Origin of the sequence: Alcanivorax sediminis (assembly GCF_009601165.1) — a bacterium.
Classification (GTDB): Bacteria; Pseudomonadota; Gammaproteobacteria; order Pseudomonadales; family Alcanivoracaceae; genus Alcanivorax; species Alcanivorax sediminis.
In genome coordinates this window covers 627,538-685,208 of the sequence record NZ_WIRE01000001.1, presented here as the reverse complement: position 1 = coordinate 685,208, position 57,671 = coordinate 627,538, and the positions used below count along the sequence as shown (strand labels likewise).

The following is a 57,671-nucleotide window of genomic DNA, read 5'->3' as shown; positions in this document are numbered from 1 at the left end:
GACCGAGCCCCAGTGTGGCACTGACCTGGGTCAGGTAAAGACCAAGGCCGAGCCGCAGGCGGATGGCAGCTACAAGATTTCCGGCACCAAGATCTTCATCTCCTCCGGCGATCACGACATGGTGGAAAACATTGTCCACATCGTGCTGGCTCGCCTGCCAGATGCGCCGAAAGGCACCAAGGGTATCTCCCTGTTCATCGTACCGAAGTACCTGCCGGGCAAGATCGGCGAAGACAACGGTGTGAATGTGGGATCCCTGGAAAAGAAAATGGGCATCAAGGCATCCGCCACTTGTGTGATGAACTTTGATGAAGCTACCGGCTTCCTGATCGGCCCGGAAAACAAAGGCCTGGAGTGCATGTTCACCTTTATGAACACCGCACGTCTGGGTACCGCCATGCAGGGTATCGCCCACGCTGAACTGTCTTACCAGGGTGCCCTGCCTTACGCCAAAGAGCGTAAGTCCATGCGTGCGCTGTCTGGCAAGAAAGAGCCGGATGCCATTGCTGATAGCCTGATCCATCACGGTGACGTACGCCGCATGCTGCTCAAGCAGAAGGCCATCGCCGAAGGTGGTCGCGCCATGCTGTACTTCTCTGCCCAGTACGCCGATAACATGATTTCCGGCATCCTGGAAAACGACATGAAGAAGTACGAGCACTGGGATAGCGAGCTGGGCTTCTTCACCCCAATCCTGAAAGGCTTCCTCACTGAGAAAGGTCTGGAAGTAGCCAACGACGGCATGCAGGTGTTCGGTGGCCACGGCTACATCAAGGAACACGGCATGGAGCAGATCGTGCGTGACGCACGTATCTCCACCCTGTACGAAGGCACCACTGGCATCCAGGCACTTGACCTGCTGGGTCGTAAAGTACTGCTGACCACCAAGGGCAAGTGTGTCCGTGACTTCACCAAACAGCTGGTGGAATTCGGCACCAAGAACCTGCGTGATCCCAAGCTGCGTCCGTTTGCCTGGAAGCTGCTGAAGATTGCCGCCGAGTGGAACTACCTGACGACCCGCATCATGCTGGTAGCCGCCAAGGATCGTGACATCGTTTCCACTGCCAGCTACGACTTCCTGATGTACAGCGGCTACGCCATGATGGCGTACTTCTGGGCACTGCAGGCAGGCGTAGCCAAGGACAAGCTGGAGAATGGCGGTAACGAGCCTGCCGAGTTCTACAAGGCGAAACTGGCCACCGCCGAGTTCTACTTCGAGCGCATGCTGCCCAGCGCCAAGGGTCACGCGGAAGCGGCCCTGAAGCCGACCCGCAGCATCATGAAGCTGAAAGCCGAAGATTTCTCCTTCGACTATGAGTAATCTTCAGCGTTGATGCGCAGTGCAGTAAAAAAGGGCGATCTTCGGATCGCCCTTTTTTTCAGTCTCCAATCAGCCATTCACTCTCCCAAAACCGCAACGACACTTTTTCACAGCGAAATTTTCACCTCATGAAAATCACTGTTTCATAATCTGGAATCAAGCGACTCCCTTTGATCTAAAGATCCGATGGTTAGCAGGCAAAGCTGTAAATAAATCTCAATGACAGTCGCCAACCTCATAAAAATTATCATGATTTTTGATTCCTTTTTTTGGGAATGCCGCGCTTCCATTTGTGTCCTGTTCTTAGTCTTTGAAAAACTAATTGTTAATTTTTGTCCGTACCAAATTCCCAATTTCAGGAATGGGTTTTCCCCATTTGGGAATCTCATAAAAGACGAAAAAATTGACTCGGTTTTTTAACCTGTTAAGCGCCAATCTCTGATCCCCTCTGTCGCATTTCCCGGAAATCAAAAACCTCAATTTCCGCCTCATTATTTCTACCTATCATGCATTCCCTTCACGGCAGTTTTACTCTCGACGTAATCAATCTGGAACGAATAGGAATCGGTCTTTTCATTGCAGTTTGATGCATTTTTTCCGAGAGACCTCTGGGAAAGAACAAGGGGGAAACAGGGCCAGGACGGCTCTGCTCAAAAGGACGTGACCCAATGGATTTATGGAGAGAATCATGAAGCCGAAAATCTTCAACCACAGAACCTGGCTCAAGAGTCAGATAACAGGCGCAGGCAGAGTGCTGCTTGCTGCTTTCGTCTGCCTGTTGATGCCAACGCTTGCACAGGCATCCCATGACACCGGTGTTTTCGAACTGGATGAAAATGCCATTGATGAGGGCGGGGTACCGGGCGGTGATGCCAACCTCATCTACTGTGATTTTATCGACCCGGATCGAACGGGGGCCTGTACAGGCATTGCTGCCTCAACCCATATCGTGTCGGCCTTCCACATCGACAAGGTGAATGACGGCAGCGATGATATTTTTGCCGGCGCCAAGGATTCCAACGATATCCTCAACGGAAAGCGGGACTGGGGATGGAAGCTCGGCAGCGCCAATGACAAGAATGATATTGGCCATGTGTTCATCTCTCTGGAGCGCGCCCCGGGCGTGGATGTGAACCAGGACGGCAAGGATGACTACTTCCTGTTCTTCGGTCTCGATTCCTATGCCCCCAACGGAGATGCCGCCATCGGTTTCTGGTTCCTGCAGAACCCGGTCAGTGCCATTGAGGGCGGCGACTTCAGTCATGGTCATGTACCGGGCGACATTCTGGTTCAAGCGGATCTCACCAATGGTGGCCGCGTGGGTCGTTATGATGTCTATACTTGGGGCCCCAACAACAAGCTCAACCAACCCGTTGCGCCTTCACAGGGCGAGCTGACCCTGGCCATTGAAAGCTCTGACTGCGGCGACAGTGGAGCCAATGATCAAGCCTGCGGGGTTACCAACCCGATTGCGACGACGGCACCCTGGCCTTATACCACCAAAGGGGTAGACGGTATCAGCCCGGACTTTCCGGCGATTACCTACTTTGAAGGTGGCCTGAACCTGAGTGCCCTGTATGACGGCGAGATTCCCTGCATTGGTGCCTACATTGCCGAGACCCGCCAATCCCAGTCCGAAACGGCAGAGCTGGAAGACATGGTGATCAACGACTTCGATCTGTGCAGCCTGGATGTGCGCAAGACCGGTCCGGACCTGTCCAAGGTGGGTGATACAGTCAGCTACAAGGTCGAAATTGAAAACGACGGCGCCCTGCCCATCACCAAGAACCTGATCAATGACACTCTGGTGGGTGATCTTACCGATGGCAGCAATGCCGCCATCATGAAGTTCGAAAACTGCGGCTCCGCTCTTGAGGCCGGCGACATCTGTACTATCGAGTACGACTACACCGTGCCGGATGTCAGCAGCCCTTTGAAGAATACCGTTACCGCTACCTACCTGTTCGGCACAGATACCGCTTCTGATTCCAGCAGCCATGATGTCGATCTGTTCAGCCCCTCTGTGGATCTGGACAAGCAGGTGAGTGATGGTAACGGGGGCTTCAATGATGGCCCCGCACAGATTCTTCAAGGCGATTCGGTGACGTATAAAATTCTGGTGAAAAATACCAGCAGCAGTAATACGCCAACGCTGTCCTGCACCGTGACCGACAATACCCTCGCCATTGATCCCAATGACACTGATGGTGATGGTAATGCCAATACCATCGATATCATGGTGACCCCTGGCGCCACCCAGACCATCACCGCCAACTCCGGCGCACTCAATAATCCCGGCAGCATTATCAACACGGCATCAGTGAGCTGTAGTCCCGCCGGATTCGTCAATGTGGTGGCGGATACCGACACCGTGACGGTTCGGGTGAAACGTCGCGAGAGCACCATTACGGTCACCAAAACCGGCGACAACTTCACCAAGGCCGGTGATGCAGTGAACTACGTTATCACCATTGCCAATGGTGGCGGCTCCGATTCCAATCTGACGCTGGACAGCGTAATGGACAGCCTGTTGGGTGATCTGGCCGATGGCACCAATCCCGCCATTACCTCCAGCGATTGCCCGGTGTCGCCCGCGACGCTGAATATCGGCAGCAGCTGTACCATCAAGCTCACCCGCACCACCCAGGCCACTGACACCGATCCACTGGTCAACACGGTCACCGTCAGTGCCAGTGACACCTTTGGCAACACCGCTTCGGATAATGACAACCACAGTGTCACGGTGGTTAAGCCTGGCATTACCGTCACCAAGACCTGTCTGAGTGAACCGGTGGAACCAGGTACCTCTGCCAACTTCCGGATTGATATCACCAATACCGGCGACGTGGATCTGCTGGTGGACATCAGTGATCCCATACTCGGCATCAATGATCTGGACGTGATGTTTGGTACCAGTGAAAGCTGTACCTATGACAACAATGCGTCTGACGGCTGTTTGCGGATCGAAGCCGGTGTGATTGCAGGCACCAGCCCGGTGACCACCCAGGTGGATATCACTGCAACGCTACCCGCAATGACCGGCTTGCCGAACGTGCTGCAAGACTCTGCGGGTGACACTTGCGATGTGCAGCAAGGCGGTGACGCTACTCGCACCCTGGGCTTCTGGAAGTCCCATGGCAGCGATGGCGATCGTAACTACCCGAGTCCGGTCGATTTCGGTTACACCTGCCACGTTGCCCGTGACCATGTGGCGTTCCCCATCGATCTTGGCTGGAAGACCCTGCATGACTGCGCAGACGTGTTCGGCATCTTCTGGTCCAGCATGGGCAAACAGTCCGACGCTGTAGACGGTGCTCGCCGTACCCAGATCTGTCGAACCAAGCTGCACTCCTCCTGGCAACTGATGGCCGCCATTCTCAATGACGGACTCAGCAACGGGGCTACCGTACCCACCGATACCAAAACCGGTTTGTCCCTGATCGACGCTATGGTGAATGCACTTAGTGGCAACAACCGCAAAGAGATCAATCGTCTGCAAGGTCTGCTGGATGAGTACAACAACTCCGGCGACGACGTGAGTATCGAAGATGCGGATGGCGCCATCATCCCGCCGGCTGATCCCAACGGCACTCGGGATCTTGCGGACTACACCGCTGGAGATTGCTGACACAACAGGTAAGGAGGTAAGCCAAAGGGCCGATCTTTGATCGGCCCTTTTTTATGCTAAATCGCGCAATTCCGGGATCCTCTGTGCAAACGTTGGCCAGGTGCTATGATCAGGATATCGGTCTGGGTGTACCCAAAGTGCAACAGGGATTAAGGATAATCCAATGCCTTCATGGACCCGCTATGCCAGCCTGTGGATCGGCGCTGTTCTGGTCAGCCCCATTGCGTTGGCTCAGGAATTCATTGTGTCCCACCCGGGTGACAGCGGACCTGGCTCCCTGGCTCATGCCATTGATCTCGCCAATCAGCAGCCGGGCGAAGATATCATTCGATTTGTCAGCGACCTGTTCAAAGAACCGCACACGCTTATTCTCCGCCACCCCCTTCCCGATATTACTGATCCCCTGATCATCGACGGCTATATACCGGAGCGACTGTGGAGACCCACAGGCATCACTCTGGATGCAGGCAAGCACTTCAACCTGATACGGCTAAAGCCCGATATTGATCTCACGCTTCGCTATCTGACGCTAAGTAACGGCAAGGCAGACAAGGGCGGGGCCATCTTCAGTGAGGGTAATCTGGTACTCGACAGCCTGTTATTGATGAATAACCAGGCCACGCTGGGTGGGGCCATCTTTCAGCAAGGCGGTAGCCTCACCCTGATCAACAGCACCCTGCTCGACAATCATGCCAGCGAGCAAGGCGGTGCTCTGTATTCCGATCAAGGCAAACTCACCCTGACCCACAACACCATCATCGCCAACCAGGCACCGCAGGCCGCCGGATTATTTCGCCATGGAGCACTGCAGCTTTCCAACAACATTGTTGCCAACAATGTGCCCGGAAAGGATGCCGTGTGCCGCAGCCCCACGGAGCCAGACAGTCACGCCAATCTGATCATGCAGTCCGACGGCTGCGGTACACCTCGTTTTCAGGAAGACCCCAGACTGGATATGCTGGGTTACTACAACGGGCCAACCCGGTCACTGCCCCTGCGCGGCAACAGCCCGGTAATCAACCAGGCGGATAACGCGCTTTCCGTTGATGAGAAAGGTGAGGCACTGGAATGGGATCAACGGGGTAACGGCGACCCCCGTTTTGCCGGCGGCATCGCGGACATGGGTGCCTTCGAAAAACAGGCCGTGATCCAGCTGCAGGTGGACACCCTCTCCGACGACGATCTGCGCCGCTGCACCTCCCTGAGTGAGGACTGTTCACTGCGCGGCGCCCTTGCCCTGCTCAACGCCTCGAAACAGCTCAGCACCCTGACACTGGACCCTCAGGTCTTCAATGGTGAAACCACCCTTCAACTGCTCAAACCGCTACCGCGCGTGCAACGTGATGCAACCCTGCACCTCAAGCCGGGCCAATCGTTGCGCGTTAACGGCCATGGCGGCATCCAGACTCGGGAGGGCGTCCGTTTTACCATTCAGCCCCCGCCTTGAGCACAATCTGTATTACTGGTCCGTGTTTTCCTCAAGCGACAATCGCCACGGATATTGCACTGTTCGACTTTCCTCAATCACATGCAGCGTCATGGACGCCGGCACACCGGACAGACTCACCTGCGCGCGCACATTGTTTTGCTCGCTGCCCCATACTTGCAGCTGGTTACCCACAGGCTGACCGTCTGCATCGAACAGCTCCACCGCGACAAGTTGACCAATGCCGGTTGCCACATTCAGCTGCAGGGAATTTTCTGAAAGCGCCTGGGCCGTTAGTGAGACAGGGCCCTGAGTCCATTCTTCGCCCAGGGCAAGCGGGCCGTGCAGGGTGACGATCTTCTCGGGGATCTGCAGTTCCACCTGACCCGACAGCTCCGTTGGCTGCGCTCCCTCATACTCTCGGGTAGAGGCCACAGCCGAGCCAGTAAGATAGGCATGCGACGGCCGGAACTCATCATTGAAGAACATGCCCTCCTGCTTGAGACCAAAACCACCGCTCGCTTCGACCTCATGGCTGACGCCATTGCTATCGATAATTTCCTGCAACAGGATGTTGCCGGCCACCCGGTTACCCTCCAGCGCCGCAAGCTTCACCGTGCGCACATCCCACTGGGAATACAGCCCCTGAAAGCCCCCCGCCTGCACACTGGTCAGAGCCAACTGAACCGGCCCCGCCACCACCGTTCCCTTTGGTGGGTTACCGTAGTTATCGTATTGTGCGGCATCCGCAGGCAGAGGCTGTTGTAACGCTTCATCGACCGCGCGGCGATCAGTGATCTCCGGCAGACGCAGCGCTTGCGCAGAGAAATCCGTGTCCTGCCAGGGCTGAATGTTTTCGATCACGAAGGGGTAGCGCAACGGCTTCAGTTCAGTGGCGATCACCACTTCCACGCTCACCGGAGTGCCATGGTAGTCGTACTGATGCGCCTTGCCGGTTCCGAGCACCGGACCAAACGAAGAGTGACTCTGGCTGGCCAGCGGCTTGCCGTCCTTGTTAAGCGCACGGACCGCCAGAATTCGCGAAACATCCCCGCTGGTCACATAGGACAGGCTCTGCCCCTCACTGTTGCCAAACGCCACGCGTGCCCCGGCCAACTGTACGCTGGCACCGGTCACGGGCATCTGCACAACCCGGGCTTCAGTACGGGTAGCGACCTGTAACGTCATTTCCCCCTCAACCCGAGCCACGGCATCAAGAGACGTACCGGGCGCCAGCAGCACCTTCTTGTCTACCTCATGTTTGCCATAGTGCTGAAACTCGCCATCCGCATAATAGGTGCCATCCATGGTCTTGCTGAGCATGGCCGGATCCTGGTTTCGGTTCTGGCCACAGGACGGGGCAGGCATGATGGCGTTGCCACTCTGATCATAGATCCCGCTCACCACCAGGCTACCGCCCTGCTCTTTCGCGACATTGGTCAGGGAACGTCCCTGACCATTGAGCAACAGGTAAGAGCGGTTGTCGTTTTTTGGATCGACACCGATTTCCTTGATTCTTAACGCCAGCGGCCCCTGCTTCCATGCCGCATGAAAATGGTCATCCGGAATGTCATCAAAGGCCGCCAGGTTGGCAGGGTCGAACTGCAGGAAGAAACGCGCCGGGTTATCTTCCAGTTGCTCCTGGCGTTCTGTGTTTTCTTCACCGGCCATACTGGACGAGATGGAGAACATCTGCCCCATCACCGCTTGCCCCAGAGACATCAATTCTTCCCCGGCATTACCATCCAGCACCAGTGAGGCGCCCAGTTGATCCTTGCTGCGAACAACCGCAACGCGTTTGAGCAGTTTGACCGTCTCCGGCTCATGATGGGCAAGGGTGTCGGTAAGCTCCTGGAGCTGGTTGCGAAGCGCGTCAGCCTGGCTGTCCAGTGCCTGCGCGTCTGTGCCGCTGACGGTGGCTTCAAAGCGAATGCCCGGCGGCATGGCGGTAACACTTGCGCCCAGATAGGCTGCGGTCAACGGCCCCAGTGCCTGACTCGCCCCGCGCATCATCATGCCACTCATGCCACTCATGCCACGGGAAGATTCCGTCACTGCCGTTGGCGCAAATACCGTGGCGCTGGCCAGCTTGTCAGCCCGGTAAGTCTGCCAGGCAGCGAGGTCGATCGCTGCGGTACTGGATTGCCCGAACCGGGTTACCAACCCATCAATACGACTCTGTGTCGAAATCAGCAGACGATCTGTTTCGATCAATATGACCATTGGAGCGGAACGTTCACAGGTCATCTCATCCGTATAGTCAAACACCAGACGATTGGCCTGACTCTGGGATGGGTCAAGATCATAACGCTGTTTAACCAGCGCTTTGACCTTCTCCGGATCGAATTGACCGAGCAAGACTGCGGCAAACTCCAGCGCTTGATCTGCCTGGTATCCGGCCAGCAGAGCGGTATCCAGTTGCTTCTTGGGATCGATGCCCACACGAGCGAGATCACTGAGCAGATCTGTTCCCGAGGACGGCAAGGCCTCCGGGTCCGTGACCGTCATGAAACGCTGTTCTATGTCGGTGAGTTTTTTGACATCCAGGTGGGCCAGCAGCAACAGATCATCGCTGGCCAAAGCCGCTTCTGCTCGCTGGAGCAAGGGGTGCTGGTGGGTTTGCCACAACGGCTGGGTATACCAGCCAGCAAATGCCCCGACGCCGGCCAGGAGCAACACTGAGGCGGCAATCCAAAGCCCGCGTTTTGACGCCGGCTTTTCGCTGGATGAGGTCATCAATGGTGCGGAAGTCTGTGCGACGGACTGCAACGTGACGATTGCACCAGCCTCTTCAAAGACCTGCTGTACCCGCTTTGCCTTGGCTTCGTTATCGGTGGCCAGCACCGTGACAGGCCAATGCTGAAAAAAGCGTGTCCGGATGGTGTCCGGCTCCGTCTTCAGTCTGACGGCCAACGCTTCAATGCAGTCCTGCTGATCCACACCTTCCGCCAGTTCCCCGCGGAAAATCAGCTCAAAATCAGACACGGCATTCCCCTTACCCTAATTTTTGCCCATAAGGGAAACAGGAATGAGGGACAAGCGCAATTGCGGTGAGATCTAGGTGCGGTCGTTCACGTTGCGGTTCTTTTGCAGCCAATGGCAAACCGCGCCCATTATCAACACGACGATGTTGGCCGCGATGACGATTTCGGTGGCCAGTTCAGGACGGAACAGGTCGACAATCCAGGGCATGAGTGACACCCCCATGATCAGGGTGGCCAATAGCGTGGTGATATACAGCAGCAGAAATGCCCAGGTCAGTTCCGCCAGCAACAGGAGTGCCGTCACCACCAGCAGAATGCCAAAGCCCTGCCGGATCAGCACGGCCTGTTCCAGGTTGTCCGGCAGTGTCGAAACGAATTGAACCAGGTCCGGCAGGAAGCCCGTCACGAAAACCGCAGCCAGCATCAGTATCAAAAACCAGCGCAGTGTTTTCTCCAGACCCGCCGCATCTTCTCGGTGCGGCCTTTCGATGGTTTCCATCACCATTGGCGTTGCCCTCCGGCTCATCCGTGAACCCGTTCTCCCATTCTGTGTGAGGCAGGACAAATTTCCAATAGGCACTTATTTGCTTATATGACTCCTTGCCGGGCCATTGCCTCGACCTGCCAAACCCTGTTCACTCAGCATGCTGAATCCCCCGCTAACAACAGGCTAAGCCTGACCCTGCAAAACGGGCAAAAAAAACGGCCCCCTTGCGGGAGCCGTTTTTCACACTAACCGAAGGTTAGATCGAGAGACTTATACGTTCTCGAACTGACCCATGGTGTTGTGCTTACCACCAGCTTTCAGAGCAGCTTCACCAGAGAAGTACTCTTTGTGGTCATCACCGATGTTGGAACCGGCCATGTCCTGGTGCTTCACGGTAGCGATACCGCGACGGATTTCCTGACGCTGTACGCCGGCAGCGTAGGCCAGCATGCCTTGCTCACCGAAGTAGCCTTCTACCAGGGTGTCGGTAGACAGAGCAGCGGTGTGGTAGGTCGGCAGAGTGATCAGGTGATGGAATACACCGGCTTCACGGGCAGCATCACGCTGGAAGTTCTGACACCACTTGTCAGCTTCAGCAGCCAGCTCGGAGTCGTCGTAGTCAGCGCTCATCAGACGGGTACGGTCGTAACCGGATACGTCTTTGCCTTCCTTCTCCCACGCATCAAATACCTGCTGACGGAAGTTCAGGGTCCAGTTGAAGGACGGGCTGTTGTTGTACACCAGCTTGGCAGACGGCTCTTGCTCGCGGATGCGATCAACCATGCCTTTGATGTGCTCGATGTTCGGGGTCGGGGTTTCGATCCACAGCAGGTCAGCGCCGTTCTGCAGGCTGGTAACACAGTCCAGAACAACACGGTCGATGTTGGAATCGCGACGGAACTGGAACAGGCCGGAAGCCAGTTTGGTCGGCTTGATCAGCTTGCCAGCAGTCTTGACCAGAACGTCACCGTGCTGAACGGTGGACGGATCAGTCACTTCTTCGCCTTCCAGGAAGGAGTTGTACTGATCAGCCAGGTCACCTTCTTCGGTGGACACAGCGATCTGCTTGGTCAGGCCAGCACCTTCAGAGTCGGTACGGGCAACGATCACACCATCGTCAACGCCCAGCTCGAGGAACGCGTAACGTACGGCATTGATCTTGGCCAGGAAGTCAGCGTGAGGAACGGTTACTTTACCGTCCTGGTGGCCACACTGCTTCTCGTCGGAAACCTGGTTTTCGATCTGGATACAGCAAGCGCCGGCTTCGATCATTTGCTTGGCCATCAGGTAGGTGGCTTCCGGGTTACCGAAACCAGCATCGATGTCAGCGATGATCGGAACAACGTGAGTTTCGAAGTTGTCGATCTTGGCAATGATTTCAGCCTGCTTGGCAGAATCGCCAGCTTCTTTGGCGTCGTCCAGAGCACGGTACAGGTGGTTCAGTTCCCAAGCATCAGCCTGCTTCAGGAAGGTGTACAGCTCACGGATCAGGTCAGCAACGGTGGTCTTCTCGTGCATGGACTGATCAGGCAGCGGACCAAACTGGGAGCGCAGGGCAGCAACCATCCAGCCGGACAGGTACAGGTAACGACGCTTGGTGGTGCCGAAGTGCTTCTTGATAGAGATCAGCTTCTGCTGACCGATGAAACCGTGCCAGCAACCCAGGGACTGGGTGTACAGGCTGTTGTCGGCATCATAGGCAGCCATGTCTTCACGCATGGTCTTGGCATTGAACTTGGCGATATCCAGATGCGTGTTGAAACGGTTTTGCAAACGCATGCGAACAGCAGATTCCGGATTGATATCTTTCCAGGTGCTGTTGGCACCAATCACGGAGCTAAGTGCTTCGATATCTTTGGTGTATGACATGGTGAACCTCTGATATATGAAATTGGTTTATCGAGGCCGGGGAGGAGCAACCCTGTTCATGTCATGACATGCCGGCCTACCGATGCAGCGCATTCTAGTCCCCGGCAACCCATAAACATAATCAATATGATCTATTTTCGGTATTCACAGTGTGAATACACAAGATCCAGTGATCTGACCACTGCGTCACCCCTAGTACAGGGCGTTTCGCTGAATTTCCTTCAATGACAGCGGCCACTGTGACAGCCAGAACCATTCACTCAAACGACGCCATTTTTACACCCCACACACAGTGACCCTCTTGCCCCTTTGCTACTATGATCCGCTCTGCACAGTGATGAAAAAGCCCTGCAGGGTTGGCATGGAGAGTGCATTTCACTCTTGAACACTGTAAACAGTTTGTAGATGGAATAACGATAAGTGAAAAGGAACCGGACTTTATGAAAGCGCTAAGCCCAGTGGATCAGTTGTTCTTGTGGCTCGAGAAACGCCAGCAGCCCATGCATGTAGGCGGTCTGCAATTGTTCCACTTCCCTGAAGGCGCCGGCCCCAAATATGTCAGTGAACTAGCAGAGCAGATGCGTGAGTACAGCAGCCCGGTAGCACCGTTCAACCAGAAACTGACCCGTCGCCTGGGTCAGTATTACTGGACTGAAGACAAGCAGTTCGATATCGACCATCACCTGCGCCACGAGGCCTTGCCAAAACCCGGTCGTATCCGTGAGCTGCTCTCGCTGGTTTCCGCAGAGCACTCCAACCTGATGGATCGCGAACGCCCGCTGTGGGAAACCCACCTGATTGAAGGTATCCGTGGCCGACAGTTCGCCCTTTATACCAAGATCCATCATTCCGTGGTGGACGGCATCTCGGCCATGCGCCTGGGTATGCGCGCATTGTCCACCGATCCTGAAGAGCGGGACCTGCCGCCGGTATGGGCATACCAAACGAAAAAGCGCGGACGCTCGCTGCCCAGCAATCCGGTGGATGTGGCCTCCAGCCTGGCCCGCCTGGGTGCAGGCCTGAGCAAACAGGCGGCCACCGTTCCTGCTCTGGCTCGCGAGATTTACAAGGTCAGCCAGAAAGCCAAGAAAGATGAGAATTATGTCTCCATCTTCCAGGCCCCCGACACCATCCTCAATGAAAGCATTACCGGTTCCCGCCGGTTTGCTGCCCAGAGCTACAGTCTCTCCCGCCTGAAAGCCATCGCCAATGCGTTCGGTTGCACCGTCAATACCGTGGTGCTGGCCATGTGTGGCCACGCCCTGCGCGAATACCTGATCAGCCAGAATGCCCTTCCTGACGAGCCATTGATTGCCATGGTGCCCATGAGCCTGCGTCAGGATGACAGTGCCGAAGGCAACCAGATCGGCATGATTCTGGCGAACCTGGGGACCCATATCTGTGATCCGGCCAACCGTATCCGTGTGGTGCACAACTCCATTGAAGAGGCCAAACAGCGCTTCTCCCAGATGAGCCCCGAGGAAATCCTCAACTTCACAGCCCTGACCATGGCCCCCACCGGCCTCAACCTGTTGACCGGTCTGGCCCCGAAGTGGCGTGCCTTTAATGTGGTCATCTCCAATGTTCCGGGCCCCAAGCAGCCCCTGTACTGGAACGGCGCAGAACTGAAGGGGATGTACCCGGTGTCCATCGCGCTGGACCGGATTGCCCTCAACATCACCCTGACCAGCTACGTAGACCAGCTGGAATTCGGTCTGATCGCCTGCCGCCGGACCCTGCCGTCCATGCAGCGTTTGCTGGACTACCTGGAGCAGTCCATCCGTGAGCTGGAGATTGCGGCGGGGATCAAGTAGGACGCTGGACGCCAGGCGCCTGAGGCTGGACGCCAAAAGCCATAGGCGCTCTTTGTACCCTTTGAGTATGCCTGCACGCATTGGAGCCTCAACACGCTCTGATCGCTTGCTGGCAAGCTCCCACAGTGAATGGCTCACATGCGTGTTTTGACTTTCGAAACTCGCAACTCGCAACTCGCACAGTGATGATCAAGGATGAACCATGCCGACCGGACTGACTCAAATCACTCGCGGCGAACTGGCCTGCTGGCAGGTGCGCCATCGTGGCCAGACCCTGGTGATTGCCGAGCAAGGCGCTCAGGTGCTGGAGTATCGTCTTGATAACGAACCGCCAGTGCTCTGGCTGAGTGAAAAGGCGCAGTACCATCACGGGCAGGGTATTCGAGGTGGCGTCCCGGTGTGCTGGCCGTGGTTTGGAGGGCTGGCCTTCAACCCGGAAACCGTCCGCCAGCAATACACTCAACCTGATCCACCAGCCCATGGGCTGGTGCGTGCCCTTCCCTGGACTCTGGTTCACACGCGACAAAGCCCGGAACAGATCGAACTGGCTTTTCAGCCGGATCCCGACTCGCTTCCAGAGAGCTGCCCTGCTGTCCAGCTTACTCTGAAGATCATTCTGGATAACGCCCTGACCCTGAGCCTGGAAAACCATAATCAGGGAGAGGAGCCGATGGCACTGACGCAGGCGCTGCACAGTTACTTCGCCGTCAGCGACATTCGTCAGGTCACGCTGCAGGGACTCGACCTCTGCCCCTATGTGGATGCCATGGATAACTGGCACAGCCATCGGCAAAGCGGCCCGCTCACCTTTCGCGAAGAAACGGACCGACTCTATCTGCAACTCGGTCACACCCTGCATATTGATGATCCGGAATGGCAGCGCCGCATCACGCTGTCTGTCTCCGGCAGCGAGTCTGCGGTGGTCTGGAATCCGTGGATTGATAAGAGCCAGCGACTCAGTCAGTTTGCCGACGATGCCTGGCAACGCATGGTGTGCATCGAAACGGCTCGCGTGCTTGATAATGCCCTTTTTTTGGCCGCCGGAGAGTGTCACGACATGTCTGTCAGATTTGTGACGAGTCCCTTATAAGCGCCTGATAACGGTCAATAAAAAGGGGTGGCGGTGGCCGAAAAAGGGGAGTAGAGTCAGAGGTGGCTGCGAATTATGGCCGGAGTTTGTGTTGGTAGTTGCCTTCCCTGCGTGAAGCTGAAGTTGTCTCCGAACACCCCCATCATGGTTTGCAAGCAACACCCTAAGTAATAGATTTTGAGGTATAGATTCACATGGCTACTGGTACTGTGAAGTGGTTCAACGAGTCCAAGGGTTTTGGTTTCATTTCCCAGGACGATGGTGGTGCGGACGTATTCGTTCATTTCAGTGCAATCACTGGCTCAGGCTTCAAAACCCTGGCCGAGGGTCAGAAGGTTTCCTTCGAGATCCAGCAGGGCCCGAAAGGTCCTCAGGCTGCCAACGTAGTTGCTGAATAAGCACTGCTCCGGCACACAAAAAAACCCGCTTCGGCGGGTTTTTTTGTGTCAGCCTCATCAACAAAGCATCCATCCTGCTGCAGGAGCGCCGCTCCTACAGCGGGTGTTATCCTCTCACGGCTGGAACAGGGGTTGCTCGAGGATGGCCTTTCGTTCGCGCCAGTCGGGCATGCGGGCGTCCATGAGCCCGTGAAAGCCAGGGCCGTGATCCATGTGCTTGAGATGGCAGAGCTCGTGCATCACCACATAGTCCAGCGCTTCAGGTGGGTAGTGCAGCAGAGCCATGTTGAGGTTGATATAGCCGCGGGCGGAGAGTGACCCCCAGCGAGTGCGCATCTTCTTGATACGCAACGTGGGCAGCGCGAAACCTTGTTGCTCGAACCAGTCAAACTGTCGCGCGATACTGTCTTCAAAAACGGGTTTGGCCTGTCGCCGCATCCAGCTTTCCACAGCAGCGCGCACTGCCGCTTCGTCCTCCGGGTCACTCACCCGAACAGACAGGTAAGGTCCACTGAGCGTCACCCGGGTGCGTCCTTCACACACATCCATCTGCAGGCATTCACCGCGCCAGGCCAGCTTCGCCCCGTCCTGCCAACGTTGGCGTGGCCGGCTGGCCTGGCGTTGCTGCTGATCCGCGATCCACTGACGACGACTATCCACAAATGCCTGCACCATGCGCACGGGTGCCCGCTGCGGCGCACGCACCTGCACCCGCCCATCTTCCAGGACGCGCAATTCCAGGCTACGACGTTTGCTGCGGATCAGTTGGTAATCAGTCATGAATTCAGCTGCAAGCCTCAAGCTACAAGCTTCATTGCGCGATAAACGTTTTCATCCCTTCCAGGGCCATGTCCGCGACCACACGCTTGGGTGCGGAATCGATGGATGTAGTGTAGCAACAACCTTGCCTCGCGTTGTAACTTGAAGCTTGCTGCTCGTAGATATCCGCAGCCATTTGCTCGGCAAGCTGAGTCTCCCACAAAAGCATCCACCTTCGCTGCGCTCCGTGACGGCACAGTGAACGCAGCGTCGAGTTGTGAGTAACGAGTTTCGAAAGGCAAAAGAGGCGCTAACACACCCTTTGGTTTTCGTAACCCGAAACTCCTGGCTTGCTTCTCTCTATCGGTGATCGCGCCAGTCACCGTGACAAGAGCATGAACAAGGCTTCTGCGACAACGTCATTGGTTATTCGGCAGTTCCTTGTCCAGTTGCTGCTTCACTGCATCTGCGGGCGACGCATAGGGTGCCAGCCACTGGTACAACACCGGAATCACGAACAGGGTGAGCACGGTGGCGAACAGCAGGCCGCCGAGGATAACAACACCAATGGTGAAACGGCTTTCCGCGCCGGCCCCCGTGGCCAGCACCAGAGGTATGGCTCCAAAGATGGTGGATACCCCGGTCATCAGTACCGGACGAAAACGCACGATGGCCCCTTCGTAGATCGCCTCTTTGACGCTGCGTCCCTGATCACGCAGCTGGTTGGCAAACTCCACGATCAGGATACCGTTCTTGGCCATCAATCCCAGCAACATGATCATGCCGATCTGGCTGTAGATGTTAAGGCTGTCACCGGTGACACTCATGGCCACCACCGCACCAGCCAGCGCCAGTGGTACGGTGAGCATGATTATCAGCGGATGAATCCAGCTTTCAAACTGGGCTGCCAGCACCAGAAAAACGATCACGATTGCCAGCGAGAACGTCACCAGAATCGCCGAGGAGGAGCGCTGCAATTCCTCCGCAGTGCCCTTGTAGCCAATACGAGCATCCAGCGGCAGCGTTTCCTCCGCCTTGCTCTCGATATAGTTCATGGCGCTGGCCATGTCGTACCCCTCCGCCAGATTGGCTGACAGGGTGATGGCCGGTAGCCGGTCAATCCTGCGCAATTCAGGCGAGTCGCCGGTGGTGGTCAATTCCACCACACTGGAGAACGGTACCAGCTGGCCACTGTCGCTACGCAGGTAAATCGGCAGCACATCTTCCGGCCCCTGACTGGCACCCTCTTCGGCCTCAAGAATCACGTCGTACTCCCGGCCGCGATCCACATAGGTGGACGCCGTCAGGGTGGCGAACATGGCCTGCAGGGTTTCCCCCACATCCGTGGCAGTGATACCCAGATCTGCCGCTCGCTCACGGTTAAGCGACACATCGAGCTGCGGCTGGGTCTGTTCAAAGTCCGTATCGATACTGGTCAGGTTGGGGTTGTCGCGCATCCCCTCCATGAGGATCTCGCTCCAGGCCTTCACCTGTTCGTAATCCGGCCCGGCCACCACCACTTCCAGCGACTGATTGAACGGGCTCTGCCCCAACCCAGGGGGATTCACCGGGAAGGCACGCAGTCCGGTCACTTGAGACACGGGCCCGCGGATACTGTTGACGATCTCCTGCTGGGTGCGATCACGCTCTTCCCAGTCTTTCAGACGCACAATGGTAAACGCTCGCTCCGCCACGCCGCGGAAGCCGATGATCGCCAACACGCGCTCAGCTTCTCCGTTTTCCACCAGCGGCATGAGGATTTTTTCCAGTGAACGGCTGTGGTGTTCTCCGTACTCGATGGTGGATCCCTGGGGCGCTGAGGCCGGAATGATGAACACACCGCGATCTTCTGTGGGCGCCAGCTCCTGGGGCAGCTGACGGAACAACAGGAAGGCGAAGACACACAGCAATACACAGCCAGCAATCAACGGCCAGGGTGTGTTCAACGCCTTCCCCAACACAGCAGCATAACCCTGGTTCAACCGGTAAAGACCTCGCTCCAGCCAGCTACCCTGGCCTTCCTTGTCCTTGATGCTGTGCCGGTGCAACCAGCGAGAGCACAACATCGGCGCCAGGCTCAAGGCCACTATGCTGGAGATGATCACCGCTGAGGCGAGCGTGAAACCGAACTCGCCAAACAAACGGCCCACATTGCCGCCCATGAACGAGATGGGCACAAACACTGCCACCAGCGTCAGGGTGGTCGCAACAACCGCAAAGGCAACCTGCCGTGCCCCCAGATAGGCCGCGACCAGACGGCTTTCCCCTTCATCGATACGTCGCTGGATGTTTTCCAGCATGACGATGGCATCATCCACCACCAGGCCAATGGCAAGAATCAACGCCAGCAGGGTAAGCACGTTCACGGAGAAATCCAGAGCACCGAAGCCGATAAAGGCCCCCACCACTGACACCGGGATGGTCACTGCCGGAATCAGGGTCGCGCGCAGATTGCCCAGGAAGGCAAAGATCACCGCGATCACCAGTGCCACGGAAATCCCCAGGGTGATCAGGACCTCACGGATGGAAGCCCGGATAAAAAGGGACTCGTCATAGTTGATGTCGAGGCTGATATCCGAGGGCAGGCTTTCTCGCACTGCTACAATTTCTTCGCGCACCCGGTCGGACACCGATACGGTATTGGCCTTGGACTGCCGGACCACTCCCAGCCCAATGGCGGTCTGACCATTGGCACGCAACACCGAGCTGTCGTTTTCCACCCCCAGGGTCACCCGCGCCACATCTTCGAGCCGCAATAAATAATCACCGGTGCGGCGCACCACCAGCTTTTCAAAGGCCGCCACGGTATCCAGACGATTGTCCGCCCGCACCGTAAACCCACGTGATTGGGATTCCAGTTTCCCGGCAGGAAGCTCCACGTTGTTACTGCGCAAGGCCTGTTCGATATCCGTAACGGTGACCTGATTGGCGGCCATCCGTTGACGATCCAGCCATACCCGCATGGCGTAACGACGCTCACCGCCGATGATGACTTCGGAGACGCCATCGAGCACGGCGAAACGATCCACCAGGGAACGCTCGGCAAAGTCGGTGAGTTCCTGCGGCGCCAGCGTGGTACTGGTCAGGGTCACCCAGATAATGGGGCGTGCATCAGCATCGGACTTGGCGATGACCGGCGTATCCGCTTCTTCTGGCAAACGGTTAAGCACACGGGAAACGGCATCGCGCACATCGTTGGCGGCGATATCCACGTCCCGATCCAGGGTAAATTCGGCGGTGGTTCTGGCGGAACCCAGCCGGCTGCGCGATTCGATCTTGCGCACCCCTTCCACCCCGGCCAGCGCGCCTTCAATCACCTGCACGATCTGGGTATCGATCACCTCCGGTGCCGCACCGGCATAATCCACCTGCACGGACACTTCCGGCGGATCAATATCCGGGTATTCACGCACTGGCAGTTTCATGAGTGCGCTGACACCAAATACCACAATCAACAAACTGATTACCGTGGCGAATACCGGGCGCTTGATCGACACATCAGAAAGAATCATGCGGCCGCACTCTCTTCCTGATCATCAGCCTGATTCTTTTCCAGAAGGGCCCGCTGCCCCGGCAACAACGCCTCAGGGTTATCGATCACGTTCACCGACTGACCGCTGCCAAGACGGCTGTGGCCATTCACAATCACATCCGGTTGACCACTCAGGCCACTGCTGATTTCCACCCAGCCATCGCGGCGCCCCCCCAGGGTCACCGGGTGGCGCACCGCCTTGTTGTCATTATCGACGGTAAATACATAGCTCTGCGCACCCTGGGTAATGATGGCCTGCTCCGGCACCAACAGGGCTGAGCGCCTGGCCAGCTGCACGGTAATACGAAGGAACTGCCCGGGGAGCATGCGGTCACCAGGATTGTTCAATCTTGCCCGGACCGTCAGGGTGCGGCTGTTGCTGTTGACCCGTGAATCCAGATGGCTGATCGCGCCTTCAAAGCGGGTACCCGCAAAGGCATCGTTGCTGGCCAGCACTGGCAGACCAACGGCCAATCTGGCCAGGTAACGTTCCGGTACCTGGAAATCCACTTCGATATGTCCTTGGCTATCCAGTGTGGTAATGGCATCACCGGTTTGCAGATAGGCACCGCCATCCACCTGACGAAGACCGACGACACCCGCAAAGGGCGCCCGAATGGCATGGTCGTTGAGGTTGGCTCTTGCCGCATCGCGGTTGGCGCGGGCGGATTCCAGGGTAGTGCGGAAAGTGTCCACTTCGGATTCGGAGATGGCGCGCTTTTCCACCAGCTGCTGACCACGGCGGAAGTCATCCTGGGCACGCTGATACTCGGCTTCCGAGCGCGCCAGTTCAGCACGGGCATTACGGTCATCCAGTGACACCAGCAAAGCGCCACGGGTCACCTGCTGGCCTTGCTGAAAGTGGATCTTCGCCACACGACCGGGCACTTCAGCCAACACCACCACCGCCTGGGCGGCGCGGGAGGTGCCGACGGCTTCCACCTGATCGACCAGGTCGCGCTCTATACTGGGGGCCAGATTCACGGCCGTGGGCGGACGCTGCCCGCGCTGTGTTTCCTGTGGGGCCAGCAGCCACCAGGCCGCTGCCGCTATTGCCAGAAGCACCACTGCCCCCGTTATCACCCGCCCCATGGAACTCTCCAAGTCATTCATGATTTGCCACTAGTCTTGATCCCAATTATGCAAGGATTACGTACAGATGGCGTTAGGATGACAGCAAAATGTGAAGATAATTCAATAGGACGCAACAAGCGGCATGCAACAACCCATGACAGACAGACACCAAGTCACTGAAGGTCATAATCTTGCACAGCGAATAAACCCAAAAACCACGCCAGGATTGCCTGACGCGGCTTTAGTATGATGCAGTTGGTAAACCATTCTTTCGCACATAGGGGCGTGGCAGGACACCCGGAACATTATCCGACTCCGGATGCCGCTGCGGTCAATGCAGGAGTGGCACAGATTCGTGAAATGTCATTGCGGAATCTTGGCGATGATTTCGCTATGCCAGACACCACCCGGTATCGCCATTTGACCATAGTTCTGATCACCAAAGCCGACACTGCCAACCAACGGATCCAGGTGATCAGGCGAGCCTTGTCCAAAGTTGGCACTTTGACCAAGGTAAAGATCATTTTCCAGCGTAAGACTGGGCAGACCGTCTGCAGTTTCATTCTCAGAGCGGATCGTAATACTGCCGTTAGCCCAGCCAATACTGCCTGTCACATCATAAATCCTGAACGCCGACTGAGGGCTCGAAATTTCCGCCAGTGACAGATACGAAGAACCATCCAGGTTCAGGAAACCATCGAAACCCAAAGCTTCTGAACCGTCAGCAGTCGTAGGATACAGAACAAATCTGAACTGGTTAGTGGAAAGATTGAAATCCCACAGCGCCACATTTGCCGCATTGCTATCAAGCGCAGTAGGTTGACCTGCTCCGAAGGCACCACGAACCTGATAACGGGAAAGTGCATTGGTGCCCAACATCATCCCGGAAGGTAATCCAGGGAATGTTGGATCGCTTTGACCCAACAAAAAATAAAGGTCGTCCGCCTCCCAGAGAATATCGGCATTCATCAAACCAATACCAACATCATTACTGATATCCGCCAGTAAAAAGTGTGTATTGGTCTCCCAGCCTGAAGCCGCAGCAGCGCGGGTTGCCGCATCTGAACTGTTCGCAGCAGCCCAGAAGCCAGGAGATTGAACCATCACTGCGGCATCCAGCCTTAACCCATCAGGTTCCGCATAAGGACCACCGGGATAGACCAGAATATCCGCTTCCAGTAACCCGAGAGTAAACAAGACACTCCAGTCATAAGGCGTTGCCGTATTCACATTGGCCAGGCTATCTACCGCAATATTCTGACTATAGGCATGCAGATAGCTGTCGCGTAACAGAATGGCAAACGCAGACTGGCCTGCATCTACCGTGGAGTTGTGATAATCGGGTGCAGCACAGGTTGTTCCTGTCATCCCAAAACACAGGCCCCCTGTGCCCGCCCCGTCTTGCAGAACATCCAGAGAAATATCCATGTTCAGCATCCGCCCGGTTCCACCACCCAGTATTCTCCAATCGCGAAGCTGAAGCTGGGTGTCATTGCCGCCGGCATGGCCCAGGTTGAGGATAAAGTCGGAATCGAAATCCCACTGTGCCAACACATGCAAACCTTGTGTCCTCGGGGTCAGTGTATTCACACCCACACCGCCGGCATCCACCCGAAACAGTGTATTCTTCAGCCCACCAATCCAGCCGGCATGCATCATGGCGGTACGCCCGGTGATATCGAAATCCGAAGCGCTGTCGTTGTACATCAAATCAAACTGCAAAACGGATTCAGTGAAATCGGAGGCAACCTTGATACCATCACTATCAACGGCGATGGTACCGACGCCATCGGCATGACCACCCGCAGCCCCCGTCGTAAACCGGTTGCTAAACACTAGATTACCCAGACTCATTTCAGCGCTACCAGATCCGCCCTGCCGGTAAACCCAGTCACCCGTCAGAGAAAAGTCCAGCCGGGCCTTGTTACCGGCGTTATCAAAGAGGCCCCTATTCACCATTGAAAGAGCACCCTGGGAATAGAACGCTGCTTGCCCCATTGACGCGGTAGCATTGGTAGGTGTGGTTATCGCCATGCCCCCCATGGTGAAGCGGCTTGGACCCCACTGGTAGTTAATGGCCAGCATCGGATCGACACCATCGTAGCCAACATCCAGATCAAGCTGGGCCGCCAGTGCCCCACCCACCCCTTCCAATGCCAAGGTATTCAGTTGAGTCAGTGCTTCTTGAGGCGTGGAAATATCGGTTTGCCATGTTATCTGCTGAGCCTGGATACCCGTATCACTTTGGAAATTTACAGTGATTCCGTCCTGGCCACTGATTCCCGCCAGGCCGTCATCATCCATTGGCGTGAGTGCCCAGAGACTGTATGAAGAAGATGCCAAACAGCCGATCAAAACAGTCTGCAGTAACGTTTTAGAAGCCATAGATCATTGCACTCCCGTCGAAACGCATTTGCATGGCGCCATTGGAAGAAGCAGAATCGCTGATACGAAATGCCAGGGCGCTACCGGAATTATTGTCGACCATGTATCCCGGTGTTGCGCCGTTATCAAACTCCAGGGCCATACGACCAATATTCAGAAAGGTCGTCATATCGCTATATTCACCAGCCGCTTTGGCATTGGGATAAGTCAGCATGATGGCTGTTAGTCCATTCGGGTTGCAGGCTGACAGCAGGCAGGCTCCATCTGAAGCTTCAAATCGGCTTGTATCACGATAACTGGAATTACTGTTCCTTAATGTTGCGCCCTGCAGGCGCATGTCCTCAATGGCGATGGTTCCGTAGAACTCTTTTAGCATTAACCATTTGCCTTCTCGATCCGTAAACTCCAGCCCCAACCGGCAAGGGTTCAGAGTGTCCGGCACGCAGCCTATCGGGTTATTGCTGGCATCCACATTGTTACGAAGACGCACTGTCAGCTGAATCGCGTCACCGCCACTGATTGATTGCAGCTCGATATCTTTCAAGGGCTCAAGGCCTGCGGCCTGAACCAGACATGAGATCGGCAATGAAATGACGAATAGCAGGCCAGGCAGTTTGTTTTTGAGGTGATTCTTGATCGCTTTCATCTCCACCTCCATCAACAAAAGTTTGAGCTGCCGTAGCAATTCTTTGCGGGGCTTAATTCGAACTCAGGATGCTCAATCAGATAGCCTGGTGCCGCCAGGAGATCCAGCGCATCTCCAATCGAAAGCAGTCCAAGATTGGCCGATTCGTTGAGTACATCCAGCAATTTCACTGAAGGCGCATTAAGCCACCAGCCTGTATTTGCAGGCACCGCATAGGCACTGTTACATCGAGCCGTTGCATAGCTTGTATTGCAGCCATCAAATTCATTTCCTGCCAGTTCGGAAATTGGTGGCAACTTCGAGTAGCGGGGGTAAGCAATTGGTTCACGCTGGAAAGAAATGAAGAAATCCGGCGTATCTTCAAACGTAAGTTTGTGAACAGACCTCAAATCTGTATTCAACTGAGCGTAAGCGCTGTCCAGTAACGTTGTGATTAGTGAGGAAAATCCGTTACCGTCGAGTTTGAGTTTTGCCGAACGCAGGCCCAGTGTTTGCATTCGTGTTCCGGCGATATCAACGAAGAGAGCATCAGAAAGACCTGTGCCACAAGGGTCACCAGTAAACTGGGTACGACCGGTACAGCCCCAGGCATCTAATGGGACAGGGATACCCAGGCACCCCCCAAACACCAGGGCTCCACCACAAATCCTCGCCTGCACTCGCATTGAGATAGAGAGTTCTGCCCCCAGGAAACCACTCACACTGTTAATACCCGAATGACAACCCAGGACGCCGTTACCCGTCGATGCTCCAGTGTTGCAGGTTGTCGCCAGTGCCGTGTTTTCCTGGTTGATGGCTCCGTTGGTAAAGTAGCGTCGACCGGCACTGATCGCCCCATCTGCGGACTGCGCACCAATCTTGATACCGGCAATTTCGCGTAGGGTCGGGCTATCATCATTTTTTACGGCAAACTCTATATAGGGACGCAACAGTTTAAAAGCACTGCCGGGTTCTCCCAGCGCAGTACCATTGCGCCCCATGAATGAGCCGTAATCAATATCGATATCGCAACCAGCATGGCCTGATAAGTGATCATTGATTCCGCCACATCCCAACTGTAATTTTGAAATATTCAAATTGAGAGCGAGCTCACCATCCAGCCCAATTCGGTAAAAGTCGAACGGTGTGGAGTACTCGTTAGGATTGGCAAGAGCATCGCCCTGAATATAATCCGAAACGATCAGGCCCTGTCCCACAACCTTGCGAAGGTCACTATCTTCCAGCGGCTGCATCCCGTTAGCAATCGCTGATGCTGACTGGCAACTCATCATTAACAGCGGCATCAAGATCAGGATCATTATTGTTTTTTTATTCATGATCACCCGACTCAATTCACGCCAAGGCTTGTGAATTTCAGATAGTTGACCTGCAGTCCCTCAGCACGAGAGTCACCAATATTCACTACATCGGTGCTGATCACGGTGGGTGTTCCCGCATTCGGAAAACCAATCAATGAGCTGGGATTGGTTGTTGTTAATGCAGAAGTAGAAGCAGACAGATTGTAGGTACCGCCATAACCACACTTGTAATCGGTACCGGAACTTGCGGTACAAGATGTGGCCCCGCGATAGTATCGATCCCCTGTATTACCCTGCCCACCGCGTGGAGTGAAATCCCCACAGTTGCTTCCCCCTGGACAGTGATAAGTAGTTGATCCCGCTCTCACATCTGCCCCCGTCAACATATAGGCAAAGGCAGGAATGTTGGCGCAGCTCGTGCATTTACGAAAAAAAATTCCGTCGCTGGTATCGTTGTATTCATTTCTGGAAACAGGCTCTGTCACCGGCACCGCCGGACACCCCACACCGCGACAAGGGAACCAGTCGCCCCAGCGAGAGTAGCCATGGGTTGTGTTATAGCTATCAGGTAAGTTGGTTGAGCCCACAATCGCTTGATAGGCCCCCAGATTCGAACCCGGGGTATTTGCCAGCAGCGCCACCCGAGCCGTGATATAACCTGCATCAGCACTCTCAGCCACAGCAAAGGAATAGAAATGTTCCATGGCTGCATTAAGGGCATTACCGTGGGGAACGGAAGGATCCCGTAAGCGAGGAACTTCCAGAGTGAAGTTGCCATCGTTTGCGGGTACGGAATCCAGGATCAAGGCCTGGTAATAAAGCTGGCCCAGAGGAACGTATGCCTCCACATTTTTAAAGTGCAGACCTTCGTTACCATCAAAGCGCACAGGAAGCCCCACCACATCGCTCGGTGCTGAGATATCTTGCGCGGCAGAGAATCTGAAATCGCCCCTGAGGTGACTGTGATACATCAGGGCGAAGGTTTCATTTCCTGGTTGGGTAAACTGAAATAACCGGAATACTGAACCTGCGGCATTGCCCCGAATAATGGTCTGGCTTTTCAGAATGTCGCCAGTTCCCACCGAAAGATTGGTGTTATCCCCGCTTCTTCCGACTTCGATTTCACCCCAGAACGACAGGGTATAATTCGGCTGATTCGTCGGTGCGACATACTCATAAATTGTCTTGTCCGGATTACTCGGATCCTGGTTCAGCAGGGTTCCGTCATAGGCTATGCCCTGCGGAGAAAATGCACGGAGTACATAGGGGTTGTCGTGGGGAGAAAAGTCGGCGATGAGACCACCCCGTGGACAAGCCAACGTTGAAGCATCACAGCTCGTCCCGAACCCGTTGCTCCCATTTTCATCCCAATGAAAGCCTGTCGTTCCAGCTCCAGAAATGTTCACGCCATACCAGCGTAAATCCCCCCGCTGGAAAACGGTCCCTCCTGTAGGGTCGGAACCCACCTGCTCAAAATAGCTGGTCGGTTTCACCAGCCAGCGGAAGTCATCAAGGGCTAAGGCAAGTCCCGCACCACTGACACCCGCCATAGCGTCGTCATCCAGACGCTCTAGCGCCGCCATCCCGCTGAGGGGCAGCAGGACCAGGGCACCCAGCAGGGCGGTTCGTGCTGTGTCGCACACTTTACGTATGCGGTGATGAAACAACGTCATCCCGCGCTCTCCCGTATATTTTTACGTTATTATTATTCCCTATTAGTTAACACTTGTTCATAACTGGTCACTATAGGTCTACACACGTTGGCGCGCTTGACCTCATCCGGCAATTCTCATTAAGCGTTATTTTGTATACGCATTTTTATGTGATTGTTTTTTAAACAAATTGAGTACCCCCTCCTGAATGAGCGAAAAGGTCAGATCTGGATTTTTTCAGGCAATCGGTCTGCTGAAGGTGGCTCGAAGCCAGCATTTTTGCGGGGGGTGGGCGAACCTATCTACAACATACCCGCACAGCCGAACGCCCTGCGCCCACCTTGTGCATTGGTTCTCGCAGGTACGAGGTTTGGCCTTGGAGTAAACGGGGAGTCTTTGATTGAAGCTGAAGTGACGCCGCTGGCTTGTCGGGTATCAGGCTCAGGTGTTGAGCTTCTGCCGGCTATTTGCCGATACAGAAAGACGAGAAGATGCGCCCCAGGAGATCATCGGCAGTAAAGGCACCGGTGATTTCTTCCAGGGCTTTTTGTGCGGCACGCAGATCTTCGGCCAGCAGTTCACCCGCCGCATGGCCATGGAGCTGGTCCTTGCCATTGTCGAGCGCGGCGAGTGCCTGTTCGAGTGCATTGATGTGGCGGCGACGGGCCGAAAAGCGACTTTGCCCTTCGCCCTGGTAGCCTGCCACTTCCTTGAGATGCGATTTCAGTTCCACCAGACCATCGCCTGTGGATGCCGACAATATATAGGCGCCGTTTTTCGTTGGCCCGGTTGGCAAGCCCGACAAATCCGCCTTGTTGAGAACCACCGTGACAGGAAGATCCAGGTTTTCCAGCTGCTGTTGGCTTTGTGGTAGCAAGCTGTGGATATCCTGTGGGTCAATATCCTGTTCCCGGGAATCCACCATCACCAGCAGCCGGTCCGCTTTTTTCATTTCAGCAAAGGCGCGACGGATCCCTTCCTGCTCCACCACATCGGCACTGTCACGCAATCCTGCGGTATCAATAAGATTCAGCGGCATGCCGTCCAGCTGAATGGCTTCGCGCAATACATCCCGGGTGGTCCCGGCAATATCGGTAACAATGGCAGCATCAAAGCCGGCCAGGGCATTCATCAGCGACGACTTGCCGGCATTGGGTTTGCCGGCAATCACCAACGTCATACCCTCGCGGACCAACCGCCCTTGCCGGGCCTCATCCAGCACCCGCTCAGCCTGTTGATAAACCGCGTTCAGATCACCCGCCACTTTGCCATCGGAGAGGAAGTCGATTTCTTCTTCCGGGAAGTCGATGGCCGCCTCCACATAGATGCGCAGGCCGATGAGATCCTCGACCAGTTGATTTACTTCTTTGGAAAACGCGCCTTGCAGGGAATGCAGCGCAGCACGGGCGGATGCCTCGGTACCCGCATCGATCAGGTCGGCAATGGCTTCGGCCTGGGTCAGGTCCATCTTGTCGTTGAGGAAGGCGCGCTGTGAGAACTCTCCCGCCAGCGCCTGCCGGGCACCGGCATCGATACAGGCTTTGACCAGCAGATCCAGAATGACCGGGCCACCGTGGCCCTGGAGTTCTACCACCTCTTCACCCGTGAAAGAATGGGGTGCCGGGAAATACAGCACCAGCCCCTCATCAATCACTTCACCACCGGCATCCCGGAAACGGGCAAAGTGCGCCATGCGAGGTATCAATTCCCGGCTGCCGCACACGGTTCTGGCAATGGGCAATGCCTGAGGGCCTGACAGGCGAACCACCCCCACCCCACCCCGACCGGGAGCGGTAGCAATGGCAACGATGGTGTCCTGGGAAGTATTCGACATGGCGTGATTATAGGGATGAGCCATAGCTTGTTACCAGCGATGCCCGGAAACAAAGAAGCCGGTCAGAGACCGGCTTCTTGTCGTGCGTCAGGCATCCGGCGTCAAACCGTCATTAACCCTTCTCGATGTTACGGGTAATCACCCACTGTTGGGCAATAGACAGGATGTTGTTGGTCAGCCAGTACAGCACCAGACCCGCCGGGAACCACAGCATGAACACGGAGAACGCCACCGGCATCCACTTCATGACCTGGGCCTGCATAGGGTCGGCCGGGGTCGGGTTGAGGCGGGTCTGCAGGAACATGGAAGCCCCCATCAGGATCGGCAGTACAAAGTACGGATCCATCACGGACAGGTCATTGATCCACAGGAAGAACGGCGCCTGGCGCAGTTCCACGGACTCCAGCAACACGTAGTACAGGGAAATGAACACCGGCATCTGCACCAGCATGGGCAAACAACCGCCCAGCGGGTTGATCTTCTCGCGCTGGAACAGCTTCATGGTTTCCATCTGAGCTTTCTGGCGGTCGTTCTTGTTCTGCTCCTTGATGCGCTGCATCTCGGGCGCCACCTTGCGCATCTTCGCCATGGAGCGATAGCTGGTCGCACTCAGCTTGAAGAAGATGGCCTTGATGATGAAGGTCAGCAGGATGATGGCCACCCCCCAGTTGACCACGCCGAAGCCCACGTCGATATCCATGCCAAACACAGACACCTGGCCGCTCTGCAGGAACACCAGCAGTGCAAAGATGGGCTGGGCAATGAACCACAGCCAGCCATAGTCCACAGTCATGTCCAGACCGCCCGAGATCGCAGCCAGATTGTCCTGTTGCTTGGGACCGGCATAGAACTCAGCGTAAAGGGCTTTTTCTTCTCCGGGCTCCACCGTCACAGTGGGGCTGACGAAGCGCAGCAGGTACTGGTCGCGCTTGGGCAGATAGACACTGGAGTAGTGGTTGCGCTGTTGCGGATCGGGAATCCAGGCAGACACGAAATAGTGCTGAACCATGGCCAGCCAGCCGCCATTGACCGTCAGGTTGAGAGGCTCTTCCTGCATGTCGTCAAAGTCGAGCTTGTTATAGGGCTTCTCGGAATCCCAATAAGCGGCACCAAGGTAGGTCGGCATGGGTACAAAGCCGCTTTTTGACGTGCCCGGATCTTCGCTGCCGTCACGCTTGATCTGACCATAGAGCGAGCCGCTCCAGTCACTGTTTCCGCGGTTACGGATAATGTGGCTGACGCGCACCAGGTAGCTACCCTGTTCGAAGGTATAACGCTTGATGATTTCAGCGCCATTGTCCTGCTTGAGGGTCAGGTCCACGTTCAGTTCGCTGTCACCGTCGCGCAGAGCGTAGTTGCCAGAGGCAGAGGACCAGAGGGGACGTCCGGCGCTGGAGTCGGTGCCGTTTTTACCCACCAGCCCGCTCTGGGCCACATAGGTCAGCCCGGCGGCCTCCTGCATCAGCACAAAGGGCTGATCCGGGGTTTCTACGTGATTGGGAAACTCAGGCAGAGCCAGGCGGACGATATCACCGCCCTGTGGATCGATTTCAACACGCAGCACATCGGTGCTGACTTCAATCAGGCGAGCCGACGGTGCCGCCGCTGGAGTGTCGTCCACGACCGGCGCCTGGGCTGTGTCCACGGGAGCGTCAGGAACGGTGCCTTCTTCAGCCTGAGGAGCAGGCAAATCATCGCCTGGCAGGCCAGAGGTATCGGCAACCTGTTCAACCGGGGTCGGTGTGGCAGGGTTGGCATAATCCCGTTGCCAGGCCTGAATCATCAGGTAGGAGACAACGGCGATGCCGGTGATCACGAGAGCGCGCTGGATTTCCATAAATGGCTAGTCAGTGGCGTGAAAAACGGGCCGCAGTTTCTCAAGCTTGACTGCACTTAGCAAGCAGCTTGTCGAATAACTGACCGAGCTGGAGAGTGACTTCGGCAGGATCCGGGTGATCAATGCGGCCACGAACCAGCAAAATAATGTCCAGGCCAGCCAACTGATCCTGCCGTAAACGGAACTGTTCACGGGCACGGCGCTTGACGCAGCCTCGATCAACTGCGCGCTTGGCACGCTTGCGACCAATCACCAGACCCAATCTGGGATAGGGTTGGTCACAGGGGGTCGCCAATAACAAAAACGCCGCATTGGCCACCTTCCATTTGGGGTGGTCAAACACGGTCTGAAATTGGGAACCGGTAAGAAGTCGGTGTTGGCGGGTAAAGGCCAAGGAGCCGGGCACTGTTACCGCTGCCGGAGGGACGGGTAAAACGGTTGGCTTAGGCAGCCAACCGCTTACGACCCTTGGCACGACGAGCGGCCAGAATCTTGCGACCGTTCTTGGTGGCCATGCGGGCACGGAATCCGTGGGCACGCTTGCGCTTGAGTACGCTGGGCTGGAATGTACGTTTCATGTTCGCTTACCTGTGCTAGCAACAGCATTTCAGAAGGGCGGCAAGTCTATGGAATAGGTGAGCCACTGTCAATGGACTTTTCCTGGAGCGGTGCGGGTGAATCCACCGTTTTTTACCCGGGCGTAACCGACGGAGATTACGCGGTGCTGAACCGGGGTTTCTGGATCGTTTTTTCGTTTTTTTGCGGAGCTTCAATCGGCATGGCATTTCTGAAACGGACACTGTTAATAGAATTAAATTATTTAAGTATTTATTGATTGTATTAGTAGTTATAAGGGAAGGCGTTTTTTGTGGATAAGCAATTTAAGTGCTTATTATTCAGTGGGTTACCTTGATGATAAGTTGCGTATCACTGTGTGTAACCCCTGGGGAGGAGTGGGGGACGGCCTGTCATTAAATGTGGGTATAACTCATCCACTGAGTTGTCCACCGGCTTGTCCCTGCATCCCCTAACAGGGTTATGGGTATAGTTATCCACAGCGCAAACACGGAAAAAAAAGACCGAGAGCCTGTGGATAGATATGCGATCGTAGGGGTAGAATGGCTGGCTCGATTCGGGTTCACTCCCACATCATTCATTTCTTTCTGAGCAAGGCGGTTTTGTGTCTGAAGAGCTCTGGCAACGCTGTTTGACGCGGCTTGAAGATGAGTTGCCGTCACAGCAGTACAACATGTGGATTCGCCCGCTCCAGGTGGCCGCATCCGCAGATGGCGCCGAGCTGACCCTGTTTGCTCCCAACCGCTTTGTAGTCGATTGGGTACGGGACAAATATCTGGAGCGCATTGGCGAGGTGCTCGGGGAAATGCAAACCGGAGCCCTGCCTCATTTGCGTCTGGAGGTGGGTTCCAGCCGAACTGTCCCGGTGGCCCCGGCTCCTGCTCCGCAGGCCGCTAACAGCTCCACAGCTGCCCCAGGCGGCCCTTTACTGACACCGGAGCTTCCTGAGTCCCGTACCGTTGCGCCCCAGGGGGAAGTGGGCGGTGCCCGCAAGCATCGCAGCAATCTCAATACCGGCTTTACCTTTGCGACCTTTGTGGAAGGCAAGTCCAACCGTATGGCCGCTGCTGCGGCCCAGCAGGTGGCCGAGAACCCGGCCAGCCACGGTTACAATCCCCTGCTTTTATATGGCGGTGTGGGCCTCGGCAAGACCCACCTGATGCATGCGGTGGGTAATGAGCTGATTCGCCGCAATCCCAATGCCAAGGTGGTCTATCTACACAGTGAGCGCTTTGTGGCAGACATGATCTCCGCATTGCGTAACAAGACCATCAACGAGTTCAAGCGCTTCTACCGTAGTGTGGATGCCCTGCTGATTGATGATATTCAATTCTTTGCAGGTAAAGAGCAGTCTCAGGAAGAGTTCTTCCATACGTTCAATGCCCTGCTCGAAAACGGCCAGCAGATCATCCTGACGTGCGACAAGTTCCCCAAGGAAGTGGATGGTCTGGAGGAGCGATTGAAAAGCCGGTTCGGTTGGGGCTTGTCCCAGCCGATGGAACCGCCGGAGCTGGAAACCCGCGTGGCGATCCTCAAGAAGAAGGCCGAGGAAGCCAAGGTGGATCTGCCCAATGATGCTGCTTTCTTTATTGCCCAGCGAATCCGTTCTAATGTACGGGAACTGGAAGGGGCATTGCGCCGGGTGATTGCCCATGTGCGATTCACTGGTGCACAGATCGATATCGGCCTGATCAAGGAAGCACTCAAGGACTTGATTGCCCTGCAGGCACGCCAGATCAGCATCGACAATATTCAGCGTGTGGTTGCCGAGTACTACAAGATCAAGATCAACGATCTGTTGTCGCCTCGTCGTACACGCTCTGTGGCACGCCCCCGCCAGGTGGCCATGGCGCTCTCCAAGGAGCTGACCAGCCACAGCCTGCCGGAGATCGGTGAGAACTTTGGCGGCCGGGATCACACCACGGTGTTGCATGCCTGCCGCAAGGTGTTGGAACTGCGTGAGTCCAACCCCGAGATTGAAGAAGATTACCAGAACCTGCTGCGGACACTGACGTCCTGAGTAGAGAAACACAGTGGAAGGGCAAGCCCTGATAACCAGAACGGGAACGCGCGATGAAATTCTCAATCAATAGAGAACAGCTCCTCAAGCCGCTGCAGCAAGTCGCTGCTGTGGTGGAAAAACGGCAGACCCTGCCCGTGCTGTCCAATGTCCTGCTGGAAGTGGGGGACGGCCAGCTTTCCATGACCGGTACTGACCTGGAGCTGGAGCTGGTCGCTCGCCTGCCGTTGGAAGGAGAGCTGCAGCCCGGAGAAACCACGGTCCCTGCCCGCAAGCTGGTGGACATCGCCAAGAGCCTGCCAGCGGAAGCCGAGATCCGCTTCGAGGTGGATGGTGAGCGCATGCTGGTTCGCTCTGGCCGCAGCCGTTTCACCCTGTCTACCCTGCCCGCCTCAGAGTTCCCGAGCCAGGATGAAGACGCAACGGGCTCTACTCTGGATATCCAGCCTGGCGTACTCCGCAGCCTGATTGATCGTACTGCTTTCTCCATGGCCCAGCAGGATGTCCGTTACTATCTCAACGGGATGCTGTTCGAGCTCAAGCCCGGCCGCCTGCGTGCGGTTGCCACCGACGGCCACCGTCTGGCCCTGTGCGATGCCGAGTTGGAAGCACCGGTAGAAGAGGCTTCGGTAATCCTGCCGCGCAAGGGGGTGATGGAGCTGTCACGGATTCTGGGTGATGCGGGTGAAGCCGCACGCCTGACCATTGGCCGCAATCACGTACGCATCGTGGTGGGCGCAATCACGTTCACCTCCAAGCTGGTGGATGGCAAGTTCCCGGAATACGACCGCGTGATCCCGAAGGAAGGTACTCGCCACGTGATCGCTGATCGCGAAACCCTGCGTCAGGCGCTGGCTCGTGTGGCGATTCTCTCCAACGAAAAATACCGGGGTGTGCGCGTTCAGCTGGCGGAAGGCAGCCTGCGTATCGTGGCGAACAACCCTGAGCAGGAAGAGGCGGAAGAAGAAGTGTCCGTGGACTTCAATGGCCAGCCCCTGGAGATTGGGTTTAACGTCAGCTACCTGCTGGATGTATTGAACACCATGAATGGTACCCAGGCGGAACTGGAGATGGGTGATAGCAACAGCAGTGCCCTGGTATTCGATCCTGAAAGCAAGGCTGCCCTGTACGTGGTCATGCCCATGCGCCTCTGATCGCCATTGCGCTGCATCATCACGAAAGCCCGGCTGATGCCGGGCTTTTTTGTGTGGCTTGGTCTCTGTGGCTTGCAACCTTAGCAAGCAACGGCCTCCCGGCAAGGTATCGCTAATTATCGACGCGCCAGGTCTGTTCGATTCTCCTTACCTGATGCGACCTGGCCCACACTTCCTTCCAGCTGCCCATTCTTGCAGGTCGGACATACCGTTTTGGTGAGCGTTTCTTCTCTCTTTACGGCTGTGGATAGCTCTGTGTGTAAGGTGTGTGCGGTTGTGGATGGTTTTGTTGTTGGGGTGGCGCTGTTGCTGGGGTTTTCAGGTCAAAAACAGGCAACTCCCCTCCCCCTGCGATACAATCGGGCTTCACTTCTTATGGTCTTTACGGCTGCCGACAGGATCCGGGATATATGCTGAGTCGTCTCCAGCTGGGAGATTTTCGCAACTATCGTCATGCTGACGTGAGCCTGTCCCCCTCTCTGAATGTGATCCTGGGTGATAACGGTAGTGGCAAGACCAGTCTATTGGAGGCGGTCTACTTTATTGGCAGTGGCGGTCGATCCTTTCGAGGGGGGCGATTGTCGCGCCTTGTTCGTGATGGAGCAGATGCGGCCACACTCTATGCGGAGGTGATGGCCGAGGAGCAGCTGCACCGCCTGGGGGTCCGCAGAACCCCGGGTGGTATTGATGCGATCAAGCTGGATGGTCAAACCCCAAAAGCCCTTAGTGAGGTCGCTACCCTTCTTCCTGTCCTCGCCCTCCACCCTACTTCCGTTGAGCTTGTGTTTGGTGCTTCCGCGCTACGCCGTCGTTTCATGGATTGGGGAATGTTCCACGTGGAACATCAATTCATGCCTCTCTGGCGGCATGCATCAGCGGCCCTGAAGCAAAGGAATGCATTATTGCGTTCAGGCTCAATAAACCCTCGAGAATTGGGCTTCTGGGATCAGCAACTGGCTGAGAGTTCTGATAGAATCGAAGGGTTACGCAGAGGCTATCTGGGTGCGCTGCAGAGCGGTTTGAATCAGGTGATGGAGGTACTGTCTCCGGAGCTCAAAGTCCGCATACAGCTGCAAACAGGACTGCAGAAAGACGAAACCACCCTGGATGCGTTACTGCGTTTAAGGCAGGACGATATTCGCCGGGGCTTCAGTCAGGCAGGCTTCCATCGTAGTGATATCCGTATTGCCATTGGTGATGTGGTGGCCCGGGATCGTGTTTCCCGTGGTCAGGCCAAACTAATGGCCTATGGATTGATGCTGGCGCAACTGCCTTTGATTAGTGATGCCGGCAAGGTATGTACCCTGCTGGTGGATGATCTGGCCGCAGAGCTGGACGAGGAACACCGTAATCGGTTGCTCGGCTATCTTGCCGGCACAGGACACCAGACATTGATTACAGCCCTGGATGAACCTTCCTGGGCTGCAGTGGTGAATGACAATAACGCACTACAGACGGTGGAAAGCAGAATGTTCCACGTGGAACATGGCCGAATCGGGCCGCTGACGCCAACCGGAAGTGAATAAGGAAAGAACATGGCGGAGAAAAATTACGATTCATCCAGCATTAAGGTGCTGAAAGGGTTGGATGCTGTTCGCAAACGCCCCGGCATGTATATCGGTGACACGGATGACGGCACCGGCCTCCATCACATGGTTTTTGAGGTGGTGGATAACTCTATCGATGAAGCTCTGGCGGGTTTCTGCTCCGAGATCAGGGTGGTGATTCACCCGGACGAGTCAGTATCCATTCAGGATAATGGCCGTGGTATTCCGGTGGATATCCACGAAGAAGAAGGCGTGTCCGCCGCTGAGGTTATCCTTACGGTCCTTCATGCCGGCGGTAAATTCGATGACAACACCTACAAGGTGTCCGGTGGTCTCCACGGTGTAGGGGTGTCCGTCGTCAATGCGCTCTCAGAAGAACTGAAACTCACGATTCGCCGTAACGGCCAAGTGCATGAGCAGATCTATCGCCACGGCGTACCCGACAAGCCTCTCGAAGTGGTAGGTACCACCGAGAGCAGCGGCACCAGCGTGCACTTCCGCCCTTCTTCCGAGACCTTCAGCAATATCAAGTTTCACTACGATATCCTGGCCAAGCGTCTGAGGGAATTGAGCTTCCTGAACTCCGGTGTTCGTATTCATCTCAAGGATGAGCGCAGCGGCGAAGAGGAAGTGTTTGAGTATGAAGGCGGCCTGAGCGCCTTTGTCAGCTACCTGAATGTGAACAAGACTCCGCTGAACCAGGTCTTCCACTTCCAGTATGACCGCGAAGAAGACGGTATCTCGGTGGAAGTGGCCATGCAGTGGAATGACTCCTACCAGGAGAACATTTTCTGCTTTACCAACAATATTCCCCAGCGGGATGGTGGTACACACCTGGCCGGTTTCCGCGGTGCCCTCACCCGCACCTTGAACAATTACATGGACAAGGAAGGGCTGCTCAAGAAGGAAAAAGCCAATCCATCTGGTGATGACGCCCGTGAAGGTCTTACTGCGGTGATCTCCGTGAAGGTGCCGGATCCCAAGTTTTCCAGCCAGACCAAGGACAAACTGGTGTCCTCGGAAGTGAAAGGCGCGGTAGAGCAGACCATGGGTGAGCTTTTCCAGGACTACCTGCTGGAAAACCCGGGTGAAGCCAAGGCCATTACCCAGAAAATTATTGATGCAGCACGTGCCCGTGATGCGGCGCGTAAAGCGCGTGAAATGACCCGTCGTAAGGGGGCACTGGATATTGCAGGTCTGCCCGGCAAACTAGCTGATTGCCAGCAGAAAGATCCGGCTCTGTCTGAACTCTACATTGTGGAGGGTGATTCTGCGGGTGGGTCTGCCAAGCAGGGCCGTGACCGCAAGAACCAGGCGATTCTACCGTTGAAGGGCAAGATCCTTAATGTGGAGAAGGCGCGCTTCGACAAGATGCTCTCTTCCCAGGAAGTGGGCACCCTGATCACTGCGCTGGGTTGCGGTATTGGCCGTGATGAATACAACATCGACAAGCTCCGCTATCACCGCATTATCATCATGACGGATGCGGACGTGGATGGTTCCCACATCCGCACCCTGCTCCTCACTTTCTTCTTCCGCCAGTTGCCGGAGCTGATTGAGCGAGGCTACATCTACATTGCTCAGCCTCCACTCTACAAGGTGAAGAAGGGTAAGCAGGAAACTTATATCAAGGATGATCCGGCCATGGAGGAGTACCTGACGGCTCTGGCGCTGGAAAAGACAGCCTTGTTCCCCGGGAACGACGCACCGCCGATCAGTGGTGAGCCGCTGGCTAACCTGATCGCGGAATACCGCAATGTTATGAAAATTGTTGATCGCCAGTCCCGCGTCTTCCCCGAGGAAGTTCTGGAGCAGATGATCTACATGCCGTCTTTGAGTGAAGACAGCCTGAGAGATCAGGCGGGCATGGAAAGCTGGTGCGAAACGCTGGGCAAGCGTGTGGATGCGATTACCGATGCAACTCAGACGTTTACCATTACCGCCATGAAGGATGAGGAGCGCGGTCTGTTCCTGCCACGTGTGCAAGTACTCGCTCACGGTGTACCCCGTGAATATCGTGTGACTATCGATTTTCTGCAGTCGCCTGACTACCAGAAGATCAAAGCGTTGGGGGAAACCCTGGAAGGCTTGCTGGAAGACGATGCCTACATCCAGCGCGGTGAAACCCAGCGTCCCATTCGACATTTCGCGGATGCTCTGGAATGGCTGATGGTACAGGCGCGTCGTGGTACTGCCATTCAGCGCTATAAAGGGCTGGGTGAGATGAACGCAGACCAGCTGTGGGAGACCACCATGGATCCCGAGAGCCGGCGCATGCTCCAGGTGACCATCGAGGATGCGATCGCGGCAGACCAGATCTTCACCTGTCTCATGGGTGATGACGTGGATCCTCGTCGTCAGTTCATTGAGTCCAATGCGCTGCAGGTATCCAACCTGGACGTATAAACGCCAGAGGCTGGATGCTTGACGCAGGACGCTTAAACAAAAAAAGCGAACCCATTGGGTTCGCTTTTTTATTGCCTTAAGCGTTTGGCCTCAGGCGTCTGGGGTCATGCGTAATTTATACCGCAAAATCTTCCAGCTTGGCGCCTTTGGACAGGGCGTCCTGCAGCCACAGGGGACGCTTGCCGCGGCCGGTCCAGGTGTTGCTGCTGTTCTTCGGATCACGGAATTTAACGGCAGCCGGTTTGCGTGCGCCTGCTTTTTTCTTGGTGGTGGTTTTCTTGCGAGTGGATTTCTTTTTCTCGCCGGTGCCCTTGAGCAGATCCTGAGGATCTACGCCCAGTTCCTTGGCCATCTTTTCCAGCACTGCCTGGGCATTTTTCAGCTCAGCCTTACGCTTTTTGTCCAGAGCAGCTTCCGCTTGCTTGATCAGTTTTTCCAGTTCGTCGATGGAAAGTGCATCAAGATTGATGGTCATTACTTTTCCCTTAATAAGTAGTCATTAAACTGCGCGGGTGACTCTAGTTATTTTAATAAGGGATAGCAATAAGGGCTTCGTTAAAATCGTGTTAGCTACGAGCTACGCTTGGATCAGGAAAACTAAAAAAGCTCCCGGGTTTTTATAGAAGAACGGTAATCCCTTCCAGATCGTCGAGTTCGGCGACCTAAAATAACCACTGTCCCTGTAGGAGCTATGCTTGCATGGCGATCCTCGTCTCAGCGAGGTAAGGATTCCAGAGCGTACGCCCTGTAGGAGAGCCAACTTGTTGGCCGAAAAGGCTTTCAGATCGCTACTGCCGCTGCAGAATGATCCAGGCCCCCTTCGGCCAACAAGCTGGCTTTATTCGCTGCGCTCACCCCTTCGGGGTCGCACTGCGTGCGTTACTCCGCTACGCCCCGTTCCTGCAACACCCTTCCTCGCCAAGGCTCGGATCGCCTGCAGGCAGGCTCCTACGGAGGGTGTTTCTAGCTGCCTTTATTCAGAAAGTTCGCCGGGGTAATTTCCCTGGATCCATTCCTTCACTTCCGCCGTTACCTGCTGGGCTTTTTTGCCTTCCGTTTCGATAAGAGGGCTGATGCGGATGGTGATGGTGCCGGGATACCGAACCCATGACCCTTTGGGCCAGCAATCGCCACTGTTGTGGCTGATGGCAACAATCGGGACGCCTGCCTGGCAGGCCAGCATGGTGCCACCATGGTTGAACTTGCCAAGCTTACCCGGGGGTTGCCGGGTGCCTTCCGGAAAAATCAGCACAGGCAGGCCTTGTTGCAGTCGCTCTTTACCTTGCTTGAGCAGCGACTTCAGTGCGGCATTGCCCTTGCTGCGGTCAATTCGAATCGGATTGAGCAAAGCGAGCCCCCAGCCAAAAAAAGGAACCCATAACAGCTCACGTTTGACGACGGTGGTCTGCGGGCAGATCACCGTTTGCAGATAGAAGGTTTCCCAGCTGCTTTGGTGATTGGCGAGGATCAGACAGGGCTGTGTCGGCAAATTCTCGGCGCCGACCAGATTGACCTGAACGCGATTGAGGTGCCGGTCCAGCCACATGGCGCAACGGGTCCAGCCGTTGATGAAACGGTGACGTGGCTTGAGCGGCAGAAAAGGGCCAATCAAGACACACAAAAAACTGTAGAAAATACCGGCAAGGTTATACAGCACGAAAAACAGCGCGCTGCGAACCTTGATCGACAGCGACGGTGCGTCGTGCTGCATACCTAGTCCTTCAAGGTGTAATCAACAAAGTCTGCCAGGGAATCAAACACGGCCACTTCGCCAAGGGATGCAGGTAGTCCCTTGTCTAGCGTTTTCTGTCCTTTGCCAGTGCGTACCAGCACCGGTTGACAGTGGCGAGCCATCCCCGCTTCCAGATCCCTAAGGCTATCACCAATCAGGGGGGTGCCGGACACATCGCCATACTCGGTAACAATCTGGTCGATCAGACCCGGCAGGGGCTTGCGGCAATCACAGCCGTCGTCCGGTGCGTGGGGACAGTGGAAAATCTTGCCTAGCTCACCACCCTGCTCTGCCACCAGTGCCCGCAGGCGATCGTGCATGGCCTTCAACGTCGCCTCATCATAGTAACCGCGACCAATACCGGATTGGTTGGTAGCCACCACCACCGTGTAACCGGCCTTGCTGAGACGGGCAATGGCCTCAATGCTACCGGGAATCGGGATCCATTCATCCACGGTCTTGATGTAGGCATCGGAGTCTTCGTTGATGACCCCGTCGCGGTCGAGGATGATGAGTTTGTTCATGGGTAAAGACTACCAGATAGCAGTGAAGACACTCTTGTGCTCGTTATGGCAATGCCCTGTAAGGGATGGCCTGCTTGCGAGTACCGAGTTTCGAGTTGCGAAAACCTTGAAGCAGTACGATATGCAGGTTTTGCCTTTCGAAACTCGCTTCTCGTCACTCGAAACTGAGGTATCGCGCCGCCAGCGACGCTCCTACGGTGGCGACTTGTAACAACAAAGGCCGCAGTTAACTGCGGCCCCGTTTAAGCGTGTTGCGTGCAGCGTCTTTTATTCCTGCAACAGGCTGATATCGGCCACGTTGAGGAACAGATCGCGCAGGAACACCAGAATGGCCAGGCGGTTATTACGTACCGCTTCGTCATCTGCCATCACCATCACGGTATCGAAGAACGCATCCACCGGTTCACGCAGTTCGGCCAGCATTTCCAGCACACCCTGATAATCACCCTGCTCCAGCAGCGGTTCGGACTGCTCGTAGCTGGCCACCACCAGGTTGGTGAGGGTCTGTTCGGCCTCATCTTCCAGCAAGGCACCGTCGATTTCTTCCGGTGGCTCACCGTCGAGCTTGGCCAGGATGTTGGATACACGCTTGTTGGCGGCAGCCAATGCAGCGGCTTCGTCACGTTGCTGGAAAGCGGCCACTGCTTTGACACGGCGATCGAAATCCAGCGGTTTGCGACAGGCATCGTCGATGGCCAGTACCGACAGGATCACCGGAGTGGCAATGCCCTGCTCCTGGTACATGGCGCGGTAACGGCCCTTGATGAAATCGAACGCTTCATCTACCTGGGCAGCATCAATGCGATCACCCAGTTGCTGGGCTGCCTGATCGAGAAGATCGCGCAGGTCTACCGCCAGGCCATTCTCGATGATGATGCGCAGCACGCCCAGGGTGGCGCGACGCAGGGCGTAGGGGTCCTTGGTACCGCTGGGCTTCTGGCCGATGCCAAAGATGCCCACCAGGGTATCGATCTTGTCGGCCAGGGACACGGCCATGCCGGTCTTGCTCTGCGGCAGGCTATCGCCAGCAAAGCGCGGCAGGTACTGCTCGTAAAGGGCCTTGGCCACTTCTTCCGGTTGGCCTTCTCGTTGGGCCAGGTAGTAACCCATGATGCCCTGCATGGTATCGAACTCGTACACCATCTCACTGTTCAGATCAGCCTTGCTGAGCTCACCCGCTAGTTTGGCCTGGGCGGCATCGCCACCAATCTGTTCGGCAATGGTGGCTGCCAGGCCGCCGATACGCTGGCATTTGTCGGCCACGGTACCCAGCTGCTGCTGGAATACCACATTGGCCAGACCCTCACTGTGCTGGGCCAGGGTCTTCTTGCAGTCGTTGTCGTAGAAGAAGGCGGCATCGGCAAGACGAGGGCGGATGACCTTCTCGTTGCCGGAGATCACCTGCTGGGCATCCTTGGACTGGATGTTGCTGATGGTGATGAACTTCGGCATCAGCTTGCCACTGCCATCCAGTACGGAGAAGTACTTCTGGTGTTCTTCCATGGCACTGATCAGCGCTTCCTGGGGAACGCGCAGGAAGTCGTCATCAAAGCTGCCGGTGAGGGCTTCCGGCCATTCCACCAGCGCGGTCACTTCATTGAGCAGATCAGGATCAATCTGGGCAACGCCACCCGCGGCTTTACCGGCGGCAATGGCCTGCTCTTCAATCATGGCCTTGCGACGGTTGAAGTCGGCGATCACGTGGCCGTCGTTTTCCATGCGCGCCAGATACTCGCCGGCATTGGCCAGCTCGATAGCGCCGGGGGCGTGGAAACGGTGGCCATAGCTGGTGCGACCGGATTGCAGATCGAGCAGCTCGAACGGAATCACGTCGTCACCGAACAACGCCACCAGCCAGTGTGCCGGGCGCACGAATTGCACCTTGCGCTTGCCCCAGCGCATCCGCTTGGGGATGGGTAATTTCTGAATCGCCTGGGCAAAGAATTCCGGCACCAGCTCTACGGTGGGTTTGCCCTGCTCGGTGATCTTGGCTACCAGACGCTCGCCCTTGCCTGTGTCCTGACGACCCAGCTGGTCAACGGTAAGCCCCAGAGAAGCGGCAAAGCCTTGAGCGGCCTTGGTGGCATTACCGTCCTTGTCGAAGGCGGCCTGAACTGCCGGGCCCTGACGTTCGATATCACGGTCGGCCTGCTTGTCGTCCAGACCCCGGACCAGTACGGCCAGTCGACGGGGCGCGGCAAAGCTTTCCACGTCGCCATGGTTCAGACCGGCTTCATCCAGCTGGCGTACAAATTCTTCGGTGAGCGCCGCGCTCAGGGTCGGCAGTGCTTTCGGTGGCAGCTCTTCGGTGCCCAGTTCAATCAGCAAATCCCGGGACATTATTTCTCCCCCTTCTTGTTCGCCTGCTTGGCGGCTTTCTCATCCTGCTTTTGCAGCTCAGCCATCACTTCCTCACGAATCGCCTCATCGGCCATGGGGAAGCCCAGCTTGCGGCGCGCATCGAAGTAGGCCTGGGCTACGGCCCGGGCCAGGGTACGTACGCGCAGGATAAAGCGCTGGCGTTCGGTGACGGAGATGGCCTTGCGGGCATCCAGCAGGTTAAAGGTATGGGAGGCCTTCAATACGTATTCGTAGGCAGGCAGCGGCAGGCCGGCCTCGATCAGCTTGGTGGACTCGGACTCGAACAGGTCGAATTGCTTGAACAGCTCATCCACATTGGCGTGCTCGAAGTTGAAGGTGGACATCTCCACCTCATTCTGCAGGAACACATCACCGTAGGTGACCTTGCCAAAGGGACCATCGGACCACACCAGATCGTAGACCGAATCCACGCCCTGAATGTACATGGCCAGACGCTCCAGGCCATAGGTGATTTCGCCGGTGACCGGGTAGCAGTCGATGCCGCCCACTTGCTGGAAGTAAGTGAACTGGGTGACTTCCATCCCGTTCAGCCATACTTCCCAGCCCAGACCCCAGGCGCCCAGGGTCGGCGATTCCCAGTTGTCTTCCACAAAACGGATATCGTGCACCAGCGGATCAAAGCCGAGCATGCGCAGGGAACCGAGGTAGAGTTCCTGGATATTGTCCGGCGACGGTTTCAGGACCACCTGGAACTGGTAGTAGTGCTGCAGCCGGTTGGGGTTTTCCCCGTAACGGCCGTCGGTGGGACGACGGGAGGGCTGCACATAGGCGCTGTTCCAGTTCTCCGGGCCGATGGCACGCAGGAAGGTGGAGGGGTGAAATGTGCCCGCGCCCACTTCCATGTCCAGGGGCTGCACAACCACGCAACCCTGCTCTGCCCAGTACTGCTGCAGGGCCAGAATCAGGCCCTGGAAAGTCATGATGTCCGTCTGCGGTTTTTCCGCCATGGTGAATCCTGTTGTTCGAGTTCGTTTTGCCGCCAAAAATCAGGCGCCAAGTATACCGGGCTGAGGGAGCCGGTGATACCGTATGGGCTGCCTCAAACCTGATAAGGAATGTCAGCCGATGGAACGCTGTCCCTGGTGTGGAACCGATCCACTCTATCAGCACTATCACGACCACGAGTGGGGAGTGCCGGAATACGATGAACAGGCCCTGTTCGAGTGTCTGAATCTGGAAGGCGCCCAGGCCGGCTTGAGCTGGATTACGGTGCTGCGCAAGCGCGATCGCTACCGACAGGTGTTTGATGGCTTCGATGCGGAACGCATCGTCCGCTACGGCGAAGTCAAGGTGGCAGAGCTGTTGGCGGATCCGGGCATTATCCGTAACCGGCTGAAGGTACGGGCGACCATTGGCAACGCCCGGGCCTATCTGGAGTTACGCGAAGAAGGGCGCAGTTTCAGCGATTTTCTATGGGGTTTTGTCGATGGTACGCCGCAGATCAATCACTTTTCCAGCATGAAGGAGGTGCCTGCCGCCACTCCCCAGGCTGAGGCGATGAGCAAGGCACTGAAGAAACGGGGCTTCAAGTTTGTGGGCCCGACCATTGTGTATGCCTTCATGCAGGCTACTGGCATGGTCAACGATCACCTCACCAGCTGCCCGAGGCACAAGGCGCTCTCCTGACTTTCCACCGGGGGAGCATCGTTTGCAGGGCCATGGCGAGCAACGAGTTTCGAGTGACGAAAACCTTCCGCTTCCGCCAGGTTGTTTTTGATTTTCGCAACTCGTTACTCGCAACTCGACCCTGTTTGCGTGGCGCCGCCAATATTCCTTTTGTCACCGTTGATCTTGCTGACGGAAAAGTTGGTATACCCCTTGCTCTGTTTCTCATTGGAGAGTGGAAAAAATGAGACAGGATGTCTGAAGGGTGCAACGTCATGAATAACAGCAAGCCCATCGCCATCATCAAGACGGGGTCAACCTACCCGCACATCAGCAATCACTATGGCGATTTTGAACAGTGGATCAGCCATGGTCTGGGCACCGCTGCCCCGGTCTGGGTCGTGGATGTACCGGAGGGGGATGCCATGCCTGAGGCGTCGGATCTGGCTGGTGTAGTGATTACCGGCTCCCACGCCATGGTGACTGACCAGGCGGACTGGATGAACACCTTGATTCACTGGTGTTATCGCACGATCCATCAACACCCAGCCTTGCCCGTGCTGGGGCTGTGCTTTGGCCACCAGTTACTGGCTCAGGCACTGGGCGGTGAAGTGGCCGATAACCCCATGGGGATCGAAGTGGGCACGGTGCCCCTGCGGCTGACGCAAGCCGGTCATCAGGACGCCCTGTTAAGTGCCATCGAGAACCACCCGTGGGCACAAGTGGTGCACACACAGTCAGTACTCACTCCGCCCCCGGGTGCCGCCGTGCTGGCCAGCAATGTTCATGACGCCTGCCAGGCCTTCCGGTACGGAGACTGCGTCTGGGGGGTGCAATTCCATCCTGAATTCAGCGCCGATGTGATGCGAGCTTACCTGCAGGCGCTCAGCGGCGAGAGCCTGACACAACAGCAGGTGGATACCTATCTGCAGGAAGTGCGTGAGTGCGAGGATGCCAGCAGCATCCTCAGCAGCTTCGCGAGACTGATCCTGCCCCAGGTGGCGTAAGTACCAACATTGTAGGAGCCCATGCTTGCATGGCGATAATCGGGCTGACTCAGTATGTCGGCCCGACCACTGACGCGACATTTACTGCTCCGGGCAGAACCGCTTTGCAGCTGGAGGCTTGTAGTCCGCGGCCAGCTAGTGATCGCCATGCAAGCATGGGCTCCTACAAAGGATTCCATTTTTCTATTCTTCGTGAAGCTGCTCGCCGGTGATGCAGTCGATGCCTTGATGGGGGCCTAAAGGCCATAGATAGAAGAGGATTCGGCAGCCGTCTTTATAACGGAAATACCTGAGTGAAGGACCGGAAAGACCCCAAACGCGCGGACTTTCCTGAGTGAAGTCGTCCGGGAATTTGCCTTCACGGCCATGCTTAGCAAGCAGGTGGATCCGGGTTTCCCGCAGCATCCGATCCCCGGCATCCTCCCATGCCTGACTGTATTCCAAAATGCCAAATCGCAGCATCAGGGCCAACAGGAATAAACCTGTCAGGCCCATCAGGAATCTGGACATCGAGATTACTGAGCCGGTTGGCTGTTCCCGCCGAACACCGCACCGATCAGGGCGCTGCCCTGCTGCATGGGGTTGTTGCGGATCAGGGTTTCCTGCTCGCCAATGCGGGTGTAGAGCTGGTCCATGCTGTTGTCGATCACATACCCTTCCAGGTCCAGGCTGGGTTTGTCAGTGAGTGGTAACTTATCGTAGGCGGCAAGGAACGTCTTGTACTGGTCGTAGAAGCCGGTCTTCTGGAGGTTCTCTTCCACGATGGGCTGGAAGCGCTGGCGCAGGCTGGTTTCGGTCTCGCCCCGGAAGTAGGTGGTGGCTGCAGTGTCGTCGCCCTGAATGATGCCCAGTGCATCATCCACACTCATGGCGTTGATGGCATTCTTGAAGACCGGGGCACCCGCGGCTACGGCCTTTTCGGCACCACGGTTCATGGCGGTTTCTACCTTGTCCACATAGCTGCCCATGCCGAACTGGCGCAGGGTGTTGGCGATGGGCTGTGCGGCCTGCGGCAGTTGCAGGTTCATGGCGCCTTCCTGTGACAGCTGGGCGGCTGCAGCATCAGTGCCCTTCACCAGCGCTTCCTTGATCCCGGCAGCCAGCTTCTCATCGGTGTTGTAGCCGGCACTCTTGGCCATATTGTTACCCATGCTCACCCAGGGCATCACGGCTTCCATGTTCTGACAGCCGGCCAGCACCAGGCCCAGCGAGAGAGGGACGATCGGCAGAAGTTTCTTCACAGCAGGTCTCCTTGTTTTGGATGTTCATGCTACTGCATAGGAGGTGGGCTGCTAAACTCCTAATTTTCTGTAGGAGCGTCGCTGGCGGCGGGATTATTAGCACGAGAGGCGAGTGACGAGTTTCGAGTACCGAAAACCTGCAAGCGGTGCCGATTGTTGTTTTTGCCTTTCGAAACTCGCTTCTCGAAACTCCAAACTAGCTTCATTGTGCCGCGAGCGCCGCTCCAACAGCAGGGGTTGAAATGACCGAAGACGATTACCGCGAACAACACAAACAGCGCCTTGCCTACATGCCATGGCTGTACGGACGGTTGAAGCCGAAACACCTGGCCTGGGCCGCGCCGTGGCAAGCCGGGATTCAGCAGCGGCTCAGTCAGCTGGAGACGGTACATTTTGGCGAGCACTGCTTTGTGGCGCCGCAGGCCGTTCTGTTGGCTGAACCGGGTCGCGACATTATCGTGGGTGATGGCAGCCAGATCGCCGCAGATTGCGTTATTCATGGTCCAGTCAGTCTGGGTTCCCGGGTCAGCATCAATCACCATGTGAGCCTGGATGGCGGTGCCAGCGGCATCCATATTGGTGATGACAGCCGCATTGCCGCTTACTGCACCCTCTATGCCTTCAATCACGGCATGGCGGCGGATCGCACGGTGCGCGAGCAGCCGGTGACCTCCCGGGGAATCCATATTGGTCGTGATGTCTGGGTTGGCGCCCGCGCGGGCATCGTCGATGGGGTGACCATCGGGGATCATGCCGTAGTGGGCATGGGGGCAGTGGTCACCCGGGATGTACCGGCCTGGACCATCGTGGCGGGCAACCCTGCCCGGCCCATCGGGCGTCGCCCCGGGGCTCCTGAACAGGCTGAGACATAAGCCGTAACATCCTCTTTGTTGAACATCGTTTAAGTAATGTGGTCCACTGACGCCAGTTAATTAAACAGTGTTTAATGAATAACAACACAAAGGGGTTTCCCATGGACGAAAGTACGATCCAGCGCCATTCCAGCGGATGGCTGTTCTATGTAAAGGCGTCCTTCGCCATCAGTCTCGGCTTGATGGTACTGGGCATTGTCTGGCTGCCCACGGACTTGTGGATCAAGGGGTATCTGGTGATGGGCTGCATGTTCGTGGTGGGTTCCACCATCACCCTGGCCAAGACCCTGCGTGATGACCACGAGGCGCGGCGGCTGATCAACCGGATCAGTGATGCCAAGACCGAACGGTTGTTGAAGGAATATACGGACTAAACGCCAGCTGCTGGATGCCCGAGGGCCGACAGGGCGTACCTTGATAGAGAGGAAAAAAGCATGGCTACTGCATGGAATAAATTGAAGACATTGATGCGCGGGCAGACGCGCGTGAGCATGGAACAGATCGTCAATGCCAACGACATGTTGCTGCTGGATCAGCAGCTCTACGAAACCGAACAGGCCCTGCGCGATGCCAGGCGTCAGTTGGCCCGATTGATGGCGGAGGAAAAGATCAATCAACGTCGTAATGCCGAGTTGCTGGCCAGTGTCCGCCATTATGAGGATGGAGCCCGCCAGGCGATGGCGACAGATAACGAGGCGCTTGCCCTGGATATTGGCAAGCGTCTGGCCGAGCTGGAGCAGCAGCAAACCCGCCTCGCACGGCAGAGTGTGACGCTGGAGCAGCAGAAGACGGAATTTCAGTGTTTTATCAAACAGGCCGCCGACAAATTGAAAACGCTTCGCCAGGAGCAGTCTCTTGCACGGACCCAGGAAGCGCTATTCGGACAGGCCCGTCAAAGAGACAATGAGCACCGTGGTCTGGCGCAGCGACTCAGTGACAGCCAACAGACGCTACAACAGATTCAGCAACGGCAGGAAGAATGTCGGCTGTTGTGGCAAAGTGAGGTGCAGCTGGGGGCCGACATGGGCGCATCCACGGGGGACAGTCTGGATCAGCGTATGGCGGAGGCCGGTATAGGCGACAGCCAGACCCGCCGGGCAGAAGAGATACTGGCGGGGCTGCGCGAAGCAAAAGCGTAGGCATCGAAACTCGCATCTGTCCTTGGCGGAGATGCCCTGAGGCATTTCCGCTCTACGGCATGATTAAACAACAAGGAAATTCGGTGGCTCGTCGTAATCAACACAGTCGTGAAGAACTTCGGGGCCTGGCGATTCAGGCAGTACGGGACCTGGTGGTGGAACACGGGCTGGAAAAGCTGAGTGTACGCAAGGTGGCCGATCGCATCGGTTACACCGCGGGCATGCTTTACCATGTGTTCAGCAATCTGGATGATCTGATCCTGAATGCCAACGCGGATACGCTGGCCCAGCTACTGGATGCCATGACCGAACCTGCAGACCGGTCAGCACGAGACCAGCTGCACCATATGGCCGCCGTCTATGTGGCCATGGCCCGCGAGCAGACGGCACTGTGGAAGATGGTGTTCATGCATCAGATGCAGAATGCGGCGGAGGTCCCCGGCTGGTATCTGGAAAAGACTGCGGCGCTGTTCGCCCGGGTAGAACACAGCATGGCACAGCTGGCGGGGGGGCAAAGCCATGAACAGATTCACCTTGCTGCCAGAACCCTGTGGGGCAGCGTTCACGGCATTGCCGTTCTGGCGGCAGATGACAAGCTGGTGGTGGCCGGGGATGTGAATGAGCAGGCGATGATTGAGTCGTTGTTGCAGCATTATCTCAATAGCTGGGCGGGGGAATAACAAGCGACAAGCTACGAGCTGCAACACGGACCAAGCTGATTGAAAAATAAAGCGCTGGAGTCCGCGCTACTGTTTGGGGCGCGGCCAGAAAGAGTATCGTTACCAAAGCCAGTGGTTCGCGTTGTCGCTTGAAGCTTGAAGCTTGCTACTCTGGCCTCGACAAAAACAGAAAGGCGAAAAAATGAAGAAAGGGTTGCTCTCATTAGTCGCGTCCCGCCGTTTCGGGCCGTTCTTTTTTACCCAGTTCCTGGGCGCCTTTAACGACAATGTGTTTCGTCAGGCACTGATTCTGCTGATCGCCTCGGGAGTGGTCAGCACGGTGAGCGTCAACACCCTGAACAATATGGCGCTGGCCTTGTTTATTGTGCCCTTCTTCCTGTTCTCGGCGCTGGCTGGGCAAGTAGCGGATAAATATGACAAGGCCTCGCTGGTGCGAAAGATCAAGTTTGCCGAGATCTGCATCATGGCAGTGGCGGCGGTGGGGTTCTATTTCGATGCCGTTTACTTCCTGCTTGGCGTTCTGTTTTGCATGGGGCTTCAGTCCACCTTCTTCGGCCCGATCAAATACTCCATCATTCCCCAGCATCTTGATGACCGGGAACTGGTTTCAGGCAATGCACTGGTGGAAATGGGAACCTTTCTGGCGATTTTGCTCGGTTCCATTTCCGGTGTGTTGCTGAAGATGGACGGCGCGGGGGATGGTGTGGTCGCCACGGCGGTGGTGAGCCTGGCGGTATTGGGTTATCTGGCAGCAAGGGGGATACCCTCAGCACCAGCGGCGGACAGTGGCCTCAAGCTGAACTGGAACCTGTTCAAGGAAACCTGGCACATCGTCGGTTACGCCCGGGAAGTGAAATCGGTCTGGATGTGTGTACTGGGCATTTCCTGGTTCTGGTTCCTGGGCGCGGCCTACACCACGCAGCTCAAGGTCTATGTGGATGACTACCTGTTCGGGACCGAAGGCCTTTATGCCCTGTTACTGGGAACGTTCTCCATTGGCATCGGGCTGGGCTCGTTTCTGTGTGAAAAGCTGTCGGGCAAGCAGGTGGAACTGGGCCTGGTACCGCTGGGCTCTATTGGCTTGAGCCTGTTTGGTATCGATCTGTTCTTCTCCTACGCCGGATTGGCAGGCCAGGCTCGGGCTGTGGAGCTGGTGGGTATCTCCGGCTTCCTGCAGCAGCCGGCTGGCTATCGGGTTCTGTTGGATCTGCTCGGGATTGGCGTGTTTGGCGGCTTCTATATCGTGCCGCTGTTCGCCTTTATCCAGCACCGTTCCAACCCTCATCATCTGGCCCGGATCATTGCGGCCAATAACATCCTCAATGCCTTGCTGATGGTATTGTCAGCAGCGGCCGGCATCGTCTTTGTCGGCCTGCTGGAGTTCTCCGTGCCGGAATTCTTCCTGGCCCTGGCCATCGCCAATGTGGTGGTCGCGAGCTACATCTATACCGTGGTGCCGGAATTCCTGATTCGCCTGCTGGTGTGGATGCTGACCCACACCATGTATCGGGTGAAGCATGAGGGCATGGATAACATTCCGGATGAGGGCCCCTGCGTGCTGGTGTGCAACCATGTGAGCTATGTGGACGCCCTGTTGTTGGCCGGTGCCATTCGCCGCCCGGTGCGTTTTGTCATGTTCAAACCTATCTATGACATGCCGCTGCTGAACTATATCTTCCGTACCGGCAAGACCATCCCGATTGATTCCAAAACCCGCAATCCGGAAATCTACGAGCGGGCGTTTGTGCGTATCCGTGAGGAACTGGACGCCGGGGAAGTGGTGTGTATTTTCCCGGAGGGCAAGCTCACCCAGGATGGCGAGGTGGATGAATTCAAGGCGGGTATCGAGAAGATCATTGCCACAACCCCCGTGCCGGTGATCCCCATGGCGCTGTCTGGCCTGTGGGGAAGTTTCTTCAGTCACAAGGATGGCCCTGCCCTCACCCGCGCCCCGAAACGGTTCTGGTCACGAATCAAGTTGTCGGTGGGCCAGGCGGTGGCGCCAGAGGCTGTGGTAGCAGAGGATCTGCGTAACCGGGTGCTGGCCATGCGTGAGCGCCCATGAAACTGGCTGGCACGGAATAGTCATTCCTGTCACTGTTCTGGGGGATCGTTGGTCGGACGGGTTGCGCAATCAATACGCACAGTAACTTGCAGATTAGCGAAAACCACGCACACTCAATAATAACGATTGGGGCGTTTACCTTCGCCCCGACACAATAACAACAGGAACATTGCGTGTCGGAATCCACCTTGTCGCCCTCAGGCTTGCGGGCAAAGCTTCAGCAGCTCCTGTTACAGCTGCCCCCGGTGCAACGCGCCGATGAACGTCTTCACCAGGTCGAGCATGACGTCTTGCAGAACCTGAAGCTGCGGCTGGAAGCACTGGATACGCCTGGCGAGCTGGCCGGCCCGCCTGAAACGCTGGGGCAGCTGCTGGAAGTGTCCATGGAGCAGAGCCAGGTCCAGGCCCAGCGCATGCTGGTCAGCCAGATACTGGCAGGACTGACCGCCGATGAAGCCCGTATCCTGGCTGCCTTTTCCGATGGCAGTGCCTTTCCCATGCTCACCGTTTATGCCGGAGGACGCTTCACGCGTGGTGAAGTGGTTTACCGGCATTCCAGCGTTGGCCGTGCGGCAGGTACCCAGTGCGGCGACATGATCGGCTACTACCTGCACCGGCTGTTCGAGCGCGGCTGGATCATGGCCACCGGCTTTGAGGAAGCAAAGCGCACTGAATATGAATTGCTGGAAGGAGATAGCGGATTCCGCAAGGCCCTGAGTCAGTTGCAGCAACACTGGCCCAAATTGAAACCGCAGCGTGAATCTGTTCGCTTCAGTCCACTGGGGCATCTGCTGTGGCAGCAACTGGTCGCGGATGGCGAAGCCGACAGGGAAGAGGAGTAAGCGGTGATTACCGATCTGGATTTGATCCTGGCAGATTTGCAGGCCAACTGGCTGCTGTATCTGTCCATGCCGTTTGTGGCGGCGGCTATCGGATATGGCACCAAGGTGGTGGCCATCAAGATGATGTTCAAGCCGCTCAAGTTTGTCGGCATCCGGCCCTATTTGGGCTGGCAGGGCATTGTACCGAGCAAGTCAGCCACCATGGCCAGTATTGCCTGCGATCTGATGATGGAACGGCTGCTCAAACCCGAGGATGTGTTTGACCGGCTGGACCCGAACCGGGTAGCGGAAGAAATCCGCGAGCCGTTGATCCGCTCGGTGGAAGACATCACCCGTGAAGTGGCAGCCAAGTATCAGCCCGGACTGTGGGAGTCAGCGCCGGAGCGGGTCAAGAAGATGATCATCCAGCGCATCCAGAACGAAGCGCCGCACATGGTCGAACTGATCATGCAAGACATCAAGACCAATATCACACGGGTGTTCGATCTCAAGGATCTGGTCATCAATGCCCTGGTGCGCGACAAGGAATTGCTGAATCGGGTATTTCTCGAAGCGGGCCATGTGGAGTTCAAATTCATCCGCAATTCCGGTATCTGGTTTGGTTTTGCCATCGGTGTTGTTCAGGCCGTGGTCTGGGCATTTACCCATAACGTGTGGGTGATCCCGCTCTTCGGTCTTTTCACCGGCTGGTTTACCGACTGGCTGGCCCTGAAGATGATCTTCAACCCCAAAAAACCTACCCGCTATCTGGGTTTGTTTGAGTGGCAGGGTCTGTTCCTGAAACGACGCAAGCAGGTGGCCGCACGCTATGGTGCGCTGGTGGCCAGCGAGATCGTTACGCCGGCGGCCGTGATTGAGGCCATTCTCAAGGGCCCCCTGTCAGACCGCCTGTTTGGTCTGGTCCAGAAACAGGTGCAGCGCACCATGGATGAACAGGCAGGCCTGGCCAAACCGCTGGTGGTGTTTGCGGTGGGCAGCACCAAGTATCAGGAAATGAAACGCACCGTGGCCGACAAGGTCATGGAGCACCTGCCGGAAACGCTCAGCCACATGGAAGCCTATGCAGAGGAAGCCATGGACCTGAAGAACCTGCTGGTGACCAAGATGCAGGAGCTTACCGAAGAGGAGTTCGAGGGGCTGTTGCGGCCGGCGTTCCAGCAGGATGAATGGATCCTGATTACCGTGGGGGCAGTACTGGGCTTCCTGGTCGGTGAATTGCAGGTGCACGTGATGCTGCACTTTGCGGTACCGATAACTTGAACCTGCGCAGTTTAATGGCTGGGGTTGTGCTGCTGTCCGGTTGTACCCTGGGTAGCAGCGGTGACTTTGCTGATTGGGATGATGAATGCCGTGAGGATCCCTATCAGCGAAGTGCTGACATGGCCGCCTACCACCGGCACACCGCCATGAATGATGAACTCCGTGAGTTCTGGGCGGAAGATCAACGTTTCTACGAAGAGCGCATCAGCGACGATTGCGACGACTGATCTGCGTGCGGTTTCTTAATTTCCTTCATCATGACGGCCGTTGCCAAAGCACGTTACCGGTTGCGGCCTGAAAGCAGTCCTTGCGCTATACCAGGCTGTCACCCTTTCACCAAAATGTAAGACATTAGCCACTACCCATCTTTCCCGCGCCCATTAAAATATCCCCCTTCAATAAAAAATGACTGGGGGAAGACATGTTGGAACAGGTCAAGAAGATTCTGCCGTTCAAAGGGGTGGCAGGGATGGTAGTGGGGGCGTTGGCGCTGCTGATTGTGGGGCAAAATTCCATCTTTTATGCCGAGCCGGGCTACGTGTATCACGTGCGTACCCTGATGGGTAACGAGGAGGTGGTCTCCGATGTGGGTTACCAGTTCTACCTGTTTGGTCGCTGGAATTCCTGGAAGCGTGCCTTGACGGTACAGGCGGTACGTGGCGGCAGTGAAACCCTGGATTATGTGGAGGTGGAAAGCTCGGAAACTTCCGCGGCCCTGCCACCGCAGAACATCATGTTCCTGGACCAGGTGGATGCCAACGCCCAGGCGACCGTGCGCTTCACGATCCCCACTGACCAGGAAAGCTTCTTGCACCTGGCCCATGAATATCGCACTCCGGAAAACCTGTTGCGCACCGCTCTGATTCCCGCCTTCAAGGAAACCCTGCAGGCCAACGCCTCATTGATGAGCGCGGAAGAGTACTACTCGGGGGGGCGTACCGAATTCAACACCGAGTTCGAGAACCAGATGATCAACGGCATCTATATCGTGCGCCGTGAAGAAGTCAGTGAGAAACGGGTGGGAGAGATCAAGGGCTCAGCCAATGTGGCCATGGGTACTGATCAGCAAGACTATGGTGATGACAGCAAGGTTGTCTTCGTTGTGCGCAAGATGACCGACGAAGCCGGTATTCCGTTGCGCAAGTCCCAGCGTTTCATCGATTACGGCGTTACCGTGGTGGAAGCCCGTGTGACCCAGATGGATCCCAATCAGCGCTTTGTAGAGCGCATGCAACTCAAACAAAAGGCTTCGGCGGATCGTGCCATTGCGCGTGAACAGCGGGTGCAGGAAGAAGAGCAGCGTCTGCTGGCCATTGCCCGTGGTGAACGTGAAGTGGCCGAGCGTCAGGCCAAGGCCAAGGTAGACCAGATCCAGCGCACCACCGAAGCGGAAACGGAAAAACAGTTGGCAATTACTCAGGCACAAAAGCAGAAAGAGCAGTCTGAAATCGAAAAGGAAACGGCGCAGATCCAGCTCGAGAAAGCCCGTATCGAAGCGGAAACCCGTCGTACCTTGGCTGATGCGGAAGCCTACCAGAAGAAAGCGGTGCTGCAGGCGGATAACGCACTGGCGCAGAAGCTGGATGCTGAGATCGAAATCCAGAAAATCTGGGCCCAGGCGTTCGCCAACCGCAAGGTGCCGCAGTATGTCTTCGGTGGCGGTGAAGGGGGCACCCCCACCGGCTCCGACGGCGAGACCCGCGCCTTCATGCAAATGCTTACTCTGGATGCGGCCAAGCGCCTCAGCTACGACCGGGATGTGAAGAAGTAAGCTAATTGGCAGAGGCCGGTACCAGCCGGCCTCTGCCGTTCATTTGCAACTTGCTCCTCTTTCTCCCTACCCGCTACAGTAGCGTCATGCTGCACATCACCCGCAATCTCACCATCCCTGAGTCTGAAATCGACCTGCAGGCCATCCGTGCCCAGGGCAGCGGTGGGCAGAACGTCAACAAGGTTTCTTCCGCCATTCATCTGCGTTTCGATATCCGCGCCTCTTCCTTGCCCGAGATTTACAAGGAACGCTTGCTGGCACTCAGCGATCAGCGCATCAACAGCGATGGGGTGGTGGTGATCAAGGCCCAGCAGTTCCGTACCCAGGAAAAGAACAAGGAGAATGCCCTTGCCCGTCTGGCCCAGCTGATTCAGAGCGTCACCGTGGAGCAGAAGAAGCGCAAGGCCACCCGCCCCACTTTGGGGAGCAAGAAGCGGCGCATGGACAGCAAGACCAAGCGGGGCCAGATCAAGTCCCTGCGAGGGAAGATAGATCCCTGATCCGCCCCTTGGCGATTCGCCCGTCAGGGTTTGCGGTTGCCGAGTGGAATCATGATGTGGGCGTAGGGTGTGCCCTTCCACATCACATAGGGTCCACCACTTTCAGGATCGGTGCTGAGTCCTTCCAGCGTGGCCGGGTTCGGCACCACGATCATCAAGTGCGGGCCTTCCGCTACCCACTGGTTGTCCTTGGTGGGTTCCGTCGCAAACGGGTCAATATTGCTTACGCCGACGCCGTCACCACCGTACATATAGCTGATCCCGATGCGGTCCGTGCTGAAGGGTTTCTTGCCGATCCAGGCCTGGGCCAGCGTATTCCATACGCTATCCACACACATGGCATCCTTGCCATGATCCAGTTCCTTGCCGGGATAGCAGATCCAGCCATTGTCGCCTTCGCGCAACACGGTCCCTGCCATATCCATGATGGTGGCGTTGTCGGTGATTTCCGTCGGTCCGGCTTTCAGCGCATCCTTGATCATGGCCTTGTGACTGGCCATGGGATCCGCGGACGAAGACGGCACCAGAAGTGCAGCCAGGAATAAACTGAACAATAGACGTTTCAGAGAAGTAGACATGACCAGATCCTCCATGATGTAGGGCGGCTGAAGGCTGGCTCGCGGCAGCCTGATCAGCGCTGTTGTATCGACGATACGTCGGCAACACAGGCCACGACGCCGCTAGCGGCGCAATGGCACTGCGCTGGTTAGCCCGCCGTGGCGGGGTCGATCACGGCGCTGACCCGAGAGATCCTTGTCAGGGGAAAACCGCCGCGCTCCGCATGATCACGGATAGCTTGCTCATTTGGGGCAATGTAGACGCAATAGACCTTGTCGCCGGTAACATAGCTTTGCTGCCACACGGTATCCGGGCCCATGGCCTTGAGAACGTCACAGGATTTTTGCGCAATGCCCTGCAGGTCGGCATCAGACAGCTTGTCGGCTTCAGGCAGGTCGCGCTCGATGATGTACTTCGGCATGACAACCTCCTTTTCGCGTGTATCTCTTACTTATGGTACGCCCCCATGGCCTGGATGAGACGACTCCATTGGGAGTACAGGGTGTCAGGCGGGTGCCATCGGTTCGTTGACACAAACCCTCCCCCGGCTTGGCATTATCGGACTGCTATCTCCGCCCTGCCCTTTGTTAAGCTTGTGCCGCACGAACTGAAAGGAGCACTGCCATGAAAGCCATCACCACCACCGGGTGGGGACCGAACACCAAACTGATCCTCTCGGAAATGGATGCACCGGCAAAACCGGGTCCGGATGATGTGCTGGTGGATGTGCATGCCGCGTCGGTCAACCCCAAAGACTGGAAGCTCAACTTTCATCTGGCCATGGCCGCAACCCCCGTTGGCACACAGCGTTTGCCACCGATCTTCGGTGACGATCTGGCGGGTGTGGTCATTGCCAAGGGCGCCAATGTACGTCATTTCGAGATTGGTGATGCGGTGTATGGCATGGACATGCGCCTGCGCACGGCGTCGCTGGCGGAGCAGGCCCGTATCAGCCAGCACCGGGTAGCCAAAAAACCAAAGAATCTCAGTTTCAATGAAGCCGCCTCACTGCCACTGGCGGCCTTAACGGCCTTGCAGGGGCTTCGCAAGGGCGGTGCCCAGGCCGGTAAATCGGTATTGATCATTGGCGCATCCGGCGGGGTCGGTACCCTGGCGGTACAGATCGCCAAACAGATGAAGATGCACGTCACCGGGGTATGCAGTACTCGCAATCTGGATTTTGTGCGAGCGCTTGGCGCGGACGCCTTGATCGATTACACCAAGGGCGATTACCGCAAGACGGCCGGGGAGTTTGATATCGTCTTTGATGTCACCTCCTACGAAACCCCTCTGACCTGCAAGGCTTTGCTGGGAAGAAAGGGGCATTTTATTTCCACCGGTGGGCAGGGCATGTCCATGCTGGCCACGCCGCTGTATCGGGTACTGGGTAAGAAAGCCGACACTGTGGTGGTGGAATCCTATCGTCAGGATCTGGATACCCTGGCGGACATGGTCGAACAGGGTACGCTCAAACCGATCATCGATAGCGTGTTCCCACTGGAAGACAGTGAAGCCGCCTATGAGCGCAATCGCAGTGGTCGCTGCCGGGGCAAGGTTGTGATCGAGGTGCTGGCAGATTAAAGAATGGCCAGAAGGTCTGAACAGTGATCCCTGGGAATCAGGCCGGTCGGACTCGAGCCCCCGCCCCGGCCTGATGTATCACGGTACTCAACCGTTTCGGGTGTGCTTGATGAACATCACCTTCATCAGAATCATGGCCACCAACAAGGTAATGGAACTGATGGCGAGCACCGGC

At 56.4% G+C, this 57,671-nt stretch carries 48 protein-coding genes (2 of these 48 only partly in view); 24 read left to right on the top strand and 24 right to left on the bottom strand.

All coding sequences use genetic code 11. From position 1 onward, the window contains the following. The 3 genes from GFN93_RS02950 to GFN93_RS02940 form a co-directional block, all read left to right on the top strand. On the top strand, positions 1–1,321 hold the 3' portion of the coding sequence (locus GFN93_RS02950) for an acyl-CoA dehydrogenase C-terminal domain-containing protein (RefSeq protein WP_153498923.1). It extends 494 nt beyond the left edge of the window; only the last 1,321 of its 1,815 coding nucleotides appear in the window; its start codon lies off the left edge, out of view; it ends in the stop codon at positions 1,319–1,321. A gap of 688 nt (positions 1,322–2,009) precedes the next feature. Next, on the top strand, positions 2,010–4,949 hold the full coding sequence (locus tag GFN93_RS02945; protein ID WP_153498922.1) for a COG1361 family protein: 2,940 nt from the start codon (positions 2,010–2,012) through the stop codon (positions 4,947–4,949). 163 nt (positions 4,950–5,112) lie between these two features. Continuing rightward, positions 5,113–6,396, top strand: a complete 1,284-nt coding sequence (locus tag GFN93_RS02940; protein WP_153498921.1) for a choice-of-anchor Q domain-containing protein — start codon at positions 5,113–5,115, stop codon at positions 6,394–6,396. Positions 6,397–6,408: 12 nt separating this feature from the next. Here the strand turns inward: GFN93_RS02940 and GFN93_RS02935 are convergent, their stop codons facing one another. The 3 genes from GFN93_RS02935 to GFN93_RS02925 all read right to left on the bottom strand — a co-directional run bounded on the left by GFN93_RS02935 (position 6,409) and on the right by GFN93_RS02925 (position 11,715). Further along, positions 6,409–9,360, bottom strand: coding sequence for a hypothetical protein (locus tag GFN93_RS02935; protein WP_153498920.1), 2,952 nt, complete (start codon positions 9,358–9,360; stop codon positions 6,409–6,411). Between the two features lie 72 nt (positions 9,361–9,432). Next, positions 9,433–9,864, bottom strand: coding sequence for a hypothetical protein (locus tag GFN93_RS02930; RefSeq protein ID WP_153498919.1), 432 nt, complete (start codon positions 9,862–9,864; stop codon positions 9,433–9,435). 252 nt (positions 9,865–10,116) lie between these two features. Further along, positions 10,117–11,715, bottom strand: a complete 1,599-nt coding sequence (locus GFN93_RS02925) for an isocitrate lyase (protein ID WP_153498918.1) — start codon at positions 11,713–11,715, stop codon at positions 10,117–10,119. Between the two features lie 440 nt (positions 11,716–12,155). Between GFN93_RS02925 and GFN93_RS02920 the strand changes: the two genes are divergently transcribed. The 3 genes from GFN93_RS02920 to cspE all read left to right on the top strand — a co-directional run bounded on the left by GFN93_RS02920 (position 12,156) and on the right by cspE (position 15,017). After that, complete coding sequence (locus tag GFN93_RS02920; RefSeq protein ID WP_153498917.1) at positions 12,156–13,529, top strand: WS/DGAT/MGAT family O-acyltransferase; 1,374 nt, start codon at positions 12,156–12,158, stop codon at positions 13,527–13,529. A gap of 202 nt (positions 13,530–13,731) precedes the next feature. Next, positions 13,732–14,619, top strand: coding sequence for a D-hexose-6-phosphate mutarotase (locus GFN93_RS02915; RefSeq protein ID WP_153498916.1), 888 nt, complete (start codon positions 13,732–13,734; stop codon positions 14,617–14,619). A 194-nt stretch (positions 14,620–14,813) separates the two neighbouring features. Continuing rightward, complete coding sequence (gene cspE, locus GFN93_RS02910; RefSeq protein WP_011590014.1) at positions 14,814–15,017, top strand: transcription antiterminator/RNA stability regulator CspE; 204 nt, start codon at positions 14,814–14,816, stop codon at positions 15,015–15,017. A 114-nt stretch (positions 15,018–15,131) separates the two neighbouring features. Here cspE and GFN93_RS02905 read toward each other — a convergent pair whose 3' ends face one another. The 11 genes from GFN93_RS02905 to rpmH all read right to left on the bottom strand — a co-directional run bounded on the left by GFN93_RS02905 (position 15,132) and on the right by rpmH (position 30,612). Then, the gene (locus GFN93_RS02905) at positions 15,132–15,797 is read right to left on the bottom strand and encodes a M48 family metallopeptidase (protein ID WP_153498915.1); all 666 of its coding nucleotides are present in this window, start codon (positions 15,795–15,797) and stop codon (positions 15,132–15,134) included. 398 nt (positions 15,798–16,195) lie between these two features. Further along, positions 16,196–19,288, bottom strand: a complete 3,093-nt coding sequence (locus GFN93_RS02900; RefSeq protein WP_153498914.1) for an efflux RND transporter permease subunit — start codon at positions 19,286–19,288, stop codon at positions 16,196–16,198. Further along, positions 19,285–20,400, bottom strand: a complete 1,116-nt coding sequence (locus tag GFN93_RS02895) for an efflux RND transporter periplasmic adaptor subunit (RefSeq protein ID WP_153498913.1) — start codon at positions 20,398–20,400, stop codon at positions 19,285–19,287. Before GFN93_RS02895 ends, GFN93_RS02900 begins: the two co-directional genes overlap by 4 nt. A gap of 345 nt (positions 20,401–20,745) precedes the next feature. Continuing rightward, positions 20,746–22,767, bottom strand: coding sequence for a DUF6160 family protein (locus GFN93_RS02890; protein ID WP_328594168.1), 2,022 nt, complete (start codon positions 22,765–22,767; stop codon positions 20,746–20,748). Further along, positions 22,757–23,413, bottom strand: coding sequence for a hypothetical protein (locus tag GFN93_RS02885; RefSeq protein ID WP_153498911.1), 657 nt, complete (start codon positions 23,411–23,413; stop codon positions 22,757–22,759). Before GFN93_RS02885 ends, GFN93_RS02890 begins: the two co-directional genes overlap by 11 nt. An 11-nt stretch (positions 23,414–23,424) precedes the next feature. After that, positions 23,425–24,729 (bottom strand): hypothetical protein, encoded by a 1,305-nt coding sequence (locus GFN93_RS02880; protein WP_153498910.1) that lies wholly within the window; start codon positions 24,727–24,729, stop codon positions 23,425–23,427. An 11-nt stretch (positions 24,730–24,740) separates the two neighbouring features. Beyond that, on the bottom strand, positions 24,741–26,384 hold the full coding sequence (locus tag GFN93_RS02875; protein ID WP_153498909.1) for a hypothetical protein: 1,644 nt from the start codon (positions 26,382–26,384) through the stop codon (positions 24,741–24,743). Between the two features lie 442 nt (positions 26,385–26,826). Next, a complete protein-coding gene (mnmE, locus tag GFN93_RS02870; RefSeq protein ID WP_153501792.1) occupies positions 26,827–28,197 on the bottom strand; it encodes a tRNA uridine-5-carboxymethylaminomethyl(34) synthesis GTPase MnmE in 1,371 nt (456 codons plus the stop codon). 112 nt (positions 28,198–28,309) lie between these two features. Beyond that, positions 28,310–30,034, bottom strand: a complete 1,725-nt coding sequence (gene yidC / locus GFN93_RS02865; RefSeq protein WP_153498908.1) for a membrane protein insertase YidC — start codon at positions 30,032–30,034, stop codon at positions 28,310–28,312. Positions 30,035–30,074: 40 nt separating this feature from the next. Next, positions 30,075–30,440 (bottom strand): ribonuclease P protein component, encoded by a 366-nt coding sequence (rnpA, locus tag GFN93_RS02860; protein WP_328594166.1) that lies wholly within the window; start codon positions 30,438–30,440, stop codon positions 30,075–30,077. Positions 30,441–30,477: 37 nt separating this feature from the next. Next, positions 30,478–30,612, bottom strand: coding sequence for a 50S ribosomal protein L34 (gene rpmH / locus GFN93_RS02855; RefSeq protein ID WP_011590025.1), 135 nt, complete (start codon positions 30,610–30,612; stop codon positions 30,478–30,480). Positions 30,613–31,214: 602 nt separating this feature from the next. Here rpmH and dnaA point away from each other — a divergent pair. From dnaA to gyrB, 4 genes are all read left to right on the top strand, one after another. Then, entirely contained in the window at positions 31,215–32,630 is a 1,416-nt protein-coding gene (gene dnaA, locus GFN93_RS02850) for a chromosomal replication initiator protein DnaA (protein WP_328594161.1), read from the top strand. Positions 32,631–32,683: 53 nt separating this feature from the next. Next, complete coding sequence (gene dnaN, locus GFN93_RS02845) at positions 32,684–33,784, top strand: DNA polymerase III subunit beta (protein ID WP_153498907.1); 1,101 nt, start codon at positions 32,684–32,686, stop codon at positions 33,782–33,784. A 410-nt stretch (positions 33,785–34,194) separates the two neighbouring features. After that, the gene (recF, locus tag GFN93_RS02840; RefSeq protein ID WP_153498906.1) at positions 34,195–35,310 is read left to right on the top strand and encodes a DNA replication/repair protein RecF; all 1,116 of its coding nucleotides are present in this window, start codon (positions 34,195–34,197) and stop codon (positions 35,308–35,310) included. Between the two features lie 9 nt (positions 35,311–35,319). Further along, positions 35,320–37,737, top strand: coding sequence for a DNA topoisomerase (ATP-hydrolyzing) subunit B (gene gyrB / locus GFN93_RS02835; RefSeq protein ID WP_153498905.1), 2,418 nt, complete (start codon positions 35,320–35,322; stop codon positions 37,735–37,737). Between the two features lie 115 nt (positions 37,738–37,852). Here the strand turns inward: gyrB and GFN93_RS02830 are convergent, their stop codons facing one another. The 5 genes from GFN93_RS02830 to glyQ form a co-directional block, all read right to left on the bottom strand. Next, positions 37,853–38,212 carry an H-NS histone family protein gene (locus GFN93_RS02830; protein ID WP_153498904.1) on the bottom strand — a complete coding sequence of 120 codons (360 nt, stop codon included), beginning with the start codon at positions 38,210–38,212 and terminating at the stop codon, positions 37,853–37,855. Positions 38,213–38,710: 498 nt separating this feature from the next. Next, complete coding sequence (locus GFN93_RS02825; protein WP_153498903.1) at positions 38,711–39,448, bottom strand: lysophospholipid acyltransferase family protein; 738 nt, start codon at positions 39,446–39,448, stop codon at positions 38,711–38,713. A 2-nt stretch (positions 39,449–39,450) separates the two neighbouring features. After that, positions 39,451–39,993: a D-glycero-beta-D-manno-heptose 1,7-bisphosphate 7-phosphatase gene (gene gmhB / locus GFN93_RS02820; protein WP_153498902.1), complete on the bottom strand. Its 543-nt coding sequence runs from the start codon at positions 39,991–39,993 to the stop codon at positions 39,451–39,453. 267 nt (positions 39,994–40,260) lie between these two features. Continuing rightward, complete coding sequence (gene glyS, locus GFN93_RS02815; protein WP_153498901.1) at positions 40,261–42,333, bottom strand: glycine--tRNA ligase subunit beta; 2,073 nt, start codon at positions 42,331–42,333, stop codon at positions 40,261–40,263. Next, positions 42,333–43,322 carry a glycine--tRNA ligase subunit alpha gene (gene glyQ, locus GFN93_RS02810; RefSeq protein WP_153498900.1) on the bottom strand — a complete coding sequence of 330 codons (990 nt, stop codon included), beginning with the start codon at positions 43,320–43,322 and terminating at the stop codon, positions 42,333–42,335. Before glyQ ends, glyS begins: the two co-directional genes overlap by 1 nt. Before the next feature lie 118 nt (positions 43,323–43,440). Between glyQ and GFN93_RS02805 the strand changes: the two genes are divergently transcribed. From GFN93_RS02805 to GFN93_RS02795, 3 genes are read left to right on the top strand one after another with little or no spacing between them, the layout of a single operon-like run. Beyond that, entirely contained in the window at positions 43,441–44,001 is a 561-nt protein-coding gene (locus tag GFN93_RS02805; RefSeq protein ID WP_153498899.1) for a DNA-3-methyladenine glycosylase I, read from the top strand. A gap of 53 nt (positions 44,002–44,054) precedes the next feature. After that, the gene (locus GFN93_RS02800; RefSeq protein ID WP_153498898.1) at positions 44,055–44,228 is read left to right on the top strand and encodes a hypothetical protein; all 174 of its coding nucleotides are present in this window, start codon (positions 44,055–44,057) and stop codon (positions 44,226–44,228) included. Positions 44,229–44,234: 6 nt separating this feature from the next. Continuing rightward, entirely contained in the window at positions 44,235–44,987 is a 753-nt protein-coding gene (locus GFN93_RS02795; protein ID WP_235901628.1) for a glutamine amidotransferase, read from the top strand. A 183-nt stretch (positions 44,988–45,170) separates the two neighbouring features. Here the strand turns inward: GFN93_RS02795 and GFN93_RS02790 are convergent, their stop codons facing one another. Both GFN93_RS02790 and GFN93_RS02785 read right to left on the bottom strand, forming a co-directional pair. Beyond that, positions 45,171–45,497: a hypothetical protein gene (locus tag GFN93_RS02790; protein ID WP_153498897.1), complete on the bottom strand. Its 327-nt coding sequence runs from the start codon at positions 45,495–45,497 to the stop codon at positions 45,171–45,173. A gap of 5 nt (positions 45,498–45,502) precedes the next feature. Beyond that, a complete protein-coding gene (locus GFN93_RS02785; RefSeq protein WP_328594160.1) occupies positions 45,503–46,228 on the bottom strand; it encodes a DUF4197 domain-containing protein in 726 nt (241 codons plus the stop codon). A gap of 242 nt (positions 46,229–46,470) precedes the next feature. On the opposite strand from GFN93_RS02785, the gene GFN93_RS02780 reads away from it, so the two are divergent. The 10 genes from GFN93_RS02780 (at position 46,471) to arfB (ending at position 55,357) form a co-directional block, all read left to right on the top strand. After that, complete coding sequence (locus tag GFN93_RS02780; RefSeq protein WP_153498896.1) at positions 46,471–47,100, top strand: acyltransferase; 630 nt, start codon at positions 46,471–46,473, stop codon at positions 47,098–47,100. A gap of 101 nt (positions 47,101–47,201) precedes the next feature. Beyond that, entirely contained in the window at positions 47,202–47,474 is a 273-nt protein-coding gene (locus GFN93_RS02775) for a YiaA/YiaB family inner membrane protein (protein ID WP_153498895.1), read from the top strand. A 60-nt stretch (positions 47,475–47,534) separates the two neighbouring features. Beyond that, complete coding sequence (locus tag GFN93_RS02770) at positions 47,535–48,239, top strand: PspA/IM30 family protein (protein ID WP_153498894.1); 705 nt, start codon at positions 47,535–47,537, stop codon at positions 48,237–48,239. A gap of 83 nt (positions 48,240–48,322) precedes the next feature. Next, on the top strand, positions 48,323–48,919 hold the full coding sequence (locus GFN93_RS02765; RefSeq protein WP_328594159.1) for a TetR/AcrR family transcriptional regulator: 597 nt from the start codon (positions 48,323–48,325) through the stop codon (positions 48,917–48,919). Positions 48,920–49,100: 181 nt separating this feature from the next. Next, positions 49,101–50,984, top strand: a complete 1,884-nt coding sequence (locus GFN93_RS02760; protein ID WP_153498892.1) for an MFS transporter — start codon at positions 49,101–49,103, stop codon at positions 50,982–50,984. Between the two features lie 173 nt (positions 50,985–51,157). Then, positions 51,158–51,826 (top strand): Abi-alpha family protein, encoded by a 669-nt coding sequence (locus GFN93_RS02755; protein WP_328594157.1) that lies wholly within the window; start codon positions 51,158–51,160, stop codon positions 51,824–51,826. 3 nt (positions 51,827–51,829) lie between these two features. Next, positions 51,830–53,086, top strand: coding sequence for a DUF445 domain-containing protein (locus GFN93_RS02750; RefSeq protein ID WP_328594156.1), 1,257 nt, complete (start codon positions 51,830–51,832; stop codon positions 53,084–53,086). A 14-nt stretch (positions 53,087–53,100) separates the two neighbouring features. Next, positions 53,101–53,313, top strand: a complete 213-nt coding sequence (locus GFN93_RS02745) for a hypothetical protein (protein WP_153498891.1) — start codon at positions 53,101–53,103, stop codon at positions 53,311–53,313. Positions 53,314–53,507: 194 nt separating this feature from the next. Beyond that, positions 53,508–54,857, top strand: coding sequence for an SPFH domain-containing protein (locus tag GFN93_RS02740; RefSeq protein ID WP_153498890.1), 1,350 nt, complete (start codon positions 53,508–53,510; stop codon positions 54,855–54,857). A gap of 86 nt (positions 54,858–54,943) precedes the next feature. Then, entirely contained in the window at positions 54,944–55,357 is a 414-nt protein-coding gene (gene arfB, locus GFN93_RS02735) for an alternative ribosome rescue aminoacyl-tRNA hydrolase ArfB (RefSeq protein WP_153498889.1), read from the top strand. A gap of 23 nt (positions 55,358–55,380) precedes the next feature. Here the strand turns inward: arfB and GFN93_RS02730 are convergent, their stop codons facing one another. Together GFN93_RS02730 and GFN93_RS02725 are read right to left on the bottom strand one after the other, a co-directional pair. Then, on the bottom strand, positions 55,381–55,935 hold the full coding sequence (locus GFN93_RS02730; protein ID WP_208993714.1) for a hypothetical protein: 555 nt from the start codon (positions 55,933–55,935) through the stop codon (positions 55,381–55,383). Between the two features lie 128 nt (positions 55,936–56,063). Beyond that, complete coding sequence (locus GFN93_RS02725; RefSeq protein WP_153498888.1) at positions 56,064–56,336, bottom strand: DUF4242 domain-containing protein; 273 nt, start codon at positions 56,334–56,336, stop codon at positions 56,064–56,066. Between the two features lie 203 nt (positions 56,337–56,539). Between GFN93_RS02725 and GFN93_RS02720 the strand changes: the two genes are divergently transcribed. Beyond that, positions 56,540–57,496 (top strand): NAD(P)-dependent alcohol dehydrogenase, encoded by a 957-nt coding sequence (locus tag GFN93_RS02720; RefSeq protein ID WP_153498887.1) that lies wholly within the window; start codon positions 56,540–56,542, stop codon positions 57,494–57,496. An 87-nt stretch (positions 57,497–57,583) separates the two neighbouring features. On the opposite strand, the gene GFN93_RS02715 is transcribed toward GFN93_RS02720, so the two are convergent. Further along, positions 57,584–57,671, bottom strand: the final stretch of a protein-coding gene (locus tag GFN93_RS02715; RefSeq protein WP_153498886.1) for a TonB-dependent receptor. 290 nt of this gene lie beyond the right edge of the window; 88 of the gene's 378 nt are visible here — the last part of the coding sequence; its start codon lies beyond the right edge, outside the window; the stop codon is at positions 57,584–57,586.

Bases quoted from the DNA above. Each gene is read 5' to 3' on its own strand.
- GFN93_RS02720 (WP_153498887.1), top strand. From the start codon at position 56,540: ATGAAAGCCATCACCACCACCGGGTGGGGACCGAACACCAAACTGATC.
- GFN93_RS02915 (WP_153498916.1), top strand. From the start codon at position 13,732: ATGCCGACCGGACTGACTCAAATCACTCGCGGCGAACTGGCCTGCTGG.
- glyQ (WP_153498900.1), bottom strand. From the start codon at position 43,322: ATGGCGGAAAAACCGCAGACGGACATCATGACTTTCCAGGGCCTGATT.
- gmhB (WP_153498902.1), bottom strand. From the start codon at position 39,993: ATGAACAAACTCATCATCCTCGACCGCGACGGGGTCATCAACGAAGAC.
- GFN93_RS02905 (WP_153498915.1), bottom strand. From the start codon at position 15,797: ATGACTGATTACCAACTGATCCGCAGCAAACGTCGTAGCCTGGAATTG.
- GFN93_RS02740 (WP_153498890.1), top strand. From the start codon at position 53,508: ATGTTGGAACAGGTCAAGAAGATTCTGCCGTTCAAAGGGGTGGCAGGG.
- GFN93_RS02790 (WP_153498897.1), bottom strand. From the start codon at position 45,497: ATGTCCAGATTCCTGATGGGCCTGACAGGTTTATTCCTGTTGGCCCTG.
- GFN93_RS02770 (WP_153498894.1), top strand. From the start codon at position 47,535: ATGGCTACTGCATGGAATAAATTGAAGACATTGATGCGCGGGCAGACG.
- GFN93_RS02940 (WP_153498921.1), top strand. From the start codon at position 5,113: ATGCCTTCATGGACCCGCTATGCCAGCCTGTGGATCGGCGCTGTTCTG.
- mnmE (WP_153501792.1), bottom strand. From the start codon at position 28,197: ATGTCGAATACTTCCCAGGACACCATCGTTGCCATTGCTACCGCTCCC.
- rpmH (WP_011590025.1), bottom strand. From the start codon at position 30,612: ATGAAACGTACATTCCAGCCCAGCGTACTCAAGCGCAAGCGTGCCCAC.
- GFN93_RS02775 (WP_153498895.1), top strand. From the start codon at position 47,202: ATGGACGAAAGTACGATCCAGCGCCATTCCAGCGGATGGCTGTTCTAT.
- GFN93_RS02830 (WP_153498904.1), bottom strand. From the start codon at position 38,212: ATGACCATCAATCTTGATGCACTTTCCATCGACGAACTGGAAAAACTG.
- GFN93_RS02805 (WP_153498899.1), top strand. From the start codon at position 43,441: ATGGAACGCTGTCCCTGGTGTGGAACCGATCCACTCTATCAGCACTAT.
- GFN93_RS02890 (WP_328594168.1), bottom strand. From the start codon at position 22,767: ATGGCTTCTAAAACGTTACTGCAGACTGTTTTGATCGGCTGTTTGGCA.
- GFN93_RS02885 (WP_153498911.1), bottom strand. From the start codon at position 23,413: ATGAAAGCGATCAAGAATCACCTCAAAAACAAACTGCCTGGCCTGCTA.
- GFN93_RS02925 (WP_153498918.1), bottom strand. From the start codon at position 11,715: ATGTCATACACCAAAGATATCGAAGCACTTAGCTCCGTGATTGGTGCC.
- GFN93_RS02730 (WP_208993714.1), bottom strand. From the start codon at position 55,935: ATGTCTACTTCTCTGAAACGTCTATTGTTCAGTTTATTCCTGGCTGCA.
- GFN93_RS02875 (WP_153498909.1), bottom strand. From the start codon at position 26,384: ATGACGTTGTTTCATCACCGCATACGTAAAGTGTGCGACACAGCACGA.
- GFN93_RS02895 (WP_153498913.1), bottom strand. From the start codon at position 20,400: ATGGGGCGGGTGATAACGGGGGCAGTGGTGCTTCTGGCAATAGCGGCA.
- yidC (WP_153498908.1), bottom strand. From the start codon at position 30,034: ATGGAAATCCAGCGCGCTCTCGTGATCACCGGCATCGCCGTTGTCTCC.
- dnaN (WP_153498907.1), top strand. From the start codon at position 32,684: ATGAAATTCTCAATCAATAGAGAACAGCTCCTCAAGCCGCTGCAGCAA.
- gyrB (WP_153498905.1), top strand. From the start codon at position 35,320: ATGGCGGAGAAAAATTACGATTCATCCAGCATTAAGGTGCTGAAAGGG.
- recF (WP_153498906.1), top strand. From the start codon at position 34,195: ATGCTGAGTCGTCTCCAGCTGGGAGATTTTCGCAACTATCGTCATGCT.
- GFN93_RS02780 (WP_153498896.1), top strand. From the start codon at position 46,471: ATGACCGAAGACGATTACCGCGAACAACACAAACAGCGCCTTGCCTAC.
- GFN93_RS02760 (WP_153498892.1), top strand. From the start codon at position 49,101: ATGAAGAAAGGGTTGCTCTCATTAGTCGCGTCCCGCCGTTTCGGGCCG.
- arfB (WP_153498889.1), top strand. From the start codon at position 54,944: ATGCTGCACATCACCCGCAATCTCACCATCCCTGAGTCTGAAATCGAC.
- GFN93_RS02945 (WP_153498922.1), top strand. From the start codon at position 2,010: ATGAAGCCGAAAATCTTCAACCACAGAACCTGGCTCAAGAGTCAGATA.
- GFN93_RS02825 (WP_153498903.1), bottom strand. From the start codon at position 39,448: ATGCAGCACGACGCACCGTCGCTGTCGATCAAGGTTCGCAGCGCGCTG.
- cspE (WP_011590014.1), top strand. From the start codon at position 14,814: ATGGCTACTGGTACTGTGAAGTGGTTCAACGAGTCCAAGGGTTTTGGT.
- GFN93_RS02920 (WP_153498917.1), top strand. From the start codon at position 12,156: ATGAAAGCGCTAAGCCCAGTGGATCAGTTGTTCTTGTGGCTCGAGAAA.
- glyS (WP_153498901.1), bottom strand. From the start codon at position 42,333: ATGTCCCGGGATTTGCTGATTGAACTGGGCACCGAAGAGCTGCCACCG.
- GFN93_RS02900 (WP_153498914.1), bottom strand. From the start codon at position 19,288: ATGATTCTTTCTGATGTGTCGATCAAGCGCCCGGTATTCGCCACGGTA.
- GFN93_RS02795 (WP_235901628.1), top strand. From the start codon at position 44,235: ATGTCTGAAGGGTGCAACGTCATGAATAACAGCAAGCCCATCGCCATC.
- GFN93_RS02930 (WP_153498919.1), bottom strand. From the start codon at position 9,864: ATGGTGATGGAAACCATCGAAAGGCCGCACCGAGAAGATGCGGCGGGT.
- GFN93_RS02725 (WP_153498888.1), bottom strand. From the start codon at position 56,336: ATGCCGAAGTACATCATCGAGCGCGACCTGCCTGAAGCCGACAAGCTG.
- GFN93_RS02880 (WP_153498910.1), bottom strand. From the start codon at position 24,729: ATGAATAAAAAAACAATAATGATCCTGATCTTGATGCCGCTGTTAATG.
- GFN93_RS02745 (WP_153498891.1), top strand. From the start codon at position 53,101: ATGGCTGGGGTTGTGCTGCTGTCCGGTTGTACCCTGGGTAGCAGCGGT.